Genomic DNA, 54,843 nt, shown 5'->3' with positions numbered 1-54,843 from the left:
GGTTCTCGGCGATCAGCGAGACTCCCATGGTCACGACCAGCGCGGAGAACAGCTGTCCCTGACCCAGCGGCCGGATCACGGTCTCGCGCACCAGCAGGCCCGCCGCGACGGTGACCGCGACCGCGGCGAGGAGGCCGAACACCGTCGCCACCCCGCGGTCGTGGAGCGAGACCGCGACATACAGGCCCAGCGTCGCGAGCGACGCCATCGCGAAGTTCACGACATCCGTGGCCCGGTAGATGATGACCAGCCCGAGGCCCATGAGGCCGTACACGGCTCCACTCGCCACACCGCTGACCAGGACAAGCAGGAACTGGCTCACAGTCCCTCCCTAGGGGAAGAGCGCGTTTCACGCCATGCGTGCGGGATTCACGGGCACGGCAGGCGGCGTTAAATCAAAGTGAACTCAATTCAGTACGCTAGGCACTGCGGTGCCGGACGGGCAAGACTCGTGCACGGGATTTGTGCCGAGCCCGCCCGCGCCGTCTCAGCGGCCGCCGGTCGTGGGTTTCCCGGCGAGCGCGGTACGAGCCGCCGCCAGCCCGAAGACCAGGGCGGGGGCGAGGCCGCCCGCGTAGGCGCGCCGGTACAGCCCGCCCGCGTCCGCGCCTGCCGCGAGCAGCCCCGGGACCGGACCGTCCCCGTCGGCGCCGCCGTTGCCCCGCGCCGACAGGACGCGGGCCCCGGCGTCGATCAGCAGCCCCGCGAAGGTGAACGTGACCGCCGGGGCGGCCTCGATGACGTAGAAGGGCGGTTCGTCCAACGGCTGGGAGTCCAGCAGCCGTTCGGGTGCCGGGGCGCCGCCCGCTGTCGCGATGGCGTTGAACTCCTCGATGCGGTCGCGGATCGCGGCGCCGGGATACCCCCACTCCTCGGGCATCGAGGCGAAGTCCTCCAGGTCGTCCGCCACCGCGCAGCGGGCACCGGCGCGATGGCACAGCTGGAACTTGTCGACGCCCGGGATCCCCTCGACGTACGAGGCGCTGATCCACTCCCGGTGCACGCGTGCGTCCGCGACCAGCAGACCGCGGGCCTGCGGCCGGTCCAGCAGGGCCATGGCGGTGAGGTGGTCGCCCACCGTCTCGTCGACGAAGCGCTCACCCGTGGTGTCGAACAGCAGGGCGTGCTCGCTGTAGTAGAGCGCGAGGTCGACGAAGCGCGCCGAGTCGGCGAGGGAGACGTCCGCCGGCATCAGATGGCCGTAGAAACCGGCGTCCTTCTGGCCGAACTCCGCGCCCACGGCCCGGCCGAGCGCGAGCCCGTCGCCACGGCTGTGGGGGTTGGCCCGCAGGCCGACGTCCGCGGCCTGCGGGTGGAGGTGCCGGGCGCGCAGGCCGGGATCGCCCTGGAAGCCGCCGGTCGCGAGCAGGGTCCAGGTGGCCTCGATGCGGCGCGCCGAGCCGTCCGGCATCAGGCACTCGGCCCCCGTCACCCTGCCGTTCTCCGTCAGGAGCGTGCGGGTCCAGGTGCCGGTCAGCACTTCCTGGCCCCGGTCCCGGACCAGTCGTTCGCAGGTGTCGAGGTAGTGGTTGGTGTCGACCTGATGCCCGCGGCCGAAGCCGAGAACGGGCACCGGCGGCCTGCACTCCACGCCGAGCGACTGAACCCAGGCCACACCGTCGGCGAACCCGTCGACCAGGGCCGCGGCCAGCTCCGGATCGCCGTCGGGATTGACCCGGCGCAACTCCTCGACGGTCGGGGCGGTCCAGATGAAGCCGGCGAAGCGGGCGGAGCCGCCGACGCGTTCCGCCTTCTCCACCAGCACCACCGAGCCGCCCTCGGTCGCCACCCGGGCGGCCGCCGAGAGCCCCGCCATGCCGCCGCCGATCACCAGCAGATCCACCGTGTCCGCACCCATGGGCAGCCCACCGCCTTCGTGTCGCTGAATGAGACACGACGCTAATTGAACTCACTTCTGTAGTCGAGGGGTCGGTGTGGATGCGCTGCGGCGGTACGGTTTCGGCCGGGCCGACGCCTCGGTCGGAAGCCCGGTCGGAAGCCCGGTGGGAACCCGGTCGGAAGCCCGGTGGGAACCCGGTCGGAAGCCCGGTGGGAACCCGGTCGGGAACGCGGTCGGGAAATCTCAGTCGGGAACGACGACGGCGCGCCCCCGTACCGCGCCCGCCCGCAGCCTCTCGAACGCTTCCAGGGCGCTCGACAGCGCGAACCGCTCCACCTCCACCCGCACGGCCCCCTCGCGGGCCAGCGCGACGACCCGTTCGAGTTCGGGCACGGTTCCCCAGAAAGGCAGTGAGATCCGCGTCCCGGGAGGGAGCGCCCCGGGCTTGCGGACCGTCAGTTCGCCGCCCCCGCTGCCGACCACTGCCAGCTCCCCGCCCGCCCGCAGCACGGCGACGGCGAGCTCCAGGCTGGAGCGGCTGCCGACGAAGTCGAGCACGGCCACGGCGCCCGCGCCGCTCGTCCGCGCCCGCAGGACCTGGGCGGTGTCGGGCCGCAGCAGCGTCCCGAAGTGCGCGCCGCAGGCGTCGGCCAGGGCCAGCGCCTCCTGCCGTACGTCCACGGCCAGCACCTGCGCGGCCGTCGTCGCCCGCAGGATCTGCACCGCGAGGTGCCCCAGCCCGCCGACGCCGAGAACGACCACGCTCACGCCGTCGGCGAGCGCGTGCCCCACGGCGGTGACGGCGTGGTACGCGGTGAGCCCGGCATCGGTCAGCGGCGCCGCCTGGACCGCGTCCAGGTCGCCCACCGGGACCAGCAGCCGCCCGGACGGGACGAGCAGTGCGTCGGCCATACCGCCGTCGCGGCCCAGTCCCGCCCCGGTGCCGGTCAGCTCCTGGTCGAGAGCCGTTCGCCGGTCGCAGTAGTTCTCCGCGCCCGACGTGCAGTGCGCGCACCGCCCGCAGCCCCAGGGCCCGTACACGGCCACGCGCTCGCCGACGGCCGGACCCACGGCCCGCGGGCCTCGCGCCGCCACCCGGCCGGCGACCTCGTGCCCGAGGGTGAACGGAACTCGGTAGGGGAGACCCCCTGGCGGGCTGCCGATGACGTGGAGGTCCGACCGGCACAGCCCGGCCGCCTCGACCCGGACCAGCACTTCCTCGCCCGTGGGCACGGGGCGCGGCAGCTCGGTGAGGACGGCCGGCCCGCCCCACCGCGTCAGCCGGACCGCTCTTGTCCCGCCTGTTGACATGACCGAAACGGTAACAAAAATGAAGTCAGTTCAATAGAGCGGGAGAGGGGTGACGCTGTGGGTGACGAACGCGGTGGCGGGAGGGCCGGACGCTTCGGCGGACGGGTCGCTCTGGTCACCGGTGCGGGCTCCGGCATCGGAGCGGCGGTCGTCCGGCGGCTCGCCGGGCAGGGCGCCGAGGTCTTCGCGGCCGACATCGACGGCACCGCGGTCGGGACCGTGACGAAGGAGCTGTCCGGCGCGCACGCGGTGACCATGGACGTCGCGGACCGTGCGCAGGTCGACCGGGCGTTCACGGAGGCGGCCGGGGAGCACGGGCGGCTGGACGTGGTGGTGCACGCGGCCGGCGTCGACGACCCTGTCGCGAAGGAGTGGATCGCCGAGGCGCTGCTCGACGACCGGCCGCCCGAGGTGACCGCGCGGCTGGGCGACGAGGCATGGCGGCGCGTGCTGCGGGTCAATCTCGACGGGACCTTCCACGTGCTGCGCGCCGCACTGCGCGTCATGGTGCCCCGCAGGTCCGGCGCGGTCGTCACCGTCGGTTCCTCCTCGGCCTTCGACGCGGTGGCCGGCTATCCGCACTACGCGGCGTCGAAGGCGGGCGCGCACGCCCTGAGCCAGGCGGTCGCCAAGGAGGCGATCGCGTTCGGCGTGCGCGTCAACACGGTCGCGCCGGGGCCGACGGAGACGGGCATGGCGGCGCGCACGCCCGCGCCGCTCCGACGGGGCTTCGCCGACCCGCGGGTCCGGCCGTACGCGACGCCGGAGGAGATCGCCGACATCGCGCTGTTCCTGGCGAGCGAGGACGCGGCGAATCTCGTGGGAGCCGTCCTGCTGGCCAACGGTGGCCGGTTCACGGTGTGAGGGAGGTAAGGATGGTACGGCTCGATGTCGATCCCGCGCTGCTGCTGGAGACCGTGGAGCAGCGCCAACTACGGGCGGTTCTCAGGGATGTGCTCAGGGATGCCTGCGGGTCCGAGCGGGTCCGCGAGCAGGCCGCGAGCCCGCGCGGATTCGACCGGGCGCTGTGGGACAGGCTCGCCGGCGAGATCGGAGTGCACGGCCTCGCCGTCCCCGAGGAGTACGGCGGCGCCGGTTACACCTTCGCCGAACTCGCCGTCGCCCTGGAGGAGACGGGGCGCGTCCTGTGCCCCGCGCCGCTGCTGCCGACCGTCGTACTGGCCGGGGAGGCCCTGCTGGCAAGCGGTGATCGGCGGGCCTGTGAACGCTGGCTGCCCGGCATCGCCTCCGGCGCCCGCACGGCCACCGTCGCCGGAGTGCTGCACCCCGCTCAGGTGACCGCCGAGCGCGGTCCCGACGGGTGGGTGCTGCGCGGCGAGGCGGACTTCGTGCCCGACGGCGAGGGCGCCGAGCTGCTGTTGGTCGCCGCCCGCGCCCCGGACGGCGCGCGACTGTTCGCCTGCGCCCCGGACGCCGCCACCTGCCGTCGCACGGCGCGCCGCGTGCTCGACCCCACCCGCCGCCAGGCGCACGTCCGCTTCGCGGGCGCCGCGGCCGAGCCCGTCGGCGAGCCCGGGCAGGCCCCGGCGGCGGCCGCCGCGATACGGGACGCCGGACGGGCGGCGCTGGCCGCCGAGCATGTCGGAGGCAGCGCGCACGCACTGGAGGCCACCCTGGACCATGTGTCCCATCGAACTCAGTTCGGTAGGGCCATCGGCTCGTTCCAGGCGATCAAACACCGGCTGGCCGACCTTCTCGTCGCGGTCGAGGGCGCCCGCTCGGCGTCGTCGTACGCGAGCGCCTGCCTGGCTGTGCGACGGCCGGAGCTGCCTGTCGCCGCGACCGCCGCGGCGGTCGCCTGCACCCATGCGTATCGCCTGGCCACCACCGAATACGTGCAGCTCCATGGTGGAATCGGCTTCACCTGGGAGCATCCGGCCCACCTCTACGTGCGTCGGGCCAGGGCCGACGAGGCGCTGTTCGGCACGGGGGGCGACCATGCCCTGCGGCTGGCCGGGCTGCTCGGACTCACCGGTCGCAGCGGCTGAGCACGCGCGATCACTCGCCGGCCGGTCACGTTCCAGACCATTGACAGGGGCATCTACCGCCCCCAAAATCGAACTCAATTCAGTTCAGTTTGGAGGGGCTCATGGCAGTCGAAGACGAGATCCAGTTCGAGCGGGACGGGCATGTGGCGCGGGTCTGGCTGAACCGCCCGCACAAGAAGAACTGCGTGACCGTGCCGATCCTCAACCGCCTCGACGAGATCATCACCGAGGTCGACGCGGACCCCGAACTGCGCGTGTTGGTGCTGCGCGGCCGCGGCGGCACCTTCTGCTCCGGGTTCGACCTGGACAGCCTCAAGGCCGACTTCGTCGGCAGGTCCAACGCGATCGACGTCGCCGTGCTGTCGGCCAAGGTCTGCGACCGGCTGTACTCGATGAAGACCCCGTCGATCGCCGTCCTCGAAGGGCATGTCACCGCCGGTGGCTTCGAGCTGATGATCTCCTGCGACTTCGCCGTCGCCGCGGACGACGCCCTGATCGGCGACTTCCACATCCGCCGCGCCCTGTTCGGCGGAGCGGGGCCGATCTACCGGGTGCCACGCATGATCGGCGTCCGCAAGACCAAGGAGCTCATGCTCACCGGCAAGCTGCTCACCGGGGTCGAGGCCGCCGAGTTCGGGCTCGTCAACTCCTCGGCGCCCGCGGACAAACTCGACGCCACCGTCGAGGAGTTCGCCGACCAGCTCGTCGACAAGAGCCCGTTCACCATGTGGATCACCAAGATGACCATCGACCGGAGTCTCGACGCGGACATCCAGTCCCTGATGGTCATGGAGCACCTCGCCGTCGGCGTGATGCTCAACTCCGAGGACGCGGCGGAGGGCGTGGCGGCCTTCCTGGAGAAGCGGGAGCCGCAGTGGAAGGGCCGCTGAGCGCCGCGGCGGAGACCGGGAGCCGGCTGCACGGCTCCCGGTGCGTCGGCTGCGCGGTGGCCGCCTACCCGGCCCGCCCCGGGTGCCCATGCTGCGGGGGACCGGCCGAACCGGTCCTGCTCTCCGCCACGGGCACGCTGTGGACCTGGACCGTGCAGCGGTACGTGCCCAAGTCGCCGCCGTACGTGCCACCCGCTGCCGGGTTCACACCGTTCGCCGTCGGCTACGTCGAACTGCCGGAAGGCGTCCGGGTGCTGGCGGCCCTCGACATCCGGCCCGAGGACGCGGAGATCGGCATGACGATGACGGTCGCGGCGGGGGACGGGGTGCCCAGGGCCACGGAAGCCGCCGTATGACCGCCGAGGAAGTCCTCGTCTGCGGTGCCGGGATCACCTCCTTCGCCCGGACGGAGGCGAGCGGCCGGCAACTGGCCGTGCAGGCCGTCCGCGCGGCTCTCCATGACGCCGGACTCCCGTGGTCGCGGGTGCGGGCCGCGTACGGCGGCAGCGATGCGGCCGGGAACGCCGACACCCTGGTCGCCGAACTCGGTCTGACCGGCCTGCCGTTCACCAATGTGCGCAACGGCTGCGCGACCGGCGGCAGTGCGCTCGTCTCGGCCGTCGACGCGATCCGGTCAGGGGCGGCGGACGTGGCCCTCGCCGTCGGCTTCGACAAGCACCCGCGCGGCGCCTTCGATCCACGGCCCGCCGACTGGGGGCTCGACGAGGCCTACGGCCGCGACGGGCTGATGGTCACCACGCAGTTCTTCGCGATGAAGATCCAGCGCTACATGCACGACTACGGCATCAGCCCGCGCACGCTCGCCCTCGTCGCCGAGAAGGCGTACGCGAACGGGGCGCTCAACCCCCGGGCCTGGCGCCGCAAGCCGCTAGGCGTCGACGAGATCCTCGCGTCCGGAATGGTCAACGACCCCCTCACCCGGTACATGTTCTGCTCGCCGGGGCAGGGTGCGGTCGCCCTGGTGCTGTGCGGTCGGGCGGTGGCCCGCGAACTCGGCGGTACGCCGGTGGCGTTGCGCGCGGCCGTCGTACGGACCCGGCGGTTCGGCTCCTTCGAGGTGTTCAGCCCCTGGGCGCCGGCCGGGACACCGACCAGTGTGACCGCCGACGCCGCCCGACTCGCCTTCGAGGAGGCCGGGTTGGGCCCCGGTGACATCGACGTGTGTCAGTTGCAGGACACCGAGAGCGGTGCCGAGGTGATGCACATGGCCGAGTGCGGGTTCTGCGCACACGGCGACCAGGAGTCGCTCATCCCGTTCCGGGCGACCGGCATCGGTGGCTCACTGCCGGTCAACACCGACGGCGGCTGCATCGCCAACGGTGAACCCATCGGCGCCTCCGGGCTGCGCCAGGTCCACGAGGTCGTCCAGCAGTTGCGCGGCCGGGCGGGCGAGCGGCAGGTGCCCGGCGATCCGGCGACCGGCTTCACCCATGTGTACGGGGCGCCCGGCGTCAGCGCCTGCACCGTGCTGACCCGTTGAAAGGAGGACCGCCATGGCCGGCACACCCGACCCCGAGGAGTTCCGTGCCGAGGCCCGGCGCTGGCTGAAGGGCGCGGCGACAGCGCGCGCCGTAGACCGGGAGTGGGGCAGCGGCGACGACTCGGTGGCCGTCTTCGAGAACTGGACCGAGGCCGAGGAACGCGCCCACACCGAGCGGACACAGAACTGGGAACGCACCCGGTACGACCAGGGCTGGGGTGCGATCGGCTGGGGCCCGGAGTGCGGGGGGCGCGAACTGCCCGCGTACTACGAGCAGTTGTACCGCGCCGAGGAGGCCGGCTTCGACGTGCCACGGCGCACGGAGATCTTCCCGGTCACCCAGCACCTCGTGGCATCCGCGATCCGCATCTGGGGCACCGAGGAGCAGCAGCGGCGCTGGCTGCGTCCCATGCTCCGCACCGACGAACTCGCCTGCCAGCTGTTCTCCGAGACGGAGGCGGGCTCCGACCTCGCCGCCGTCCGCACCCGGGCCGTACGCGACGGCGGCGGCTGGACGCTGACCGGCCACAAGATCTGGACGTCCGGCGCGAGGGTCGCCACCTGGGGTGTCGCCGTCTGCCGCACCGACCCCGACGCCCCCAGGCATGCGGGCATCACGGTCTTCCTCGTCCGGATGGACTCACCGGGCGTGACCGTACGGCCCATCCGCCAGATGACCGGCGGCGCCAGCTTCAACGAGGTCTATCTCGACGACGTCTTCGTGCCCGACACCGACCGGCTCGGCCCGGTCGGCGAGGGCTGGCGGGTCACCCTCACCGTGCTCGCCGCCGAACGCCTCGACTCCGGCGGCCTCGGCCTGGACAACGCCGAACGCGCCCTCGACCTCGCCCGGCAGCTGCCCCGTCCGCTCACCGGCGGAGAACAGCAGCAGGCGGCCGGCCTGTACGTCCGCAGCCTCGTCCAACGGCTCACCGGACTACGGGTGACGGCGGCCCTGGCGGCCGGCCGCGAACCGGGCGCCGAGGCCTCGGTCGGCAAGCTGCAGGCCACCGCGACCATGCGCGCCACCACCGATCTGGTCCAGCAACTCCTCGGACCGCGGCTGGCCGCCGACACGGGGGAGTGGGGCACGTTCGCCTGGACCGGGCACCTGCTCGGCGCCCCCGGCTACCGCATCGCCGGCGGCAGCGACGAGATCCAGCGCAACATCCTGGCCGAGCGCGTGCTCCGGCTGCCCAAGGAACCCAAGGGGGCGAGGAGTTGAGCACGACGACCGAAGTGGCCGAACTCGGGCGCCGGGTCCGTGCACGGCTCGCCGACCGGCACCCGCACGAGACGCCGGGCGACCTGCGGACCCTGCCCGGCGGGCACTCGGGCCTCACCTACTCGCTCACGGCGGGAGCGGTCTCGTACGTCGTGAAGGCGGTGCCCCCTGGACAGCGTGCCGTCGGCCGCGACGACGTGCTGCGGCAGGCCCGGATCCTGCGGACGCTCGCCGGGTCACCGGTGCCCGTCCCGGCCGTCGTGGCCGTGGACCGGACCGAACCCGCCTGGTTCGCCATGGAGTTCGTGGACGGCGAGGCCGTCGAGCCGGTGCTCGACGAGCACGGTCTGGAACCCGGGCTGTGCCGGACCCGCATGCTCGCCCTGGCCGGCGTGCTGCGGGACCTGCATCGGACAGCCGTTCCATCGGATCCCGAACCTCTGACGCCGGCCGCGGAGTTGGCGCGATGGAGCCGCACCATGCGGGCGGTTCCGCCCGAACTCCGCCCCGGCGCCGAGGAACTGCTGAGCACCCTGGCCGCACACATCCCCGACGGCACGGCACCCACCCTCACCCACGGCGACTTCCGCCTCGGCAACGTCCTGTGCCGGGGGGAACGGCCGACGGCCGTCGTCGACTGGGAGATCTGGGGGTACGGCGATCCGCGCATCGACCTCGCGTGGTTCCTCCTCTTCACCGACCACCGCAACTTCCCCCGCCTCGGCCGCCCGGTTCCGGGGCTGCCCACCGAGGAGGAACTGCTCACCGTCTACCTCGACGGCCGGCCCGAGCCGCCCGCCCTCGACTGGTTCCGCGCCCTGGCCCGCACCAAGATGGCCGCGATCATGGGCCACAACCTGCGCAGGCACCGCGAGGGCAAGCACCACGACCCCGACCAGGAACGGCTGCCTCCGACCATCGCGGCGATGATCCGCACGGCCGGCGACATCCTCGCCCAACGGTCCCGACGGTCCTGAAGGAGCCGCACCATGGATTTCGGACTCTCGCCGAGGGCCGAGGAACTCCGTTCGCGCATGGCCGCGTTCATGGCGGAGTACGTCCTGCCCGCCGAGCCCGTATACGACCGCCAGCTCGCCGAAGCGAAGGATCCGCACCAACTGCCCCCGATCATGCGGGAGCTGAGGGAGAAGGCGCGCGCCGAGGGGCTGTGGAACCTCTTCCTCGCCCACGGCGACTGGGGCGCCGGCCTCACCAACCTCGAGTACGCGCCACTGGCCGAGCTGGCGGGCCGCTCCGTCATCGGCCCCGAGGTCTTCAACTGCTCGGCCCCGGACACCGGCAACATGGAACTGCTCGCCCTCTTCGGCACCCCGGAACAGCAGGACCGCTGGCTGCGACCGCTCCTGGCCGCCGAGGTCCGCTCCTGCTTCGCCATGACCGAGCCCGAGGTGGCCAGCTCTGACGCACGCAACATCCGCACCCGCATCACCCGGGACGGCGACGAGTACGTCGTCGACGGGCACAAGTGGTACACCTCGGGGATCCTCGACCCGGACTGCCGGCTGATCATCCTGATGGGGGTCTCCGCCCCGGACGCTCCCACCTACCGGCAGCAGAGCATGCTGCTGATCCCGCGCGACACCCCCGGCATCACGGTCCTGCGCGACCTGCCGATGTTCGGCTACACCGACCGCTGCGGCCACGGCGACGTGCTCTTCGAGGACGTACGCGTGCCCGTGTCCGCGCTGCTCGGCGGCGAGGGCGAGGGATTCGCCCTGGCGCAGGGGCGGCTGGGGCCCGGCCGCATGCACTACGCCATGCGCGCGGTCGGATTCGCCGAGCGCGCCCTGGAGCTGATGTGCCGCCGGGCCCTGACCCGGAACGCCTTCGGCGGGCCGCTCGCCGAACAGGGCGTCGTGCGCGAGTGGATCGCCCGCAGCCGCATCGAGATCGAGCAACTGCGCCTGCTGGTCCTGAAATCGGCCTGGCTCATGGACACCTCGGGCAACGCGGCCGCCCGCACCGAGGTCGCCGCGATCAAGGTGGCCGCGCTGGAGGTGGCCCACCGGGTGGTCGACCGCGCGGTCCAGGCGCACGGGGCGGCCGGGGTCAGCGACGACACCGTACTGGCGCGCCTGTACGCCATCACCAGGGCGCTGCGGATCGCGGACGGGCCGGACGAGGTGCATCTGCGCACCGTCGCACGACGCGAACTGGCCAGGTATCCCGAGGAGTCGGCATGAACGCGCAGCCACATGGCGCTCAGGCACCGAACGCACCGGTACTGGACGGACGGGTGGCCGTCATCACCGGCGGCTCCCGGGGGATCGGTCTCGGCATCGCGAAGGCGTACCGGGAGGCGGGCGCCCATGTGGTGATCGCCGCCCGCAAACCGGACGGACTGGCCGCCGCCCGTCAGGAGTTGCTGCGGGCCAAGGGCGACGGCGAGGTGCACGAGGTGGTCGCCCACGCGGGCCGGCCGGAGGACGCCGAACGGTGTGCCGAGGAGACCATGGACCGGTTCGGCCGACTCGACGTGCTCGTCAACAACGCGGCCACCAACCCGTACATGGGCCCCCTCCTCGAACTCGACCCACCGCGCGCCCACAAGACCGTGGAGGTCAACCAGTACGGCCTGGTCGTCTGGACCCGGTACGCCTGGCGGGCATGGATGCGGGAGCACGGGGGAGCCGTCGTCAACATCGCCTCCGTCGGAGGCCTGGTCGTCGATCCGCACATCGGCTGGTACAACGCCACCAAGGCGGCGATGCTCCACCTGACCCGGCAACTCGCCTATGAACTCGGGCCGCACGCCCGCGTAAACGCCATCGCACCCGGCCTGATCAAGACCGAACTGGCGCGGGCCGTATGGGAACCGCGAGAGCCGATCCTGACCGCGAAGCTCCCCCTGCGCAGGCTGGGAACGGTCGAGGACGTGGCGAACGCGGCCGTGTTCCTCGCGTCCGGGGCCTCGTCCTGGATGACCGGCCAGACGCTGGTCCTGGACGGCGGGGCGACCGCGCTGCCGATCGGGGTGGAAGGATGACCGGCGCGGGCGTGGACCTGTTCTCGCTCGAAGGCCGGACGGCCGTGGTCACCGGAGCCTCGTCAGGGCTGGGCGCGCGGTTCGCCACGGTGCTCGCGGCGGCCGGGGCCACCGTGTTCGCGGCCGCCAGGCGACCGGACCGGCTGAAGGAACTGGCCGACGCCGATCCGCGCATCCACCCCGTCGTCTGCGACGTGGCGAGGGAGGCGGACCGCGTCCGGCTGACCGAGGCCGCCTTCGAATACACCGGCAGGCTCGACGTGCTGGTCAACAACGCGGGGGTGTCCGGTGCCGTACGGGCCGAGGACGAGAGCCCCGGCGACTTCGCGGGCGTCCTGGCCGTCAACCTCGTGGCACCCTTCCACCTGGCCCGGCTCCTCGCCGAGGCACGGCGCGATCACGACCGTACGAGATCGGTCGTCAATGTCTCGTCCGTCCTCGGGCTTGTCTCCGGCGCCCCGCTCGGCGGGGCCGCCTACGCCGCTTCCAAGGCTGGGCTCCTCGGGCTGACCCGCGAGCTCGCCGGGCAGTGGGGAGGGGCCGGGGTACGGGTGAACGCCCTCGCCCCCGGCTGGTTCCGCTCCGAGATGACCGACGGGCTGTTCGCCGACGAACGCTCCCGGCGCTGGGTGGAGCGCGGCACGATGCTCGGGCGCGGCGGCGCACCGGGCGAACTCGACGGCGCGCTCCTCTATCTGGCCTCGGACGCGTCCTCGTACTGCACCGGCCAGGTGCTCACCGTGGATGGCGGGTGGACGGCGCGATGAGGGTCACGGTCGGGATCGACGACGACGGGGTGGCCCACGTCGAGATGTGCCGGGGCTCGGGCAACGCGATCGACCTCGCGATGGCAAGGGGGCTGCTGGCGGCGGCGCGGGAGTGCGAGGCGGCCCGGGTGCGGGCGGTGCTGCTCACCGGGCGGGGGAGCTCCTTCTGCGTGGGCGGCGACCTGAAGGAGTTCGGCGCTCTGCCCAGGGAACTGCTGGCGGGGCATCTCACCGATGTCACCGACGCCCTGCACGGGGCGCTGCGGATCTTCGCCGGGCTGGACGCGCCGCTGGTCGCGGCGGTGCAGGGGGCCGTCGCCGGGGCCGGACTCGGGCTCGCCATGGCCGCCGACCTGGGGTTCGCCGCCGCCGACGCCGGTTTCACGGCCGCGTACACCGCGGTCGGGTACTCGCCGGACGCCGGGGTGAGCTGGCTGCTGCCCCGCCTCGTCGGCGCCAGGCGGGCGCTGGACCTGCTGCTGACCAACCGGCGGGTGTCCGCCGGGGAAGCGCTGGAGATCGGGCTCGTGAGCAGGGTCGTCGCACCCGAGCGGCTCCGGGAGGAGGCCGCGGGCGCCGCGAGGACCCTGGCGCGCGGGGCCACCGAGGCGTACGGCGTGACGCGACGCCTGGTCGCCGGCGCGTTCTCGGCCGGCCTGGACGAACAGCTCGATGCGGAGGCCCGCCGGCTGGCCGCCGCCGCGGTGTCCGGGGAGGGGACGGAGGGCCTGGCCGCGTTCCTCGGCCGGCGGCGGCCGGACTTCGCGCGTGCGGAAGCACGGTGACGGGCGGGGGTGCCCGCGGGCTCGCGCCCCGTCGATTCGAAGCCAACCTGAACTTGGGTCTACTCTCGGACGACCGGACGGTGATCGGAACCGGCCGTGGAGCAGAGGGAGCGGCGATGGCAAGGGCACGGATCGTGGATCCGGAGGAGGGGCCCAGGTCGAAGCGGGCGGCCATCCTGGTGGCCGCGGTGGAGCGGTTCGGGGAGGACGGCTACGAGAGCACCAAGTGGTCCGAGGTGGCCGACCGGGTGGGCATCGGGCAGACCGCGCTCTACCACTACTTCGAGTCGAAGGCCCACTGCCTGCTCACCATCATGCGCCTGGAGCTCCAGCGCTCCCACGACCAGTTCGTCGAGGCCACGAAGGACGTGACGGAGCCGGTCGAGGAAGTGCGCGCGGCGGTACGCTCCGCCTTCGCGGTCAGCGAGCAGGAGATCCGCCAGATGCGCATCCTCCAGGCCAACATGTCCCTGCTGGCCAACCCCCGCAAGTCCAAGCGGGAGGAGACCGAGCGGGTCGCGGCACGCCAGCTGGTGCAGATGGTCGAGCGGGACTGGACGAACCTGCTGATGCGGGGCATGTCCAAGGGCGCCTTCCCGCTGCGTGACGCGCACACCCTCGGCCTGTCCGTGCTCGGCATGATCGTCAGCGTCTGGCGCTGGTACCGCCCGACCGGAGCGATCCCCCTCGCCGAGATCAGCGAGATGATCGAGGGATGCGTGGTGCGCATGGTCGCCGAATAGTCTCCGGATCCGTCCCGCCTCTTGTCGGGGCCGGGGCGGCCGTCCTACAGTCAAACTGAACTGAACTCAGGTTGCTTCAAGGGGTGCGAGGGAGAGCGATCGGCAATGGTGCTGCGCGAGTACATGGCCCGTATGGACGGTCAGGATCCGGAGAAGGCCCTGGAGTTGGTGGAGCCCGGATTCCGTTTCCTCATCGCCCTGCCCGGCGGCGAGCGGAGCGGGACCTCGCGTGCGGAGTTCGCCGCGTACATAGCAGGGCGCCAGGCCGTGGACCGCACCCATGAGATCAAGAGGTTCGCGGTCGACGGCGATGTCGAGACGGCGTACGGCTTCGTCGTCGAGAAGGGCGTCACCACGGGGGCGTTCCTCTCCGCCGCGCAGATCTCGCCCGCCGGGCTGATGGCCCGCTACCAGTCCTTCTTCACCACCGACTTCGACCTGGTGGACCGGCCGTGACCGCCCCGGCCGCGCAGTCCACCGCGGTGTTCCTGACCCGGTGGTTCGCCCTCCTGGACAGCGAGGACGCCGACCGCGTCCTGGACCTGATCAGCGACGACTTCTCCTTCTCCATCCTCTTCTCGACCGGGGGCGGCGGCGCGACCGACTTCCACGGCGGCCGGGCCGAGCTGGAGGGCTACCTCGCCCAGCGCGAGGTGGGCGTCCGCACGCACCACCTGCTCAGCGCGGGCACCGTCGGCCGGGACGAACTGTTCCTCGGCGAGGTACGGCGCTCCGGGGTGCCGGAGGCCACCTTCGTGGCCGGCGCCCGCCTCGACGACAGCGGCCGGCTGCGCCGCCTGATGATCGGACGCTCGCCCGAGGTGCTGTTCACCTGAGAAGCCCGAGGAGGGCGCCATGTACAACCTGATCCTCCTGGCCGCCCGGCCGCCCGAGTGGACGCACGAGCGGTTCATCGGCTGGTGGCGCGGCGAACACGCCGAACTCACCCGCGTCCTGCCCGGACTGCGCTCCTGGCGGCACACCGAGATCGACACAGCGCTCGAACCGCGCTCCGAGGGCTGGGACGGGGTGTCCGTCCTGGGCTTCGACACCGCCGAGGACCTGCGCAAGGCACTGGCCAGTCCCGAGTGGGCGGCCGCGGTCGCCCAGGTCGGGGACATGCGGGGCCGGCGGATCGCCGTCATGGGCGGCGAGACGGAGCTGTACCCGGGCTGAGCACGCCCGTCCGGGACGGACAGTCACCCACCACCTTTCGCGCGCAGAGGCGAGGAAGCAGCGGATGCGACAGACAGTGCGGGAGTTCCAGGAACGCGCACAGAGCGCCGACTTCACAGCCGTCGTCGACGACTTCGGCCGCCACGGCGCGCGTGACCTGCTGGCGCGCGCGGCCGAACTGGCCGACGCCATGGCACCGGACGGAACGCCCGGCGGGACCGTACTGCTCCAGGCCGACAACTCCTGGCGCACCGTCGCCGCGACCCTCGCCGTGGGGTTGACCGGCGGGGTCCTGGCGCTGGTCAACCGGCACACGACCGAGGCCGAGTTCGCGGCGGCGCTGGAGGACCTCCGCCCCGACGTCGTCATCGCCGAACCGTCCGCGGCCGGGGCATGGCGGGCCCGGGAGGGCATCGCGGTCGGATGGGAAGGCGCTTCGGGTGCGCGGACGGCCGGCGCTCTCGACGGCTGGGAGGTACTCGCCGGCCGCGGCCCGCGCGATGTCTCCCGCTGGTCCGGCGGCACGCTCATCGGCCTCACGTCCGGCTCCACCGGGCGGCCCAAAGGAGTGGTCCAGTCCGAGAGCGCCCTGCGCTACGCCTGCGCCCGCACCGCGGAGATCAACGGGCTGCGCGACGGCGACGCGGTGGCCGCGATCGTGCCCCTCTCCTCGACCGCCGCGTACTGCTTCGGCGTGGGCATGGCACTGATGCTGGGCGGCCCGCTCGTCCTCGGCGGCCGGTGGGACCGCGAGGAGGCACTGACGCTGATGTCCGCGAACGACGTCCGGTGGACCATGTGCGTGCCGACCATGGCCCTTCAGATGGGCTCCGCCGCCGCGGGATCACGGGCTCTCGCAGGCGTCCGCTCGATCACCGTCGGCGGCGGTCCCATGGACCGAGGCGCCCTCGCCCGTGCCGAACGCTCGCTCGGGACCCGGATCCTGCGTGTCTTCGGCATGTCCGAATGCCTCGGGCACACCTCCCCGCGTCCCGACGACCCCGAGGAGATCCGGCTGGGCCGGGACGGACGTCCCTTCCCCGGCACCGAGTTGCGCGCGGTCGGCGCCGACGGCACCGTCCTGGGCCCCGGCCGGACCGGCCGGGCCGAGGTCCGCGGCCCCTCCCTGTTCGTGGGGTACGCCCGGGACGGCAAGGTCGAGCCGCCCGCTCTCACCCCGGACGGTTTCTTCCCCACCGGGGACCTGCTGGTGACCGGCGACGACGGGACGGTCACCGTCATGGGCCGGGAGAAGGACGTCATCATCCGGGGCGGCCGCAACCTCGACATCACGGAGATCGAACGCGCCGTCGCCGCCCACCCGGGTGTCGCCCGCGCCTGTGTGGTGCCCGTACCGGACCCCCTGCTCGGCGAACGGGCGGCCGTGCTCGTGGTCACGGAGGACGGCCACGACGGCATCGGCCTCGACGACATCACCGCACACCTCGACCGCACCGGCCTGTCCAAGGCCAAGTGGCCCGAATTCGCCTTCACCGTGGCCGAGTTGCCCCAGACCACGGTGGGCAAGCTCGACCGCCCCGGGGCCCGCAGACTCGCACACGAGCTGCACACCCGGCTCTCCCCGGAGCCGGCCCCGCGACCGTACCGGCAATCGCATCGGCAAGGAGACGCATGACCACCCCCACGACCGGCACCCCCCGCTTCGACCGCGGCCGGTGGGCGGAGGCGGGAGCCGAGACCGTACTGCCCGGCGTCCACCGCATCCCGCTCCCGCTGCCGGACGACGGACTGCGGGCGGTCAACGTGTACGCGCTGGAAGGCCTCGCGGACGGGCTGGTCCTGATCGACGGGGGCTGGTCCATCCCCGGGTCCCGCAAGGCACTGGAGGAGGCGCTCGCCGACCTCGGCCACGACCTCGGCGAGATCAGCCACATCCTGGTCACCCACATCCACCGCGACCACTACACCCAGGCCGTGACGCTGCGCAGGCTGCTCGGTTCCCGGGTCTACCTGGGCTCCGGCGAACGCCGAGGCCTGGAACTGCTCGCATCACTGCGCACGACGCGGCCGGCCGGCTCGCTGGAGACACTGACGCGGTCCGGCGCGGGCGCACTCGCCGAGCGCGTTGCCGCGATGGACCACGGCGACTTCGACCCGGGCGTGTGGGAGGCCCCGGATCGCTGGCTGGAGGCGGAGGAACTCCGGTTCGGTGACGCGAGGTTGGCGGTCATCCCGACCCCGGGCCACACCCGGGGACACGTCGTCTACCTGGACCGGGCCCGGGGCCTGCTGTTCTCCGGGGACCACGTCCTGCCGCACATCACGCCGTCGATCGGCTTCGAACTCGGCCCCGCCGAACTGCCGTTGGGGGACTACCTCGACTCGCTGCGGATGCTGACGACGCTCGCGGACGCCCGACTGCTGCCCGCGCACGGCCCGGTGGGCGACAGCGTGCACGGCAGGGTCGGAGAGCTGCTGGCCCATCACGACGACCGGCTCGCCCAGACCCGGGCGGTCCTCGGCGACCGTACCCTCAACGCCCACGACTTGGCCGGTGAGTTGGGGTGGACGCGGCGCAAGGTCCCCTTCACCGACCTGAACGCCTTCAACCAGATGCTCGCGGTCAACGAGACCGCGGCCCACCTGGACGTACTGGTGGCCCGCGGTCACGTCCGGCGCACCCGGTCGGACGACGGCGTCGACCACTACACCGCGCCCCCTGGGACGCCGGCCGCTCTCGCCTAGCGTGCCGTCCAGCCTCCGTCGACATACAGCTCCGAGCCGGTCATGAAGCTCGCGTCGTCGGAGGCGAGGAACGCCACGGCCGCCGCGACCTCTTCGGGCGTACCGAGCCGGCCGAGCGGTGTGCCGTCGAGCATCGCCGCCAACCGCGGTGTGCCCCGCCACAGTTCACGGGACCGGGGTGTCTCGATGAAACCGGGATGCAGGGAGTTGACCCGGACACCGCGCCGCGCCCAGTGCAGCGCGGCGTTCTTCGTCATGAGACGCACGGCGCCCTTGGCCGCGTGGTACGAGAACTGGGAGCCGAAACCGCCGACCGTACCGAAGATCGACGCGACGTTGACGACGGAGCCGCCCCCCGAACGCTCGATGGCCGCGCCGCCGTGCTTCATACCGAGCCAGACCCCGGTCTGGGTCACCCCGATCACCTGGTCCCAGGACTCCCGGGTCTCCGTCTCGACGGTGCGCATCGCGGCGATACCGGCGTTGTTCACCAGCACGGACAGCGAGCCGAGCCGACCGGTCACCCGGTCCACGACAGCCTCCCAGGCCGACTCGTCGCGCACGTCCAGCGCCAGCCCGACGGCCCCGCCGCCGACCTCGTCGGCGAGTTTCTCGCAGCCCGCCGCGTCGACGTCCGTCACCACCACCGTGGCGCCCTCGGCCGCGAGCCGTCGTACGACGGCGTCGCCGATGCCTCCGGTCGCGCCGGTCACCAGGGCCACCCGGCCGCCCAGCCTCGCCTCCATCACACCCATCCCTCCCTCAGTCCCTCAGCCCTTGACGCCGCGCCAGGCCAGCGCGCCGCCGTCGATCACATAGGCGGCGCCCGTGATGAACGCCGCGCTGTCCGATGCCAGGAAGCAGGCGAGCCGCGCCACCTCCTCCGGCCGTCCCAGCCGTTCCACCAGCTGCGGGGCGACCAGCTTCCGAGCCATCGCCTCGCGGTCCTCGGCCGCGGCGGAGTACTCCCGCGTCAGCTGTGTGTCGATGACGCCGGGACAGAAACAGTTGCAGCGCACCGGGGCCAGGTCGACCGCGGTGACCTTGGTCAGATGGATGACACCGGCCTTGGTGACGCCGTAGGCGGGGCAGTTGGGGAAGCCGACCAGGCCGGAGACGGACGCGGCGTTGACGATGGCCGGGCCGCGGGCGGAGCGGCGCAGGTACGGTGCCGCGAACTTGGTCGTCAGCCAGACGGCCTTGAGATTGACCTCGTAGACGGCGTCCCAGACCTCCTCGGGGAGCGAACCGACACCGTGGTCCTGGCCGGTCGTGAACGCGGTGTCGATCACTCCGGCGTTGTTGACCAGCACATCAAGGCCGCCGAAGCGTTCAGCACACCGTGCCACCATGGCCTCGATGTCGTCGCGCACCCGCAGATCGCACCGGATCGTCTCGGTCTTCGCCCCCTCGGCACGCACCATGTCGGCGCTCTCGCCGACGGCCGCTTCGTCGAGGTCGGCGACGGCCACGGCCGAGGCGCCCTGCCGGGCCAGCTCCACCGCGATGGCCCGGCCGATGCCCCGGCCCGCCCCGGTGACGAGAGCGACCTTGCCCTTGAGGGAACCGTCCATGACCCACTCCCTTCTGCCGAGGATCCCGAACTGAACTAACTTCAGTTCATGGTCGGGAGTCTAGATTCCTGCGGCGAGGGCGACAAGGAGTGCGCACCGGCGACTCCTCCTTGATGCGGGCCGTCGGCTCCTCACGCACAGGGAGAGAGGGTGAATCGATTCAGAACGAAGGGGCGTGGAAAACGTAGAGCCGGGCGAGGCGGGGGTCAATCGCCGTGCAAGGGTTTTTCTCGCGTGGTCAGTTCGCGGCGTCGAGGGATGCGGGAAGCCCGGGTGGGACGGCAGTTCGATTGAACGGTTTCAATCCGACGCGAAGGTGGGCTCCGTCGTCGCAGACACCCGACAGACCGGACGCCTCATCCGAACGCCCGCCAGGCAGCGGCGGGTCGGGGCCTGCGCGTGAGGCGTCCTGGGCCCGCCGGGCCCAGGAACGGCGTCCCGCTGCCGGTGGCGCCGCCTCAGCGGTTCCGCGATGTTGCCCGCGGCATTGCCGTTCGTCGAGTCGGCCGCCGGTGCATCGGAGTCGACGCGTCCGCCACCCCCTCCACCCGCAACGAATCGGGAGCTCGGCACGTCCACGCGGGAGAGCTGTACCTATCCTCGTCCGAGGCGTTGGCACGGCGCCCTGCCGACAGTTGGCACTCGACGGACCGAAGAAGCGTGATGCAATGACCAGCCGACTCATCGCACTCTCCTTCGACGCGCACCAGCCGGACCGCCTCGCGCATTTCTGGTCCGGTGTCCTGGGCCTGGAGAGAGCCGACGATTCCCACGACGGCGTCGCCCTGATGTCCGGGAACGACGCCGGATACCGCCTCGGCTTCCGTCCCACCCAGGCGCGGAAGGTCGCCCAGAACCGGCTGCACTTCGACCTGACCAGTTCCTCACCGGAGGACCAGCAGGAGACTGTGGCGCGGGCGCTCGCCCTCGGCGCGCGGCACGCCGACGTCGGTCAGGGACCGGACGCGTCGCACGTGGTGCTCGCCGACCCCGAGGGCAACGAGTTCTGTGTCATCGAGCCGGGCAACCGTTTCCTCGCCGGCTGTGGCTTCATCGGAGCGCTCGCCTGCGATGGTTCGCAGGCCGTGGGCTACTTCTGGAGCGAGGCGCTGGGCTGGCCGCTGGTCTGGGACCAGGACGAGGAGACCGCCGTCCAGTCGCCGAACGGCGGCACGAAGATCACGTGGGGCGGTCCGCCGTTGATGCCGGACCCCGGCAAGGACCTGCACTTCGACCTCGCACCGGACGGCGATCAGCAGGCGGAGGTGGAGCGACTGCTCTCCCTCGGCGCGAAGTGTCTCGACTCCGGCCATGGTGCGGACGGCGCGGTGCTGCTGGCCGACCCCGACGGCAACGTGTTCCGCGTGCTCACGCACCGGTGAAGCCGGAACCCGTGGGAGCCGCCGTCGGCGGTTCACGCCAAGACTTCGTCCGGCGCAGCGCTACCCGCGAACGTCTCCAGGCCCCCTGCCGAAGTGCCCGCTTCCGGGGGTGATGTCGCGCGGCGCTGTCGGGTCCGCGAATGTCGGGTTGCCTGGAAGCATCGCTGCTCTCCAGGCAACCCGACTTGAGGCTCCAGGCTCTAGAAGAACCCGAGCTTCTTCGGGCTGTACGAAGTGAGAATGTTCTTCGTCTGCTGGTAGTGCTCCAGCATCATCTTGTGCGTCTCGCGGCCGATACCCGACTGCTTGTAGCCGCCGAACGCCGCGTGCGCCGGGTACGCGTGGTAGCAGTTGGTCCACACCCGGCCCGCCTGAATCGAACGGCCCGCGCGGTACGCGGTGTTGATGTCCCGGGTCCAGACGCCCGCCCCGAGTCCGTACAGCGTGTCGTTGGCCATCTTGATCGCGTCGTCGAAGTCGTCGAAGGACGTGACCGAGACGACCGGGCCGAAGATCTCCTCCTGGAAGATCCGCATCCGGTTGTCGCCCTCGAAGATGGTCGGCTGGACGTAGTAGCCGCCCTTCAACTCCCCGTCGTAGTCGATGCGTTCGCCGCCGGTGAGGACCCTCGCCCCCTCCTGCCGGCCGATGTCCAGGTAGGAGAGGATCTTCTCCAGCTGGTCGTTGGAGGCCTGGGCGCCGATCATCGTGTCGGTGTCGAGCGGGTGCCCCGGCTTGATCAGGCGGGTGCGGGCGACCGCCGCCTCCATGAACTCGGCGTAGTGGCCGCGCTGGACGAGGGCCCGGGACGGGCAGGTGCAGACCTCGCCCTGGTTGAGCGCGAACATCGTGAAGCCCTCGAGGGCCTTGTCGCGGAAGTCGTCGTCGTGCGCCCACACGTCGTCGAAGAAGATGTTCGGGGACTTGCCGCCCAGTTCGAGGGTGACCGGTTTGATGTTCTCCGAGGCGTACTGCATGATCAGCCGCCCCGTGGTGGTCTCACCGGTGAACGCGACCTTCGCCACCCGCGGGCTGGACGCGAGCGGCTTGCCCGCCTCCACGCCGAAGCCGTTGACGATGTTCACCACGCCCGGCGGCAGCAGGTCCGCGATCAGGCTCATCCAGTAGTGGATGGAGGCGGGTGTCTGCTCGGCCGGCTTGATGACGACCGCGTTCCCGGCGGCGAGGGCCGGCGCGAGCTTCCACGTCGCCATCAGGATGGGGAAGTTCCACGGGATGATCTGCGCGACGACGCCCAGCGGCTCGTGGAAGTGGTACGCCACCGTGTCGTCGTCGACCTCGCCCAGCGAACCCTCCTGTGCGCGGATCGCCCCCGCGAAGTACCGGAAGTGGTCGATCGCCAGGGGTATGTCGGCGGCCAGCGTCTCCCGGACCGGCTTGCCGTTCTCCCAGCTCTCCGCGACCGCGAGCGGTTCGAGGTGGGCCTCCATCCGGTCGGCGATCCTGAGCAGGATGTCGGAGCGCTCCGTCACCGACGTACGGCCCCAGCCCGGCGCGGCCGCGTGCGCTGCGTCCAGCGCCCGCTCCACGTCCTCGGCGGTACCCCGCGCCACCTCGGTGAACGGCTGCCCGTTCACCGGCGACGGGTTCTCGAAGTACTGCCCCCGGACCGGCGGCACCCACTCGCCGCCGATGAAGTGGTCGTAGCGCGCCTGGTAGGAGACGATCGCGCCCTCGGTGCCGGGCGCCGCGAAACGGGTCATGGTGGCCTGCCTCCTTGCAGTGCGCTGCCCGCCGTTGGGCAGCTCCCGGCGCGGAGGCTAGGGCAGCGGACGTTGCGAACACGTTGCGCCGCAGGTCAGCCGACCAGTACCGAGAGCTCCGCCTCCAGGGCCGCCAGCCGGGACCGCACGACCGCCGTCGGCCGCACCGCCGCGAGCGCCCGCCACACCTCGATGTCGTCCTCGCCCCACGGCGCGTGCGCCCAGTCCGCCAGCAGGTCGGGGTCCTGGCACCCGATCAGCGCGGCCCGCAGCCCGCCCGCCAGCCGCTGCCTGAGCCGTACGACCGCGGGCGCCTGCGAACCCGGCAGCAAGGGCCCCGTGTATGCCCCCGCGGCCGCCGTCACCGCCCCCGCCTCCAGCCGCCGCTCCACCACGGTCACGTCCGACTCGACCGGCGCGGTCAGCCGGTACGGCCGGGAGGCCAGCAGCCCCGGACCCAGCAGCCGGCGCAGCCGGACCAGTTCCGCCCGCAGGGTCACCGGCGTCACCGACTCGTCCTCGTACAGCGCGCACAGCAGCTCGTCGCCGGTCAGCCCCTCCGGGTGCCGGGAGAGCAGCACCAGCAGCTCGCTGTGCCGGCGGCCGAGCCTGATCCGGCGGCCGTCCAGCCGCAGCTCGGCCTCGTCCCGGCCGAGCACCGTCAGCGCGGGCGCCTCGTCGGCGGGCACCGGCGGATCGAGCAGCGCCAGCTGTGACTCGGCGGCCCGGGCCACCGCCTGGACGAAGCCCAGGCTGTGCGGATGCGCCAGCCGGTCGCCGCCGGTGATGTCGACGGCACCCAGCACCCGCCCGGTGCGCGGATCGTGGACCGGAGCCGCCGCGCACGTCCATGGCTGCACCCGGCGGATGTAGTGCTCCGCCGCGAACACCTGCACCGGCCGGTCCACGGCCACCGCCGTCCCCGGCGCATTGGTCCCGACCGCGGTCTCCGACCAGCGGGCGCCCGGCACGAAGTTCATCCGGTCCGCCCGGCGCCGGGTCGCCGGATGCCCCTCGACCCACAGCAGCCTGCCGTCCGCGTCGCACACCGCCAGCAGATGCTCGCCGTCCGCCGCGAACGTGCCCATCAGCTCCCGGAACAGCGGCATCACCCGGGCCAGCGGATGCTCCGCCCGGTACGCCCCGAGGTCACCGTCCGTCAGTTCCACGCGCGCCGCGCCGTCCGGTCCCACCCCGGCCCGCGCGGAACGCCGCCACGACTCGGCCACCACGGAACGCACCGGGCGCGGCACGGTGCCCGCCGTGGTGAACGTCTCGTGCGCCCGGCGCAGCACCCGGACGCGTTCGGCAGGGTCTGCCCCCGGCTCCAGGGCCACCCAGGGATCGGTCAACTCGGCCTCCCGACGGCGATGCGACTGGGGACATCGTCACTCGCGGTGTTCGCGCCGACAACCGTTTCGACCGGCCTCACTGCGAGGGCAGCCACACCGGCCTCACTCCGGCTGGCCGACCAGTTTCATGTAGCGCACCCAGTCCCAGTGCTTGCCCGGATCCGTGTGGTCGGTCCCCGGCACCTCGACATGGCCGATGACGTGGTCCCGGTCCTTCGGGATGCCGTATCTGTCGCAGATGGACGCCGTCAGCCGCGCCGACTCCCTGTACAGGGCGTCGGTGAAGTACTCCGGCTTGTCCACCCAGCCTTCGTGCTCGATGCCGACGCTCCGCGTGTTGTAGTCCCAGTTCCCCGCGTGCCAGGCCACGTCCGACTCCCGCACGCACTGCGCGACATGCCCGTCGGCCGAGCGCACCAGGTAGTGCGCGGACACCCGTTTCTTCGGGTTCTGGAAGATGGACAGCGTGCCGGCGTACGACTGCTGTGTGACATGGATGATCACTCGGTCGATGGCGTAGTCGCCGGGGCGCTGGGCCGGTGTCCGGTTGTCGCCGCTCGCCGCCTGCCACTCGGCCGACGGATAGTCGACGACCCCGGTCTGCGCGCCCGCCCGGCCCGCGGGGAGCAGCGCGTACGGGACGGCGGCGAGCGCCGCGCCCTTCAGGAGCCGTCGCCTGCTGAGGAGCGGTCGTGCCCGGTCCATGGATGGGGTGCCTTTCGAAAGCGTGCTCGAAGCACGGGGAAGTCGAGGGGCGGTCAGCGGCGCAGGGCTGCCGCCGTCTCGCGCAGTCGGGCATGCAGTCCGCGGTAAGTCTCGCGCGCGGGCAGCCACTCCTTGCGGAGCTTGGCCACGCACGTGTAGTTGGTGTCGCACACGTTGGCCAACGGCGATTCCACCGTCTGGGTTGCGTACTGGTACGCGTCGAGTTCGCCGAACCCGTAGTCGCGCACCAGCCACTGCACCAGGTCGAGCTGCGATATCCGGAAGGCGTCCTCCAGGGGACGTGCCGACCCCGTCGAGACGATGTGGGTGTCCGACTCCAGCCGGGGCCACGGCGTCGCGATCCCCTTCAGCAGCTCGACGATCACCACGGTGTTCATCGCGCACTCCACGGCCACCCCGCAGGTCTCGCCCTCGCCCTGCCGGGCGTGCCCGTCGCCGAGGCTGAGCAGGGCGCCCTCGACGTTGACGCCGAGATAGCAGGTGACGCCGGCCCGCATCTCGGGCGTGTCCATGTTCCCGCCGTGCGCGTCCGGCACCAGGGCCGAGCGCACCTCCAGATTGGCGGGGGCCACCCCGACCGTGCCGTGCATCGGGTCCAACGGCAGCTCCAGCTGGATGTCGCCCTCGTGCGCCCGGAACAGGGCCGTGCGCCGGGTGCGGTCCAGCTGCCAGATCCAGACCTTCTCCGGCAGCGGCGGCTGGAGGGTGGCCGTGGTGTGCGTCGAGGTGAGTGCGCCGAACAGGGGGACCGTCGTCGACGCCGCCCAGTCCCGGGCGGGTTCGATCGACACGAAGTGCACGGCGACGGTGTCGCCCGGCTCCGCGCCCTCGATGTGGAAGGGCCCGGTCTGCGGGTTGAGGAAGGGGAACTCGCACACCTCGGACACCAGGTCCTTCTCGGACCGCACCCGTCCGGCGAAGCAGTCCTCCGTGTACAGGTCGAGGACCGTGCCGGGCGCGATCCGCGCCACCGGCGGCGCCCCGCCGAACGTCCAGGCGTACTCGTCCGGTCCGGGGCGGACGGTGAGGATCCGGGGGTCGGTCATCGCGATGCTGCTCCGTTCTGTGGGGCGACGGTGTCTGAGGTGTTGTCCTCTTCGAGGTGGACCCGCGCGGTCTCGGCTATGCGCTCGGGGTGACGCCGGATCAGCACCAGCAGGACGACTGCCCCGATGGCCATCCAGATACCGACCACCGGTCCGGCGTACGACACCGGGGCGGTCAGCTTCGTCACGAAGCCGAAGGCGGGCAGACCGGCCGCGGTGAGCAGGGCGGGGACGAAGGCCACGATGCCCAGCAGCGGGAGGAGCAGGTGCCGCACGGGCTTGAGGGTCGGACGGCCGCGCCGCAGGAAGTAGCCCGCGCAGGCGAGGTTGACGACGACGTAGACGCCGATGACGACCGTGACGATCACCGTGGCCAGCAGCAGGAACGCGGTCACCGGGTCGTAGCCGAAGCCCAGCCCCAGCACGGCGCCGACCGCCACGACCGTCTGCACCGCGATGCCGGCGACGGGGGAGCGGTACCGGGGGTGGAGGGTGGCGAGGACGCGCGGGAGCACCCGGATGCGGGCCAGCGCGAAGGCCGTCCGCGTGGACACGTTGGCGCAGGCGTTGGCGTTGGCGATCGTCGAGTTCACGACCGCGAGGAACACGAGTACCCAGAAGAGCCCGAAGGAGGCCCGGGCGACGCCCTCCCAGGACGCCTCGCCCGCCGCCCCGAAGGAGGCGAACCTGCCGGGCCCGAAGTACACGGTCATCGCATAGGTTGTCAGCACGTAGAACAGGCCGATCCCCAGGGCCGCGCCGAGCACCGCGCGGTGCATCGTGCGGCGCGGGTCGCGGGTCTCCTCGGCGAGCGGCGCGGCCGCCTCGAAGCCGGCGAACGCCAGCACGGTGTAGACGGAACCGGCGAAGACCCCGCTGATCCCTCGGTAACCGTCCGCCGTGTGCGAAGTGCCGAACACGGAGAGGGTGTTGTGGCCGCCGGCCCTGACGATCAGCCAACCGGCGAAGACGAGGAACACCGCGATCTCGAAGACCCCGAGGACCGTCCCGAAACCGGCCGAGGCGCGCACCCCCAGATACCCGGCGACGGCGATGACGACGGCGCCGGCCAGCGCCCACGGCCACCACAGGTCGGCCGGGTAGGAGGCCCACTCGTCATGCAGGGTCCCCGCCGTGGTGAACCCGAGCTGGAGCAGCAGCAGTGGCGGAACCAGCGCCTCCACGAACACATAGCCCCAGCCGACCAGGAAGCCCACGGCCGGATGCAGCCCCTGCGCCGCGTATGTGGCCACGGAACCCGCGGCCGGTAACTCCCGCGCCAGCTCGGCCACACACGACGCGGTGAACAGACAGGCCACCAGAGCGATCACCACGGCCAGCGGCAGACTGCCGCCGGCGAACGCCGCCCCCGCCGGAATGGACGCGGCGACAGCGGCGGCAGGCGCCATCGCCGTGACGCTCTGGAACAGCACCTCCCGCAACCCCACCGCATCCCGCCGCAGCCCCACGGCCGCCTCTCCCGACATACGTCCCCCCTGACGTGCGTGTTTCCCTCGGTCCGGCGGATGCCTCGCGTGAATCACGGTACGGCGCTCGCGGGTTGGGCAGAAGAGCGCCTGGTGGTTCCGTGGACAGGGCGGGGACTGTGGACAACTCCCTCACTCGGACGGGTGAATGGGGGGCTTGAGGCGGCCGCGCCTCGGTCAGACCCGCTCCGCCACCGTCGCCGGATCGTCCAGGACGGCCCGGACCACCGAGTGGGCCGCGCCCAGGAGGGGGCCCTCGGAGCCCAGACGGGAGACGGAGACCGGGCACGCGGGGCCCGTCGTCCGGTCGGCCAGCTCGGCTTCCAGGGACGGGAGGAGCCAGGGGGCGAGGCCGGCCAGGGCGCCGCCGAGGACCACGGACTCGGGGTCGAGGAGGTTGACGGCGCCGGTCAGGGCGATGCCCAGGGCCGTACCGGCGTCCTGCAGGGCGCGGCGGACGCCCTCGTGGTCCGCGCCCGCCCGCTGTGCGAGCAGCCCCACCGCGTCCTGCCGGGATTCGAGGCCGGCCGCGCGCAGCACCGCCTCCTCGCCCGCGTACTGCTCCAGGCACCCACGCCCGCCACAGGCACAGCGCGGCCCCTCGGGGTGGACCGGCACATGGCCGAGCTCGCCCGCGAAACCGCGTTTCCCACGCAGCAGTTGTCCGTCCACGACGACGGCGGCGCCGATGCCGATCTCCGCGGACACGTGCAGGAAGTCGCGCGGTGTGGCTTCCCCGAGCCACAGCTCGGCCAGGGCGCCGAAGTTGGCCTCGTTGTCCACCGTCAGCGGGAGGCCGGCGGGCAGCAGCGCGCCGAGGTCGGTGCCGTGCCAGTCGAGGTTCGGGGCGTGGACGACCGTGTGCCCGTCGCGGGCCACCAGACCGGGCACGGCGACCGCGAGACCGGCGGGCCACAGGCCGTCCCGTTCCGCGTCCGCCACGACCCGCCGGACCAGCCCGGTCAGCTCCTCCACCACCGGGCGCGGATCCCGGCCCCGGTTCGCGCCGTGCCGCACTGCGCGCGCCCGTACCTCGCCGCGCAGGTCCACCGCGCACACGGCGAGGTGGTCGACCCCGACCTCTGCCCCGATACCGGCCGGGCCGTGCCCGCTCACCGCGAGCGCCGAACCCGGCCGCCCGACCCGGCTGGGCCGCTCGGGGCCCAGCTCCTCCAGGAGCCCCCACCGGACCAGCTCGTCGACGAGGGTCGACACGGCCGCTCTGGTGAGGCCGATGCGTGAGGCGACCGCGGCCCGCGACAGCGAGCCCTCCGCGCTGACCGCGTGCATCACGCGCGCGAGGTTGCGCCGGCGCATGCCCTGCTGGGTGTCCGGCAGGGCACGGCCGGTCGCCGTCGGGCGGGCCTCGTGCAGCGGTGCGGTCATGCCTCCATCAATCCTCAGTCCCCCGGGACGGTTCCGCGGCCGGCCTGCCGCGCGGTCAGCGGTTCTCCGGCGCCCGCTCCAGCAGCGGGGCCGCGTCGGAGAGTACCCCGGAGATCCTGGCCAGCGTCGCCGCGTCCCGTTCCACCGCGTCCAGCACCGGCCCCGCGGCCGTGTTCCAGCGCCGTGCCACCGCCGCCGGGTCCTCGCCGGTGAGCAGCCCGGCCGCCTGCGCGGCGGCCCCGAGGGCGACCAGCTCCTTCGCCTCGGGCACCTGCACCGGCCGGCCCGAAAGCCGCCGTACCGTCTCCTGCCAGGCCCGGCCCCGGGCGCCGCCGCCGATCAGCAGCAACGGGGTGGTCCGGTCGGCGTCCTCGTCGAGCACCAGGTCCAGGGCGCCCAGCAGGGCGTGCACGGCGCCGTCGTAGGCGGCCTGCAGGAGCTGGCCCGCGGTGGTGTCGTGGCGCAGACCGTGCAGCAGCCCGGAGGCGTGGGGCAGGTTGGGGGTGCGCTCGCCGTCCAGGTACGGCAGCAGGGTCACCGAGGTGCCGGGCTCGACCGCCTCGCGGTCCAGGCCGAGCAGCGCTGCGACCCGGTCGACCGCGAGGGTGCAGTTCAGGGTGCAGGCGAGCGGCAGCCAGTCGCCGTGCGCGTCGGCGAAGCCCGCCACCGTGCCGGTCGGGTCGGCGGGCCGGTGCTTGGAGACGGCGTACACCGTGCCCGAGGTGCCCAGGCTCAGCACGGGGGTGCCCGGGCGCAGTCCGAGCCCCAGCGCGGCCGCCGCGTTGTCACCGGTGCCGGGCGCCACCAGGGTGCCCTTGGAGAAGGGCAGGTCGTGACTGTCCCGCACGGTGCCGGCGACCTCGCCGGGGCGGACCACCCGGGGCAGGAACGCCGGGTCCAGGCCCACGTGCGCGAGGGTCTCCTCGTCGTACGCCTCGGTCGCCGACGCCCACCAGCCGGTGCCGGAGGCGTCGCCGCGGTCGGTCGTGCCCTGCCCGGTCAGCCGCTCGGTGAGGTAGTCGTGGGGGAGCCGCACGGCCCTGGTCGCGCGGACCGCCTCCGGCTCGTGCTCCGCCAGCCAGGCCCACTTGGTGACGGTGAACGACGCGCCCGGCACACTTCCGGTGCGCTCCGCCCAGGCCTTCGGGCCGCCCAGCTCCTCGATCAGCCGCTGTGCCTGGGGCGCCGAACGCACGTCGTTCCACAGCAGCGCGGGCCGCACCGGTTCGCCGCGCTCGTCCAGCGTGACCAGACCGTGCTGCTGCCCGCCGATCGACACGGCCGCCGCCTCGTGCGCGGCGTCCCCGCACTGGCGCAGTGCCTCGCACTGCGCGTCCCACCACTGGCGCGGATCACTCTCCCGGCCCGCCCCGGTGGTCACGGTGTGCGGCGCCTGGCCGCTCGCCACCACCTCGCCGGTGGAGGCGTCGACGACCAGCGCCTTGGTGGACTGGGTGGACGTGTCCACGCCGACGACGAGCGGACCCTCGGCTGCTGACATCGGGCTCTCCCTTTTTCCGCGGCTCGCGGTTTATCTGACCTGCAGTTTTCCCGGTTCGTCGGGGTGTCGCGACCCGGTTTTCGTCCTTGGGGGACAGGGTGACCCTTCCCAGGGACGCGTCGGCATACTAATTTGTAAACCGCGATGACGAAATAGTCGGCACGACAGTCATCCACCCGTCATCCACCGCAGTCATCGAGCACAGCCCCCGAGCAAGGAGCCGCGGCATGAGCTTCCAGCCCACCCCCGAGGACAGGTTCACCTTCGGCCTGTGGACCGTCGGCTGGCAGGGAAGGGACCCGTTCGGCGACGCCACCCGCCGCGCCCTCGACCCCGTCGAGACGGTCCAGCGCCTGTCCGAACTGGGCGCCCACGGTGTGACGTTCCACGACGACGACCTGATTCCCTTCGGGTCCTCGGACACCGAGCGCGAATCGCACATCAAGCGCTTCCGCCAGGCCCTCGACGCGACCGGCATGAAGGTGCCGATGGCCACCACCAACCTCTTCACCCACCCGGTCTTCAAGGACGGCGCGTTCACCGCGAACGACCGTGAGGTGCGCCGCTACGCGCTGCGCAAGACCATCCGCAACATCGACCTGGCCGTCGAACTGGGCGCCGAGACGTACGTCGCCTGGGGCGGCCGCGAGGGCGCCGAGTCCGGCGCCGCCAAGGACGTGCGGGTCGCCCTCGACCGCATGAAGGAGGCCTTCGACCTCCTCGGCGAGTACGTCACCTCCCAGGGCTACGACCTGCGCTTCGCCATCGAGCCCAAGCCGAACGAGCCGCGCGGCGACATCCTGCTCCCCACCGTCGGCCACGCCCTCGCGTTCATCGAGCGCCTGGAGCGCCCCGAGCTGTACGGCGTCAACCCCGAGGTGGGCCACGAGCAGATGGCCGGCCTGAACTTCCCGCACGGCATCGCGCAGGCCCTGTGGGCGGGCAAGCTCTTCCATATCGACCTCAACGGCCAGTCCGGCATCAAGTACGACCAGGACCTGCGCTTCGGCGCCGGCGACCTGCGTGCCGCCTTCTGGCTGGTCGACCTCCTGGAGAGCGCCGGCTACGCGGGCCCGAAGCACTTCGACTTCAAGCCGCCGCGGACCGAGGACCTCGACGGCGTATGGGCGTCGGCCGCCGGCTGCATGCGCAACTACCTGATCCTCAAGGAGCGCGCGGCCGCCTTCCGTTCGGACCCGGAGGTCCAGGAGGCCCTGCGCGCCTCCCGTCTGGACCAGCTTGCCCTGCCGACCGCCGCGGACGGTCTCCAGTCGCTCCTCGCCGACCGCACGGCCTTCGAGGAGTTCGACGCGGACGCGACCGCCGCACACGGGATGGCCTTCGAGCGGCTCGACCAGCTGGCGATGGACCACCTGCTGGGTGCCCGGGGCTGAACGCGCACGCGTGCGTGCGGGCTGATTCGAAACGGACGCCCGCACGCGCGTGTCGTCTTCCGTGCACGCACGGCCGGTTCTCACCGGAAATGCTCCGGAATCATGCGGTCCGTGACATGAGTCCGTGTCAACTCCGGTGTGCGGCTCGCGCGATGGCCGGAACGCGGTGACTCTTGGCGGTATGGCCATGCCGCCCGTACCGCCTCGACCGCCCGGCCCGCCGGATGGCACTCCGCCTCCCGGCGGAGGCTACGACCCGCCTGCGCACGGGGGTTTCGGACCGCCCCCGGGCGACGGCTTCGGGACGCCCTCCGGCGGGGGTTTCGGCCCGCCGCCGGACGACGTGTCCGACCTGCCCCCGCATACCGGTTTCGGTGCCCCGCCCGGCGGCCAGGACCCGCCCACCGCCGTCGGCTGGATGCCACCACGGCCGCCGAAGCCGCCCCGGCGGCGCAGGGGCCCGCTGTTCGCCGTCCTGGTCCTGCTGGTGGCCGCGGTGGCCGTCGCCGCCGTCGTGCTGATGGCGTCCGGCGGCGACGGTTCGACCGACAAGAAGCCCGCCGAGAGCAGTCCCAGCACGTCCGGCTCGGCCCGGCCCTCGTTCGGCCTGCCGACCGAGCTGCCCAGCAGCCTGCCGTCGAGCCTGCCGAGCGAACTCCCCTCGCAATGGCCCTCGGAGCTGCCCGGCGAGCTGCCGAGCGACCTGGACTCCCTGCTGCCCTCACTGCTGGGGTAGCCACGACTCCTCGGGGACCGCCCATTGGGCCACAGTTCCTTGGGTCACAGCCCCTTGGGCAGCCGCACGTACACCAGGGTCGTCTCGATGCCGCTGTCGACGAGGCGGCCCTGCGCGTCGAACGCGCCCGCGCCGTCGGTCATCCCGAAGTCGTTGTCGTTGATCAGGGCGAGCGTGTCATGGTCCACGCGCGCGATGCCCTCGATCTTCAGCGGTACCCCGGTCACCGTGTTCAGGTCGACCACAAGCCGCTTGCCGAGCACCGGGACACCGGCGGCGGCCGGGTCGTCCAGCTGCTCCAGCGACGGGGACGTGGTGTCGTCGTCGTAGGCACCGCCGAGGATGTCCGACCTGCGGTCCAGCTTCACCTCCTCCAGCCGCGCCGCCCTGTCCGTGCGCTCCTCGACCAGCAGCCGGTCGCCGCCTGCGGCCACGATCGACGAGATCTTCAGCTCGGAGGTGTCGTCCTCGCTCGGGTCCACCACGTTCACCGGGTCGAACCGGTAGGCGTACTCGGCGGTGACCGCCTTCTTCCGCGGCGAGAAGCGCAGCAGACGGGTCGTGCGAGAGGCGTCCCCGGCGTCTCCGTCGGGCAGGGAGAGCGGGCTCTGCAGGGCCAGCACGAGGTCCCCGTCGGGCAACAGGGCCAGCCCCTCGAAGCCGCGGTTGGTCTTCCGGTGCAGGAAGACGGACGGCAGGGCCTCGACCACCGGGTAGTCGGTGCCGGTGAGGTTCAGCCCCTTGGGCACGTACCGGGTGAGCACCTTCCCGCGCGCGGAGACGTGGACCAGCGACGGGCCGTACTCGTCGACGAGCCAGAAGGTGCCGTCCGCGGCGCGCACGATGCCCTCGGTGTCGAGCCCGTTCGGGTTGTACGACAGCGCGGTCTTCGCGTCGTAGGAGTACGGCGCCTCGTCCCGGCTCGCCTGGTTGGACAGCCCGGTCACGGCCTTGCCGGAGGACGTGGTGATCGGGATCGCGTCGATCACCTCGACGGCGTCGCCGGAGACGCGGATCTTCACGATCGCCGGGTCGAACCCGGGCACCGGGAAGGTCCGGCGCTTCTTGCCGTCCACCTTGATCTGGCCGTTGGGGCCGCGGTCGGTGACCGTCCAGTACTCGCCCTTGCGGCCGGCCGGGTAGATGTCGCTGCCGATGCCGCCGAGGTCCACACCCCGGTCGTTGTCCACGCTGCCCGGGAGCAGCGCGTTGCTGAAGGCGCCGAGCGGGATGTCGCCGAGGGTGGCGGTGCGGGTGACGTGCGCGTCGCCGGACGGCGAGGCCTCGGCCGTGCCCGCCGCCACGAGGGCGGCGGCGAGAGCCAGGGGCAGACCCGCCGTGACGGAACGGTGGACGCGGCGTCTGCCGGTGGCGTGCGGGGACATCGGGCCTCCTGATGGCAAAATCGTTGGCAGCGGCCAGAGTTGGGCCTCCGGAGGAACATCGCTCAACCGGTCGGTGAACGGAGGGCGACCGCCACTCGGCGGATCACCGGATTTCGGCCCCTCGGCGACGGACCGTCGGATTCCGCAGCCCGCACCCGCCTCCCGGCGGCTCCCGGACCCTCCGCTCCGGTGCGCCTACCGCAGCGTCCGGAACCACCGCACCACGGCCGCGGTTGCCGCCTGCTGGGAACCGAGATGGCGGGAGCCGTCGTAGTCCGGGGTGCCGAGGTCGACCAGCGGGGCGTCGACGCCATGGGCGCGCAGAGCGGCGTGGCAGTACGCCGTGTTCGCGTTGACGGCCTGTTCGTCCCCGTCGGCGTAGTAGAGCCTGAGGGGAGCCCGCGGCGCCCAGTCGGTGCACACGCTGTCCGTGACGCGCAGAGCCGCCGCCAGCCGCCCGGTGGGGTGGGCCAGCATCGCCCGGCCCCGTGCGGTGAGCAGCGCGTCGAGGGAGTCCGGGGTGCCGGCCACGACCTCCTGACCGGTGTGCGTGCCGTCCAGCAGGCCCTCGATCGTGCGGTCGTACGGCGCCCGGAACACCTGGGCCGGCGTGTCGTACAGGTGGTGCAGGCGGTTGAAGGCGACCAGGAACAGCGCCGTGTAGATCACGCTCGCCTTCGGGTCCATCCGCCCGGCCAGCAGCGCCGGCAGCGCCGCGTCCCGGAACGCGTAGGCGCCGCTGACGGGTGCCACCGCGCGGAGCCGGAACCAGCCGTCGGCCCCCTGCTGCAGCGACCGGGCCAGACCCAGGGCCGCCGAGGCACCCTGCGAGAAGCCGGTGACCAGCACCCCACGGCGCAACTCCCGGCCCTTGCGCGCCGCGACGGTGCGGGACGCCCGCAGCATGTCCAGGGCCGCCGTCGTCTCCGAGGGCACGTCCATCCAGGGGTGGGGGCCGGGGCCCAGGCCCAGTCCGAGGTAGTCGGGGAGCACCGCGGCGAACCCTGCGGACGCATGGGTAAGGGCGGGTGCCTGGCCCCAGACGTCGGCCGAGACGGAGGCGACGTCACCCTTGGACAACTCGGTGCCGTGCGTGAACGACACCGCCCGCAACCGCCGTTCGCCACTGCGCGGCAGGGCCAGCAACCCGCTGGCGGTGATGGGCCGGCCGTGCGGATCCACCGTGCGGTACACGATCCGGAAGGTGTCCAGGCCGTAGCGCACGGCGCCGGCGCCCCAGGCGCCCGCCTCGTCCCCCGTCAGCTCGGCCGCGACCTGCCGGGCGGTCAGCGTCCGCAGGTGCTCCACGGACACCACCGTGCCCCGCGACGCGTGTGTCCCCACCGGGGCGACGACGGCAGCCGCCGTCGCGCCCTGTCCCTGCGCGACCACGGCCGTCGCGCTGCTCGCCGCCAGTGCGGCCGACACCGCCGAAATCACCAGTATCCTGCTCATTCGCTTCATACCGTGACCGTACGAATCCCCGCAGCCACCGGCCATCCGGCCAACCGGCCTGTGCGGGTAGGGATTTCCGCAGGGATTTCAGCGGGGTTTTCCGCAGGCCGAGTCGCCCCTGAACGTCCGGCGCGGCAACCGGTCGCGAGTGGTTACGCTGAGAGCAGGACTGCTTCACAATCTGTTCGACTCGGTACTCGTCGGTACTCAGGGGCCAGTAGGGGTCGCACGTCAGGGATGTCTCAGGGTCGCGGTCCGGAACCGCGGGCAGCGCGCGCCCGTTTTCAGATCAGAGAGCGGCAACGGCCGCGAAGGAGGCGACGCTGATGTCGAAGAACGCGAAGATCGCCGCAGGGGGTGTGGCGGTCGGGCTCATCCTGCTGATATGGCTGCCCTGGTGGGTGACGTTCCTGATTGTGGTGGGCGTCCCGGTGGCCGCGTACCTCGCGCTCGACCCCTCGCAGCGGCGCAGGCTGCGCCGGGTCACGCGCAAGGAGATCGGCCGCTGAGCCGCCCGCCCGGGGCCGCATGACCCGCCGTACCTGCGGCGGGATGCGGACCGGGAGGGCTCACAGGGGCCGTACGGCCATCTTGTCGAGGGCTTCCAGGAGGCCGGGGAGCTCCGGGCCCCGGCCGACCGGCAGGACCTCACCGGGTTCCTCGTCGAGGAGCACGAAGGCGATGTCGTCGGTGCGGGCCACCAGCGACCAGCCGGGCCCGTCGGCGCGCAGCGTACGGGCGTCGCCCGGGGCGAACGAGGAGCGGACCCGGCCCAGCGGCGGAGGCGTGTCCACGTAGGCCCACGCCTCGGCCAGGATCCGCCGGACTCCGGCGTGACCCTTCGGGGCCGCCTCGGCGTCCTCAGAGGCCTCCCCGGAGGGCTCTGAGGGATCGGCCGCCGGCGCCGGGAAGTGGTCGTCGCCGATCTGTTCCCGCCAGATCGCCCACTGGAGGGCGATCTCGTCCGCGCCCAGCCGCCGCTGCGCGGGACCCCAGGTGCTGGTGTCCGGCGGGGTCAGCGGGGCCTGGTCCGCCACCTCCGGGCCGGGGTCGTGCGGCGCGGGCACGTTGGGAGCCGCCACGGCGACCGCCAGCGGCCAGCCGGGCAGGGCGGCGACCACCGTGCGTTCGTCCGGCGACAGGTCGTACTCCATGCCGCAGTCCCAGGACGCGATGGCGACGGCGACCAGCGAGACGTCGTCGATGACGACCGTCCAGCGCGCCCCTTCGCCGTCCTGGCCGAGCACCAGGCCGTACCCGTCGGCGCGCGGTGCCAGCGCCAGCGCCGCGCATGCCTCCGGATAGTCGTCGCCCAGCACACTCGGAAACTTCGCCGGCGTCAGCAGCACCGCCGTGAGCACGTACAGTGCCTCGTCCGCGGCGACGGCCTCCTCGTCGGTCCCGGCCATCCCTGCCTCCCCAGTGGTTCGTCCAACGGCGCGCACCTTAGTGCGACGGGAAGGCCGTTGTCACGAGCGGCCTCCACACGCGAGCTGCAGTTTTCCACCGGGACCGGACGAAACGACCTCGGAGCCGCGGAAGAGCGACGATCCAAGCGGTACCGAGGGGTCAGGCCACGGGCAGTCCGAGCAGGTCGCGAGCCACCGTTGCCGGCGACTCGTCGCGCTCCCGGGCGAGAGCTACCACGGCCCGGCACGCCAGCTCGCTCACCCCGAACGACAGCGCCTCCGGCGACACCCAGGTCGTCGCCTCCTCGATCCGGTCCTGGTCGTCCTCCGCCCGGGCCGCGACATAGACGGCCGCGGCCTCGAACAAGTTGTGCGCACGCCGCTCACGGCTCGTGCGCCGCTCCGGCACCTCCGTGCCCTCGGCGTCTCGAAATCTGCCTGCGTACCTGCGGATGCGGTCGAACACGCGGGCCCCTTCCCCCTGTCGGCTGTCGCCTGCGAACTTCTGCCTTCCTCTGTCGAACCTAGAGTTGAAGCTCCGGCAACAGAAGAGGGCACCGCCCTGGCGACTCACCCGGCCCCGGCGGCTGGCCGACCCGCGGGCACTGCACCGGAGCGCCGTGGGCCTCCGGCACGGTTCTGATCCCGTCATGCGCATGCTCCTGGAAGGGCTGACGATCGAGCGCGTCTGCCTTCAGGGTGAACTCAGCGGCGAACTCGCAGGGCGGGAAGCCCTGGAGGCGTCGGGGGTGCGCGTGGTGACGGTGCCGGGCGCCGTGCACAACGTCATGTTCGACCGTGCCGACGCCTTCGCCGCGGCGGTCGCCGGCTAACGTCCGCGGACCGCCAGCGCCAGGAACCGGGCGTCCTCGTCCACGTACGACGTCAGACGCCAGCCCGAACCGGTCAGCAGCGGGCCGAGGTTGCCCTCGGCGCGCAGGTCGTCCGGCGTGATCTGCCGGCCCTGGCGCGCTGCCAGGGCGGACCGGCCGATGGGGTGGAACAGGGCCAGGGAGCCGCCGGGGCGGACCACGCGCGCCAACTCCCGCAGGTTCTCCGCCGGGCGGGGCAGATGGGCGATCAGACCCGCGGCGAACACGGCGTCGAGGGACTCCGACCGCATCGGCAGCGCGGCGACGTCGGCCAGCAGCAACCGCCCGTCACGGTCCCGGCCGGCCCGCCGGGCGGCCTGGAGCATCGCCGGGGTGAGATCCATCCCGAGGACCGCGCCGGTGGGCCCCACGGCCCGGCGCAGCGGCGGCAGGGCGCGCCCGGTGCCGCACCCCGCGTCGAGCACGCGGTCGCCCGCGCGCAGCCTCAGATCGGCGACCGCGGCCGCATACGCGGGACCGTCGTCGGGAAATTTGTCGTCCCAGCCGGCCGCCCGCGCGGAGAAGAACTCCCGGACATGTGTGTGGTCATCGCTCATGGTCCGTATGGTCCCTCACCGTCACGGAGGACGATCCTGCGCGCACGTTCGAGCGGGACGCGATCGTTCCGGCACATCTCTGAGTCATATTGCAGCACCTTTCGAAATGCGCCCCCTTTGTGCGCCCGTGCCCCCTAGCGTCCCTGAGCCATGGGACATCTGGACCACGCCACCTTCGGCTGGCTGACCCCCGCGCTGTCGTACGTCATGGCCTGCATAGGCGCCGCACTGGGGCTGCGCTGCACCGTCCGCGCGCTCGGCAGCACCGGCCGTTCGCGCCGCAACTGGCTGCTCACCGCGGCCTCCGCGCTCGGCACCGGCATCTGGACCATGCACTTCGTGGCCATGCTCGGCTTCAGCGTCAGCGGCACCGACATCCGCTACGACGTACCGCTGACGATCCTCAGCCTGTTTGTCGCCGTGGTCGTCGTCAGCGCCGGCGTCTTCGCCGTCGGCTACAGCCGCGACCGCAACCGGGCGCTCCTGCTGGGCGGACTCACCACCGGGCTGGGCGTCGCCAGCATGCACTACCTCGGCATGGCTGCCGTCCGGCTGCACGGCGCCGTGCGCTACGACCCGATGCTCGTCGGGCTCTCCGTCCTCATCGCCGTGGTCGCCGCGACCGCGGCCCTGTGGGCGGCGCTCAACATCAGGTCGCCCGTCGCGGTCACCGCCGCCTCCCTGGTCATGGGAGCAGCCGTCAGCAGCATGCACTACACCGGGATGTTCGCGGTCAGCGTGCACGTCACGCCCTCCGGCAGCTCCTTGCCCGGGGCCACGGCGATGCAGTTCATCTTCCCCCTCGCCGTCGGCCTCGGGTCCTATCTGTTCCTCACCTCGGCCTTCGTGGCGCTTTCGCCCACGGCCGGGGAGCGCGAGGCGTCCGCCTCGGCCCAGCAGCCCGTCACGGGCGCCGCACGCTGACCCGGCACCGACCCACCTTTCCCGAGCGAGGAGGCCATGCGTACACCCCGTAGGACCCCCACAGCAGGCCCGGAGACACCGTCAGCGCAGCCGCCGCGCGGCCGCCGCGCGCACGCCGGACCACCCGCCGACGAACCGGCCGACGACCTCGTCGGCACCACGGCGGACGACGGGCCCACGCGCCCCGGAGGCTGGCGGCTCCGCCCACGGACCGTGCGGGCCAAGGTCGTCTGCCTGCTCATGGTGCCGGTCATGTCCCTGCTCGCCCTGTGGGCGTACGCCACGGTCACCACGGCACAGGACGTCTCCCGGCTGCGCCAGTCCCAGCGCGTCGACGCCGCGCTGCGCACCCCGGTCGCCGCCGCCGTCACCGCGCTCCAGGCCGAGCGGGCCGCCGCGGTCCGGTACGCCACCGATCCCGCCGCCGAACAGACCGCCGACCTCAAGAGGCTCGGCGCCCGTACCGATCAGGCCGTGGCCGCACTACGGCTCGGCAAGGACAGCACCGTCGCCGACAGCGAGGAACTGCCCTCCGGTGTGGCCCAGCGGCTGAAGGCCTTCGTCACCGGCGCCGAGCAGCTGCGCACGCTGCGGCGAGCGGTGCAGAACCGCGGCGCGGGCTGGGACGCGGCCTACGGGCAGTACACACAGGCCATCGCCTCGGCCTTCGCCGTGGACGGCGCCCTCACCGGCATCCAGGCCGACGACATGGGCTCCGACGCGCGCGTGCTGCTCGAATTCTCCCGCGCTGGCGAGACGCTGGCCCAGGAGGACGCGGTCCTCGGCGGCGCCCGGCTGGCCGGTGGCCTCGACGGCGAGCGACTGCGGCTGTTCACCGGCGCTGTCGACACCCGCCGCGTCCTCACCGACGCGGCCGTCGCCGATCTGCCCGGGGCCCAGCGCACCGCCTGGCACCGGCTGGCCGACGGCGACGACTACACCGCGCTGAGCGCCGCCGAGGACAGGATCCTCGCGAGCTCACCCGGAGCCAAGGCGGTCGGCGCGGTCCCGGAAGCCACCTGGAACACTGCGCACACACGCGTGCAGGACGGCATGCGGAACATCCAGGCCGGCACGGCGCACGCGGTGGCAGGCCGGGCCGATCCGTTCGCACGCGGCCTGCTCACCCCGGCCGGCGCCGCCGTCCTGCTCGGTCTGCTCGCCGTGGTCGCCTCGCTCGTCATCTCCGTTCGGATCGGGCGCGGCCTCGTGGTCGAGCTGGTGAGCCTGCGCAACAGCGCCCTGGAGATCGCCCGCCGCAAACTCCCCGAGGCGATGCGCAGACTGCGGGCCGGCGAGGAGATCGACGTGCGCGCGGAGGCGCCCCCGGGACCACCCGCGGAGGACGAGACCGGACAGGTCGCCGAGGCCCTCGCCACCGTGCACCGTGCCGCCCTGCGAGCCGCCGTGGAGCGCGCCGAACTCGCCAGCGGCATCTCGGGAGTCTTCGTCAACCTCGCCCGCCGCAGCCAGATCCTGGTCCACCGCCAGCTGAGCCTGCTGGACAGCATGGAACGCCGCTCCGACGACCCCGGCGAACTGAGCGACCTCTTCCGGCTCGACCACCTCACCACCCGGATGCGCCGCCACGCGGAGAGCCTGATCATCCTCTCCGGAGCCGCCCCCGGCCGGGCCTGGCGGATGCCCGTGTCCCTCACCAACGTCGTACGGGCCGCCGTGTCCGAAGTCGAGGACTACGCGCGCGTGGAGGTACGACAGCTCCCCGAGGCGGCCGTCATCGGCGCGGCCGTCGCCGACCTCACGCACCTGCTCGCCGAGGTCGTGGAGAACGCCGCCCAGTTCTCGCCGCCGCACACACGCGTGCGCATCATCGGAGAGCCCGTCGGCAACGGCTACGCCCTGGAGGTCGAGGACCGCGGGCTCGGCATGGGCCAGGAGACCCTCGCCGAGGCCAACCGGCGCATCGAGCAGTCCGAGACCCTCGACCTGTTCGACAGCGACCGGCTCGGTCTCTTCGTGGTCAGCAGGCTCGCGGCCCGCCACGGCATCAAGGTGCATCTGCGCACGTCCCCGTACGGCGGCACCACCGCGGTGGTCCTGCTGCCGAAGGCCCTGCTGCACGGCGGCTCGGCGGAACGTTCCATCCGCCCGGCGGCCGACACCGAACAGGCACCGGCACGCACCTACGCACGCGTGCCCGGCGCCGCTCTCCCGGAGCCCGCCCCCACCGGCCGGCCCTCCCTCGCCGCCACCCACACCGCCGCACCGCGCACCGCGCCCGAACCCCCGCCCCCCGGAGTCACCACCTTGAGGCCGCACCGCCCACCGCCCGACTCCGAGCCCTCCGACGACGACCTGCCACGCCGGGTACGGCAGGCGAGCCTCGCCCCCCAACTGCGCGATCCCCGAACCGAGGGGCCCGCGCCCGCCCGCGGCGGGGACGAGCGCACCCCCGAACTCGTCCGTGACCGCATGACCGCCTACCGCGACGGCTGGGCGCGCGGCGGTGGCAGACAGCCCGGCCGCGGAGCCGGGCCGGAAGCCGAAGAGGGCACCGACAGCACCGAAGGAGACCGCCCATGATCCAGGACCCGAGCACGAGGGCAGACCGGCACTCCGGCGAACTCGACTGGCTCCTCGACGACCTGGTGCTGCGCGTCACGGAGGTCCGCCACGCCGTTGTGCTGTCCAACGACGGCCTCGCCGTCGGCGCCTCGACCGGCCTCAAACGCGAGGACGCCGAGCACCTCGCGGCCGTGGCCTCCGGTTTCAACAGCCTCGCCAAGGGCGCCGGGCGGCACTTCGGGGCGGGCGGCGTGCGCCAGACCATGGTCGAGATGGACGACGCCTTCCTCTTCGTGGCTGCCGCGGGCGACGGCTCCTGCCTCGCCCTGCTCACCGACGCGACCGCCGACATCGGCCTGGTCGCCTACGAGATGGCCCGCCTGGTCAAACGCGTGGGCGAGCACCTCTACACCGCGCCGCGCGTCGCCGCCCGGCCGCCCGCCGCCGGCTGAGCCGGAAGACCGCCACCGATGACCGAGTACACGACCGATGCCCCGCGCGAGCCGGGCAGCCAGTGGTACGACAGCGAGGCCGGGCCCCTGGTCCGCCCCTACGCCATGACCGGGGGCCGCACCAGACCCGGCCCCACCGGCGTGAAGTTCGACCTGATCGCCCTGGTCACGCTCGACCCGGGCGCGGCCGGTGCCGACGACGACACCGCGCTCGGCCCCGAACACCGCGCGCTGGTCGACCTGTGCCGGCTGGAGACGCAGTCCGTCGCCGAACTGGCCGCCGGCGCCGACCTCCCCGTGGGTGTGGTCCGGGTGCTCCTGGGCGACCTGCTGGAACTGGGCCGGGTCACGGTGAGCCGCCCGGTGCCACCGGCCCAGCTGCCCGACGAACGGATTCTGCGCGAGGTCATCGAGGGATTGCGGGCACTGTAGATGAGCATCCGGAACCAACCGGGCGCGAGCCGGTCAGAACAGACGCGTTCCGGTCCAACCGCCCGCGACGAGGCTGCAGTTGCCATGATGCTGGCTTCACACCATCCCGTGCCGCGCCGCGGGTGTCCCGACGTCCACCGCAGCAGGTCCTCCCGGACCTCCAGACCCTCCCGAGAGCCCTCCCGAGAGAAGTGATCATGGTCTCCGAGCACTCCGAGTCCACCGCCGACGACGCGTCGGCCATGGCGCTCAAGATATTGGTCGCCGGCGGCTTCGGCGTCGGAAAGACCACCCTGGTCGGCGCCGTCAGCGAGATCCGGCCGCTGCGCACCGAGGAAATGCTCAGCGAAGCGGGCCAGCTGGTGGACGACACGGACGGCGTGGACCAGAAGGTCACCACCACCGTCGCCATGGACTTCGGCCGCATCACCATCCGCTCCGGCCTCTCCCTGTACCTCTTCGGCACCCCGGGCCAGGACCGCTTCTGGTTCCTCTGGGACGAGCTCTCGCAGGGAGCGCTCGGCGCCGTCGTCCTCGCCGACACCCGCCGCCTGGAGGACTGCTTCCCGGCCGTCGACTACTTCGAGCACCGGCACATCCCGTTCGTCGTCGCCGTCAACTGCTTCACCGGTGCCCGGAGCTACGGCGCCCACGACGTCTCCCGCGCCCTCGACCTGGACCAGGGCACGCCCGTGGTTCTGTGCGACGCCCGGGACCGGGACTCCGGCAAGGAGGTGCTGATCCGGCTCGTCGAGTACGCCGGACGGATGCACACCGCCCGGCTCCTCGACTCGGTGGGCTGAGCCTCAGCCCGTGAGGTCCTTGAGCGCCACAACCTTCTCCACGGTGACCCGGACCAGCAGCTCGCCGGGAACGCCGTTGCGGGCACCGAACTCCTCCGCGCGCTCCGCCCCCATGTAGCGAGCCGAGATCCGGGTGGCCGAGTCACGGAGTTCGCCCAGGTCCTCCGACAGCCGGGCACGCCCGTTCAGCACCACGAAGTGGAAGGGCGGCCGGTCGTCGTCCACACAGAGGGCGACACGCCCGTCACGGGCGAGATTGCGCCCTTTCACGGTGTCCTTGCCGGTGTTGAAGACCAGCTCGTCCCCGTCCAGCAGGAACCAGATGGGGGCCACATGCGGGCTGCCATCGGCGTTGACGGTGGACAGTTTGCCGGTGCGGGTGCCGTGCGAGACGAACGCCCGCCATTCCTCGTCGGTCATCTTCTCTGCCATGTCCCCATCCTCCTTGCCCGGACGCCGGTGGTGGGGAAGGCTGGCGGGGAGATCCTCCCGCCAGGGGGAGACGCTACACGGGGAGACGCTAAGACATGGCGCAGAACCAGGGACTCGGCTGGCTGCTCGACGACCTGACCGAGCGCGTGGAGCACGTACGGCACGCGCTGGTCCTGTCGAACGACGGACTGGTCACGGGAGCGAGCACAGGCCTACGCAGGGAGGACGCGGAGCATCTGGCGGCCGTCGCCTCCGGGCTGCACAGCCTCGCCAAGGGCTCCGGACGCCACTTCGGCGCGGGCCAGGTCCGCCAGACGATGATCGAGTACGACGAGGCGGTCCTGTTCGTCACCGCGGCCGGAACCGGCAGCTGCCTGTGCGTGCTCAGCGGCGCGGAGGCCGACATCGGACAGATCGCCTACGAGATGACCCTGCTGGTCAACCGCGTCGGCGAACACCTCGCAGTGGACGCCCGGCAACCGGAGCGCTCCTCGGTGATAGACCTCTGACCTGCGGATTCATGCCCTGCCGTGGAGTTATCCACAGGCCCGCCACGAGTCTCGCCGAAACGGCTACGGTCTTTTCCACGGCGAGCGCACCGGGCGCGAGCCACCCACTCCACGGGGGAGTACGACCATGTCCGGCACCACCCTGACCCAGTCCCGCCCGCTCACCTGCGCGCCCAGCCGCGCCGCCCGAGAACTGGGCCTCAGGCGAGGTGAGTTCGATCTCGCGGTACACCTCGGACGGATCCGGACCGTACCCGACGAGGGAGGCGGCGGAGGCCGCCGCGTCCCACGGACCGAGATCGACCGGCTCCAGGGCCGGGCCGCGGCCCTCCGCGAGAGCGTGCAGGTCGTGGGGACGACCGAGGGCGCGGCCCTGATGGGGATCCCGGCGGGCAGGTTCACCCGCGTGGCGAAACTCGGCCTGGTGACTCCGGTGAGGTGGTACCCGAACCGCTACCGGGCCGTGGTCTGGCTCTACCTGGCCGAGGAGCTGGGGCAGTTCGCGGCCGACGAGAAGAACACGCGGCTGCTCACCGGCCGTACGCCCGCTGAGCTGAGCGACCGGCTGAGGGCGGGCGCGGACCAGCGGGCCCGCAACTGGCGCGGACGCCACTGTGGTTTCCTGCTGCGGCAGGCGGACGGGCCGTGGGAGCGGGCCGGTGTGGTGGCCGGCTTCCTGGACCCCGGTGAGATCGACGACATGCTCACGGACCCTCACGAGCGCGCCCATGTGGCGGCCTTGCGGCCGGCACCGCCAGCCCACGGCGCACCGGGCTCGCCGGCCGCGCAGCTCGCCGAAGAGCTCATGACGGCGGCCGACCCGGACGAGGTCGACTGGTTCAGGCACGACCTGGCACGGGAAGTCGCGCGAGCCCGCACACACCGGCCGGTGCCCCGCCCTGCCGCACCGTCCCGGCACCCCGCCTCCGACCGGTCGGCCCTCTCCCGGGGCCTGCGCGGCTGGCTGCTGCGCAGAAACCCACGGCCCGCCCACTGACCGGCGGCCCGGACTGACCGGCGGCCCCGGCCGCGTCCGCTACAGCGCGCGGAACAGCCCCTCCTGGACGACCGACACCAGCAGCCGCCCGTCGAGGTCGTAGACCCGCCCGCGGGCCAGGCCCAGACCGCCCGTGGCGATGGGGGACTCCTGCTCGTACAGGAACCACTCGTCCGCGCGGAACGGCCGGTGGAACCACATGGCGTGGTCCAGCGAGGCGATGTCGAAGTTCCGCGGCCCCCACAGCGGTTCGACGGGGACCCGGACCGCGTCCAGGAGGGTCATGTCGCTGGCGTAGGTCAGCGCGCAGGTGTGCACCAGCGGATCGTCGCCCAGCGGGCCGACCGCGCGCATCCACACCGCGCTGCGCGGCTCGGCGCCCGCTATCTCCTCGGGGTTCCAGCGCAGCCGGTCGACGTAGCGGATGTCGAAGGGCTGACGGCGCGCCATCCGCTCCAACTGCTCCGGCAGCTCGCCCAGATGCTTGCGGATCTCCTCGGCGAGCGTCGGCAGCGACTCCGGGTGCGGCACCTCGCGAAAGGGCGGCAGCTGGTGCTCGAAAGCTCCCACCTCAGGCTTGTGGAAGGAGGCGGTCAGATTGAAGATCGTGCGGCCCTGCTGCACGGCGGTGACCCGGCGCGTCGTGAACGACCGCCCGTCCCGGACCCGTTCGACCTGGTACACGATCGGCACGCCCGGCCGGCCCGGGCGCAGGAAGTACGCGTGCAGCGAGTGCACCGGCCGGTCGCCCTCCGTGGTGCGGCTGGCGGCGACCAGCGCCTGGCCGGCCACCTGGCCGCCGAAGACCCGCTGGAGGGACTCCTGGGGGCTGCGGCCGCGGAAGATGTTGACCTCGATCTGCTCCAGGTCGAGCAGGTCGACCAGTCTCTCGGCCGGGTTGGTCATGGGTTGGATTCTCCTGCGCTGGGGCCTGTACTCGAACCTGTTCCGGGGCCTGTGCTCAAAGCTGGCCGACATCGGTGACGCGGACGACCGCGCGGCCCTCGGCGTCGGAGGCCGTCAGGTCGATCTCCGCGCTGATGCCCCAGTCGTGGTCGTCGTTCGGGTCGTCGAAGATCTGGCGGACACGCCACAGCGCGTTCTGCGGCTCCTCCTGGATCACCAGCAGCTTGGGGCCACGGGCGTCCGGGCCGGTGCCCAGGTCCTCGTACTCGTCCCAGTACTTGTCCATCGCCTCGCCCCAGGCGTCGGCGTCCCAGCCGGAGTCCGCGTCCATCTCGCCCAGTTCGTCCACCCGGTCGAGGGCGGCGAGTTCCACGCGCCGGAACATCGCGTTGCGCACCAGGACCCGGAAGGCGCGCGCGTTGGCGGTGACCGGCTTGACCTCGTCGGCCTTCTCCTGGGCCTCCTCGGCCGTCATCTCCTCCGGGTTGGCGAGCTGCTCCCACTCGTCCAGCAGGCTGGAGTCGACCTGGCGGACCGTCTCGCCCAGCCACTCGATCAGGTCCTGCAGGTCCTCGGACTTCAGGTCGTCCGGGATGTTGTGGTCGAGGGCCTTGTACGCGCTCGCGAGGTAGCGCAGCACAATGCCCTCGGTGCGGGCCAGCTCGTAGAGCGACACCAACTCGGTGAAGGTCAGCGCCCGTTCGTACATGTCCCGGATGACCGACTTCGGCGACAGCGGATGGTCGCCGACCCAGGGGTGGCTCTTGCGGTAGGTGTTGTATGCGTGGAAGAGCAGCTCTTCCAGGGGCTTCGGGTAGGTGATGTCCTGGAGGCGCTCCATGCGCTCCTCGTACTCGACGCCGTCCGCCTTCATCGCGGCCACGGCCTCGCCCTTCGCCTTGTTCATCTGGGCGGCCAGGATCTGGCGCGGGTCGTCCAGGGTGGACTCCACGACGGACACCATGTCGAGGGCGTACGAAGGCGATTCGGGGTCGAGGAGTTCGAACGCGGCGAGGGCGAACGTGGACAGCGGCTGGTTGAGCGCGAAGTCCTGCTGGAGGTCGACCGTGAGCCGGACGATACGGCCGGTGGCGTCGGGCTCGTCGAGCTTCTCGACGATGCCGCCGTCGAGCAGCGAACGGTAGATCGCGATCGCCCGGCGGATGTGCCGCAGCTGCTGCTTGCGCGGCTCGTGGTTGTCCTCCAGAAGGTGGCGCATCGCCTCGAAGGCGTTGCCCGGGCGGGCGATCACCGACAGCAGCATCGTGTGGGTCACGCGGAACCGCGAGGTCAGCGGCTCCGGCTCGGACGCGATCAGCTTCTCGAACGTGGTCTCCGTCCAGCCGACGAAGCCCTCCGGCGCCTTCTTGCGCACCACCTTGCGCCGCTTCTTCGGGTCGTCGCCCGCCTTGGCCAGCGCCTTCTCGTTCTCGATGACGTGCTCGGGGGCCTGCGCGACGACCAGACCGGCCGTGTCGAACCCGGCCCGGCCCGCGCGGCCGGCGATCTGGTGGAACTCGCGGGCGCGCAGGGTGCGCACCCGGTTGCCGTCGTACTTGGTGAGGGCGGTGAACAGCACCGTGCGGATGGGCACGTTGACGCCCACGCCCAGGGTGTCGGTGCCGCAGATGACCTTCAGCAGACCGGCCTGCGCGAGCTTCTCCACCAGGCGCCGGTACTTGGGGAGCATGCCGGCGTGGTGCACGCCGATGCCGTGCCGGACGTACCGGGAGAGGTTCTGGCCGAACTTGGTGGTGAAGCGGAAGTTGCCGATCAGCTCGGCGATCTGCTCCTTCTCCTCCTTCGAGGACATGTTGATGCTCATCAGCGCCTGCGCCCGCTCCACCGCCTGCGCCTGCGTGAAGTGCACGATGTACACCGGCGCCTGCCTGCTCTCCAGGAGCTCGGTGAGCGTCTCGGTCATCGGGGTGAGCTGGTACTCGTAGGAGAGCGGTACCGGGCGGGTCGCCGAGCGGACCACGGCGGTGGGGCGGCCGGTGCGGCGGGTGAGGTCCTTCTCGAAGAAGGAGACGTCGCCGAGGGTGGCCGACATGAGGATGAACTGCGCCTGGGGCAGTTCGAGGAGCGGGATCTGCCAGGCCCAGCCGCGGTCGCCCTCCGCGTAGAAGTGGAACTCGTCCATGACGACCTGGCCGACGTCCGCCTGTTTCCCGTCGCGCAGCGCGATGGAGGCGAGCACCTCGGCGGTGCAGCAGATGACGGGCGCGTCGGAGTTCACGGAGGCGTCGCCGGTGAGCATGCCGACGTTCTCGGTGCCGAAGAGCTTGCACAGCTCGAAGAACTTCTCCGACACCAGCGCCTTGATCGGGGCCGTGTAGAAGGTGACCTCGTCCCGGGCCAGCGCGGCGAAGTGCGCACCCGCGGCGATCATGCTCTTGCCGGAGCCGGTCGGCGTCGACACGATCACGTTCGCCCCGGAGACCGCCTCGATCAGCGCCTCCTCCTGGTGGGGGTAGAGCGTGAGACCGCGCTCCTGGGCCCAGGCCTCGAAGGCTTCGTACAGGGCGTCGGGGTCGGCGGTCGGCGGCAGCTGATCGATGAGGGTCACGCCCCCATCTTGCCTGGCCCACCCGCCCAGGGGGGAATCGGCTTCGAGCACGAAGATCATGGCCGCTACGCTGTGTCGCCGACGGAGCGTCAACGCACCCGGTCAACTGGACAGCGGTATACGAGGAATGGGGCGGGGAACGGCCATGATGGGACCAGCACACTCACTGTCGGGAGCCGCCGCCTGGCTCGGCGTAGGAGCCGCGGCGGCAGCGACGGGGCATACGATGCCCTGGCCGGTGCTCCTGGTGGGGGCACTGATCTGCGCCGGCGCCGCGCTCGCCCCGGACCTCGACCACAAGGCGGCGACCATCTCACGGGCCTTCGGACCGCTGTCGCGCTGGGTCTGCGAGATCGTGGACAAGCTCTCCTACGCCGTCTACAAGGCGACCCGGATGGCGGGCGACCCGCGCCGCAACGGCGGGCACCGGACGCTGACGCACACCTGGGTGTGGGCGGCGCTGATCGGCGGGAGCTGCTCGGCCGCGGCGATACTCGGCGGCCGCTGGGCGGTGCTGGCGATCCTCTTCGCGCACATGGTGCTGGCGATCGAGGGCCTGCTGTGGCGGGCGGCGCGCGGCTCCAGCAGCGACATCCTGGTGTGGCTGCTGGCGGCGACCAGCGCCTGGATCCTGGCCGGCGTCCTGGACAAGCCGGGCAACGGCTCGGACTGGCTGTTCACCCAGCCCGGCCAGGAGTACCTGTGGCTGGGGCTGCCGGTGGTGCTCGGGGCACTGGTGCACGACATCGGGGACGCGCTGACCGTCTCCGGCTGCCCGGTCCTGTGGCCCATCCCGATCGGCCGCAGGCGCTGGTACCCGATCGGCCCGCCGAAGGTGATGCGGTTCCGCGCCGGCAGCTGGGTCGAGCTCAAGGTGCTCATGCCGGTGTTCATGGTGCTCGGCGGCATAGGCTGCGCGGCCGCCCTGAACGTGATCTGACCCAGCGGTCATTCGGCCTCCGAGGGTCAGCCCGCCTGTCCCGAGCCACTCCCGTAGCGGCGCTCGAACGCGGCGACGCGGCCCTCGGAGTCCACCGTGCGGGCCTTCCCGGTGTAGAAGGGGTGGCTCTCGGAGGAGATCTCCACGTCGACCACCGGGTAGGTCTGGCCGTCGTCCCACTCGATCGTCTGGTCGCTGGTGGCGGTGGACCGGGTCAGGAAGGCGTATCCGGCGGCGCGGTCGCGGAAGACCACGGCGTGGTAGTCGGGGTGCTTGTCCTGCTGCATGGCGGCTCCTCGAAGGACGGGGCGGGCGGGCAGGGGCGGGCGGGCTCAGCCGTAGGCGGTGTCCTCGTCGACGATGTGCATCGCGGCCTCCTCGGCGGAGGCCCCGGCGCCGTCGATGCCGATGTCGGTCGCGACGAGGCCGTTCTCGTCGTCCTCGTGCGCCCCCTCGTTCGGGGCCACGAGCCGGCCGGAGCGCAGATCGCCGACCTCGTTGTCCAGGAGTTCTCCGTCGCTGCCCTGGCAGTCGCCGATGTCGTCCCCGTCGGGGACAGCCGGTTCGGGCAGTTCCTCGGCGAGCCGCTGGTCCAGGGTCTCGCCCCGGCGGCGCTCCGCCGCGGTCACCCCGGTGTGTTCCACCGCCCACGGCCGCTCGGGCGGGGACCAGCCACGGTCCAGGGGATCGCTGACGCCGTCGGACTCCAGCGTGTCCTCCGCGTCGAGCAGCCCCGTGTCCTCACGGATCTCGGATCCGTCGGGCTGGTAGACGTCGTCCCCCCATCCGTCGGCGGTGGTCACGGCTACCTCCAGGGGGTGAGGACGCGGTCCGCGGGGCGGGCCGCCGGCACGCTCGGCACCGGTGCGCGGCGGGAACCGTACGGTTCCCGCCCGGCCCCCGAACCGGTGCCGCTCTCCAGCCTTCCACCCCTGCTCGCACCCGCGCAACGGCACGGGGCGCGACCTGCGGCGCACACCCCGTGCCCTACCCCTTGCCGCGGCCTGTCACCCGTGCCACGACCGCCACAGCGCCGCGTAGGCGCCGTCGGCCGCCACCAGCGCGTCGTGGCTGCCGAGCTCGCTGATCCGACCGTTCTCGACCACGGCGATGACGTCCGCGTCATGGGCGGTGTGCAGCCGGTGGGCGATGGCGACCACGGTGCGGCCGTCCAGGACCCGGGCCAGGGACCGTTCCAGATGGCGGGCGGCGCGCTGGTCCAGGAGCGAGGTCGCCTCGTCCAGGACCAGCGTGTGCGGGTCGGCCAGCACCAGCCGGGCCAGCGCGATCTGCTGCGCCTGCGCCGGGGTCAGGGCGAGCCCGCCGGAGCCGACCTCGGTGTCCAGACCCTCCTCCAGGGCCCGCGCCCAGCCGTCCGCGTCGACCGCGCCGAGAGCCGCCCACAGCTCGGCATCCGCCGCGTCGGTCCGGGCGAGCAGCAGGTTGTCGCGCAGGGAGCCCACGAAGACGTGGTGCTCCTGGTTGACGAGGGCGACATGGGAGCGGACCCGCTCGGCGGTCATCCGGGACAGCTCCGCGCCGCCCAGGGTGATGCGGCCGTCCCGGGGCGCGTAGATCCCGGCGAGCAGCCTGCCCAGGGTGGACTTGCCCGCGCCCGAGGGGCCGACCAGGGCCAGCCGGGTGCCGGGCGCGACCTCCAGGGAGACCTCACGCAGCACGTCGACACCCTGCAGGTAGCCGAAGCGGACCTCGTCCGCGTGCACCTCCCGGCCGGCGGGGGCCAGCGCGGCGTCCCCGGCGTCCGGCTCGATGTCCCGGACGCCGACCAGCCGGGCCAGCGACACCTGGGCGACCTGGACCTCGTCGTACCAGCGCAGGATCAGGTTCACCGGCTCGACGAGCATCTGGGCGATGAGCGCGCCAGTCGTCAGCTGGCCGACGTCGATCCAGCCCTTCAGGACGAAGACGCCGCCGATCATCAGCACCGAGCCGAGGACCGTGGTGTGGGTGGCGTTGACCGCCGGGAACAGCACCGACCGCAGCCACAGGGTGTAGCGCTCCCACGCCGTCCACTCCTTGACCCGGCGCTCGGACAGGGCGATACGGCGGGCGCCGAGCCGGTGCGCCTCGATGGTGTGCCCGGCGTCCACGGACTCCGCGAGGGCGGCGGCCACGGACGCGTATCCGGCGGCCTCGGAGCGGTAGCCGGCGGGCGCCCGCCGGAAGTACCAGCGGCAGACGACCACCAGGATCGGCAGGGCGAGCAGCACGGTGGCGGCCAGTGGCGGTGCCGTGACGACGAGTCCGCCGATCAGCAGCACGACCCACACCACGCCGATCGACAGCTGCGGCACGGCCTCCCGCATGGCGTTGGCGAGCCGGTCGATGTCGGTGGTGATCCGGGACAGCAGGTCGCCCGTGCCCGCCCGCTCCAGGACGCCCGGCGGCAGCCCGACCGAGCGGACGAGGAAGTCCTCGCGCAGGTCGGCCAGCATCCGCTCGCCGAGCACGGCACCCCGCAGCCGTACCTCGCGCACGAAGACGGACTGGACGGCGAGTGCGACCAGGAACAGGCCGATGGTCAGGCCCAGATGGAGGTCGCGGGCTCCGTCGGAGACCCGCTCGACGAGTCCGCCCAGCAGGTACGGGCCGACCATGGAGGCGACTACGGCCACCGTGTTGACGGCGATCAGGAGGGAGAGGGCCCGGCGGTGCCGGCGGAACAGTTCGGCCACGTAGGCACGTACGGTTGCGGTGGCGCCGACGGGCAGGGTGGTGGCCGTCGTCGGGGCAGCCGGGTCGTACGCCGGTGGCGCGACGCCGATCATGCGCTCTCCTCGATCTCTTCCAGCGCCCTGCCTCGCAGCGCGACTTCGTTCTTTTCCGGCGCCCTGCCTCGCAGCACGGCTTCGTTCTCTTCGTGCGCCGCGCCTTGCAGCGCCGCTTCGTCGTCCGTCTCACGTGTCACGACCGACCGGTACCGCCGCTCGGCGCGCACCAGTTCGCGGTGCACGCCGACCGCCGCGACCTCGCCGTCGAGGACCAGGACCACCCGGTCGGCCCGGTCGAGCAGCAGCGGCGAGGAGGTGAAAACGACGGTCGTACGGCCGGACCGCAGCTCGCGGATTCCCTCCGCGATCCGGGCCTCGGTGTGCGAGTCGACGGCGGAGGTGGGTTCGTCCAGGACGAGCACCCCGGGGTCGGTGATCAGCGACCGGGCCAGCGCGAGCCGCTGGCGCTGGCCGCCCGACAGGGACCGGCCCCGCTCGGTGATCCGGGCGTCCAGCGGGTCGGTGACGTCCAGTGAGCCCTGGACCAGGGCGTCCAGGACGTCCGCGCACTGGGCGGCGGCCAGCGCGTCCTCGGCCCGCACGGCCCCGGAGGCCGGCACGTCGAGCAGTTCCCGCAGTGAACCGGAGAGCAGCACCGGGTCCTTGTCCTGGACGAGCACCGCGGTGCGGGCGGCCTCCAGGGGCAGTTCGTCGAGCGGTACACCGTCGAGCAGCACGGAGGTGCCGGCCTCGGCGGGGTGGCCGCCCAGCCGTTCGGCGAGGAGTCCGGCCGCGTCGGGGTCGCCGCAGACCACGGCGGTCAGCCGGCCCGCGGGAGCGAGCAGACCGGTGGCGGGGTCGTACAGGTCACCGGCCGGCACGCTGTCGGCGCGCGAGCCACCGGTGTCCGTGGCCCGGTCCAGGGAGAGCACCCGCGCGGCCCGTTTCGCCGACGGGCGTGAGAAGGAGTAGGCCATGGCGATCTCGGTGAAGTGCTGCAACGGGTAGTTGAGGATCATGACCGCGCTGTAGACGGTGACCAGTTCGCCGACGGTGACGCGGCCCTGCCGGGCCAGCTGGACCCCGTGCCAGACGACTGCGATCAGCAGCAGCCCGGGCAGCAGTACCTGGATCGCGGAGATCAGCGACCACATCCGGGCGCTGCGCACGGCGGCGTGCCGTACCTCCTGGGAGGCGCGGCGGTAGCGGTCGAGGAAGAGGTCCTCGCCGCCGATGCCGCGTAGCACGCGCAGTCCCGCGACGGTGTCCGAGGCCAGCTCCGTGGCCCGGCCTGCCTTGGCGCGCTGGAAGTCGGCGCGTCGGGTGGCCCGGGGCAGCAGCGGCAGCACGGACAGGGCGACCAGGGGCAGACCGGCGGCGACGACCCAGCCGAGGGCCGGCTGGTAGAAGAGCAGCGCGACGCCGACTGCGACGACCGTCAGTGCGGCGGCGGTGAAGCGGGAGACCGCCTCCACGAACCAGCCGATCTTCTCGACGTCGCCGGTGGAGACGGCCACCACCTCGCCGGCCGCCACCCGCCGGGTCAGCGCGGATCCCAGCAGGGTGGCCTTGCGGGCGAGCAGTTGCTGGACGCGGGCGGCCGCGGTGATCCAGTTGGTGACGGCGGCCCGGTGCAGGAAGGTGTCGCCGACGGCGATCGCTGTGCCGCACAGCACCAGCAGACCGCCCGTCAGGGCCAGCCGGGTGCCGGAGCGGTCGACGACGGCCTGGACGGCGAGGCCCACACAGAACGGGAGCGCGGAGACGGACACGAAGTGCAGCAGTCCCCAGGCCAGTGCCTTGAGCTGTCCGCCCAGCTGATTCCGCCCCAGCCACCACAGGAACCGGGGACCCGAACGTGCGTCCGGCACGCCGGGATCGGAATACGGAAGATCTTGAATCTGCATGGTGTCCCAGCGGCTCGGGTCGGGGGAGGTGGCGACAAGCCGTGAAAGGTTCGCGTCGGAGCGTCGTCGAAATCAAACGGTTTTTCCTGTCGGCCGTCGAAATCCACCCGCTTCCGGCCAGAGCCTGCCGCCCAACACGCGCTGAATGTCAGAAGATTTAGTTAATTGACCGGTATGTGATGTCAGGATGGGCGGGTGCAGATCAAAAGCGTCCGGCGGGCGACCGCCACGGCGGCGGTCCTCGGAGCTGTCCTGGTGACCCTGAGCGCCTGCGAGGCGTCACCGAGCGGTGGTGCGAAGAACGGCCTGCCGGGGCCGCACACCAGGCCCCCGAGAGCTGCCCGAGCCGCCGGAGCGGGCCCGGCCGGGCAGCCCCCGGCCCGGCAGCCGGACCGGCCCGCGCCGGTCGGAGATCCGGGCCGGCTGCCCGGTGTCGGCGAGCAGTGGCAGGCGCTGATCCCCGACCACTCCGGCCAGGTCGTCGCCGTGTACGGCGAGGACAAGGACTCGGCCGACTCCACGGTCGTGCTGTACAGCCGGCAGGTCGGCGGCTGGCAGCCGGCGGGCAGTTGGCCCGCCCACAACGGGCGGGCCGGCTGGACCGCCGATCACTCCGCGGGTGACGGACGCAGCCCGATCGGCGTGTTCACCGTCACCGACGCCGGCGGTGTGCTCCCCGATCCGGGCACCCGGCTCTCCTACGCCCAGGGCCGGGACCTCTACACACCCCCGCACTACTGGAGCCCGGCGTACCGGCACGACTTCGAC

At 72.4% G+C, this 54,843-nt stretch carries 54 protein-coding genes and 1 pseudogene (2 of these 55 running past the window's edge); 31 read left to right on the top strand and 24 right to left on the bottom strand.

The window, feature by feature from the left end; genetic code table 11:
• The 3 genes from ACFWPS_RS21430 to ACFWPS_RS21420 all read right to left on the bottom strand — a co-directional run.
• Nucleotides 1-322: the start of a branched-chain amino acid ABC transporter permease gene (locus ACFWPS_RS21430; protein ID WP_383707378.1), read on the bottom strand. 548 nt of this gene lie to the left of the window's left edge; only the first 322 of its 870 coding nucleotides appear in the window; the start codon lies at nt 320-322; its stop codon lies beyond the left edge, outside the window.
• A 165-nt stretch (nt 323-487) separates the two neighbouring features.
• Entirely contained in the window at nt 488-1,858 is a 1,371-nt protein-coding gene (locus ACFWPS_RS21425) for an FAD-dependent oxidoreductase (protein ID WP_383707376.1), read from the bottom strand.
• A 225-nt stretch (nt 1,859-2,083) separates the two neighbouring features.
• On the bottom strand, nt 2,084-3,151 hold the full coding sequence (locus ACFWPS_RS21420; RefSeq protein WP_383707374.1) for an alcohol dehydrogenase catalytic domain-containing protein: 1,068 nt from the start codon (nt 3,149-3,151) through the stop codon (nt 2,084-2,086).
• Between the two features lie 57 nt (nt 3,152-3,208).
• Here ACFWPS_RS21420 and ACFWPS_RS21415 point away from each other — a divergent pair, with 57 nt between their 5' ends.
• The 17 genes from ACFWPS_RS21415 (at nt 3,209) to ACFWPS_RS21335 (ending at nt 17,960) form a co-directional block, all read left to right on the top strand.
• Nucleotides 3,209-4,015 carry an SDR family NAD(P)-dependent oxidoreductase gene (locus ACFWPS_RS21415; RefSeq protein WP_383707372.1) on the top strand — a complete coding sequence of 269 codons (807 nt, stop codon included), beginning with the start codon at nt 3,209-3,211 and terminating at the stop codon, nt 4,013-4,015.
• A gap of 11 nt (nt 4,016-4,026) precedes the next feature.
• Nucleotides 4,027-5,160 carry an acyl-CoA dehydrogenase family protein gene (locus ACFWPS_RS21410; protein WP_383707370.1) on the top strand — a complete coding sequence of 378 codons (1,134 nt, stop codon included), beginning with the start codon at nt 4,027-4,029 and terminating at the stop codon, nt 5,158-5,160.
• A gap of 101 nt (nt 5,161-5,261) precedes the next feature.
• The gene (locus tag ACFWPS_RS21405; RefSeq protein WP_383707368.1) at nt 5,262-6,050 is read left to right on the top strand and encodes an enoyl-CoA hydratase/isomerase family protein; all 789 of its coding nucleotides are present in this window, start codon (nt 5,262-5,264) and stop codon (nt 6,048-6,050) included.
• The gene (locus ACFWPS_RS21400; RefSeq protein ID WP_383707366.1) at nt 6,035-6,406 is read left to right on the top strand and encodes a Zn-ribbon domain-containing OB-fold protein; all 372 of its coding nucleotides are present in this window, start codon (nt 6,035-6,037) and stop codon (nt 6,404-6,406) included. Before ACFWPS_RS21405 ends, ACFWPS_RS21400 begins: the two co-directional genes overlap by 16 nt.
• Entirely contained in the window at nt 6,403-7,551 is a 1,149-nt protein-coding gene (locus ACFWPS_RS21395) for a thiolase family protein (RefSeq protein WP_383707364.1), read from the top strand. The genes ACFWPS_RS21400 and ACFWPS_RS21395 overlap by 4 nt, the downstream gene beginning before the upstream one ends.
• Nucleotides 7,552-7,564: 13 nt before the next feature.
• Nucleotides 7,565-8,776 (top strand): acyl-CoA dehydrogenase family protein, encoded by a 1,212-nt coding sequence (locus tag ACFWPS_RS21390; protein WP_383707362.1) that lies wholly within the window; start codon nt 7,565-7,567, stop codon nt 8,774-8,776.
• A complete protein-coding gene (locus tag ACFWPS_RS21385; RefSeq protein ID WP_383707360.1) occupies nt 8,773-9,753 on the top strand; it encodes a phosphotransferase family protein in 981 nt (326 codons plus the stop codon). The genes ACFWPS_RS21390 and ACFWPS_RS21385 overlap by 4 nt, the downstream gene beginning before the upstream one ends.
• 12 nt (nt 9,754-9,765) lie before the next feature.
• Nucleotides 9,766-10,980 (top strand): acyl-CoA dehydrogenase family protein, encoded by a 1,215-nt coding sequence (locus ACFWPS_RS21380; RefSeq protein ID WP_383707358.1) that lies wholly within the window; start codon nt 9,766-9,768, stop codon nt 10,978-10,980.
• Nucleotides 10,977-11,783: an SDR family oxidoreductase gene (locus ACFWPS_RS21375; RefSeq protein WP_383707356.1), complete on the top strand. Its 807-nt coding sequence runs from the start codon at nt 10,977-10,979 to the stop codon at nt 11,781-11,783. The genes ACFWPS_RS21380 and ACFWPS_RS21375 overlap by 4 nt, the downstream gene beginning before the upstream one ends.
• Nucleotides 11,780-12,550, top strand: coding sequence for an SDR family NAD(P)-dependent oxidoreductase (locus ACFWPS_RS21370; protein ID WP_383707354.1), 771 nt, complete (start codon nt 11,780-11,782; stop codon nt 12,548-12,550). Before ACFWPS_RS21375 ends, ACFWPS_RS21370 begins: the two co-directional genes overlap by 4 nt.
• Entirely contained in the window at nt 12,547-13,335 is a 789-nt protein-coding gene (locus tag ACFWPS_RS21365) for an enoyl-CoA hydratase-related protein (protein ID WP_383707352.1), read from the top strand. The genes ACFWPS_RS21370 and ACFWPS_RS21365 overlap by 4 nt, the downstream gene beginning before the upstream one ends.
• 116 nt (nt 13,336-13,451) lie before the next feature.
• Nucleotides 13,452-14,078, top strand: coding sequence for a TetR/AcrR family transcriptional regulator (locus ACFWPS_RS21360; RefSeq protein ID WP_316784154.1), 627 nt, complete (start codon nt 13,452-13,454; stop codon nt 14,076-14,078).
• A gap of 105 nt (nt 14,079-14,183) precedes the next feature.
• Nucleotides 14,184-14,534: a nuclear transport factor 2 family protein gene (locus tag ACFWPS_RS21355; RefSeq protein ID WP_383707350.1), complete on the top strand. Its 351-nt coding sequence runs from the start codon at nt 14,184-14,186 to the stop codon at nt 14,532-14,534.
• The gene (locus tag ACFWPS_RS21350; RefSeq protein ID WP_383707348.1) at nt 14,531-14,914 is read left to right on the top strand and encodes a nuclear transport factor 2 family protein; all 384 of its coding nucleotides are present in this window, start codon (nt 14,531-14,533) and stop codon (nt 14,912-14,914) included. The genes ACFWPS_RS21355 and ACFWPS_RS21350 overlap by 4 nt, the downstream gene beginning before the upstream one ends.
• A 19-nt stretch (nt 14,915-14,933) precedes the next feature.
• Complete coding sequence (locus ACFWPS_RS21345) at nt 14,934-15,254, top strand: EthD family reductase (protein ID WP_383707346.1); 321 nt, start codon at nt 14,934-14,936, stop codon at nt 15,252-15,254.
• Nucleotides 15,255-15,318: 64 nt separating this feature from the next.
• Nucleotides 15,319-16,890 (top strand): class I adenylate-forming enzyme family protein, encoded by a 1,572-nt coding sequence (locus ACFWPS_RS21340; protein WP_383707344.1) that lies wholly within the window; start codon nt 15,319-15,321, stop codon nt 16,888-16,890.
• The gene (locus ACFWPS_RS21335; protein WP_383707342.1) at nt 16,887-17,960 is read left to right on the top strand and encodes an MBL fold metallo-hydrolase; all 1,074 of its coding nucleotides are present in this window, start codon (nt 16,887-16,889) and stop codon (nt 17,958-17,960) included. The genes ACFWPS_RS21340 and ACFWPS_RS21335 overlap by 4 nt, the downstream gene beginning before the upstream one ends.
• Here ACFWPS_RS21335 and ACFWPS_RS21330 read toward each other — a convergent pair.
• The gene (locus ACFWPS_RS21330; protein WP_383707340.1) at nt 17,957-18,706 is read right to left on the bottom strand and encodes an SDR family NAD(P)-dependent oxidoreductase; all 750 of its coding nucleotides are present in this window, start codon (nt 18,704-18,706) and stop codon (nt 17,957-17,959) included. The two genes, ACFWPS_RS21335 and ACFWPS_RS21330, sit on opposite strands and share 4 nt — an antisense overlap.
• Before the next feature lie 24 nt (nt 18,707-18,730).
• The gene (locus ACFWPS_RS21325; protein WP_383707338.1) at nt 18,731-19,534 is read right to left on the bottom strand and encodes an SDR family NAD(P)-dependent oxidoreductase; all 804 of its coding nucleotides are present in this window, start codon (nt 19,532-19,534) and stop codon (nt 18,731-18,733) included.
• A gap of 668 nt (nt 19,535-20,202) precedes the next feature.
• On the opposite strand from ACFWPS_RS21325, the gene ACFWPS_RS21320 reads away from it, so the two are divergent.
• Nucleotides 20,203-20,916 carry a VOC family protein gene (locus ACFWPS_RS21320; protein ID WP_383707336.1) on the top strand — a complete coding sequence of 238 codons (714 nt, stop codon included), beginning with the start codon at nt 20,203-20,205 and terminating at the stop codon, nt 20,914-20,916.
• Nucleotides 20,917-21,116: 200 nt separating this feature from the next.
• On the opposite strand, the gene adh is transcribed toward ACFWPS_RS21320, so the two are convergent.
• From adh to xylB, 7 genes are all read right to left on the bottom strand, one after another.
• The gene (gene adh, locus ACFWPS_RS21315) at nt 21,117-22,640 is read right to left on the bottom strand and encodes an aldehyde dehydrogenase (protein WP_383707334.1); all 1,524 of its coding nucleotides are present in this window, start codon (nt 22,638-22,640) and stop codon (nt 21,117-21,119) included.
• Nucleotides 22,641-22,735: 95 nt separating this feature from the next.
• A complete protein-coding gene (locus ACFWPS_RS21310; RefSeq protein ID WP_383707332.1) occupies nt 22,736-23,992 on the bottom strand; it encodes a GAF domain-containing protein in 1,257 nt (418 codons plus the stop codon).
• A 102-nt stretch (nt 23,993-24,094) separates the two neighbouring features.
• The gene (locus ACFWPS_RS21305; RefSeq protein ID WP_383707330.1) at nt 24,095-24,697 is read right to left on the bottom strand and encodes an N-acetylmuramoyl-L-alanine amidase; all 603 of its coding nucleotides are present in this window, start codon (nt 24,695-24,697) and stop codon (nt 24,095-24,097) included.
• Nucleotides 24,698-24,750: 53 nt separating this feature from the next.
• A complete protein-coding gene (locus ACFWPS_RS21300; RefSeq protein WP_383707328.1) occupies nt 24,751-25,764 on the bottom strand; it encodes an acetamidase/formamidase family protein in 1,014 nt (337 codons plus the stop codon).
• Nucleotides 25,761-27,251 carry an APC family permease gene (locus ACFWPS_RS21295; protein ID WP_383707326.1) on the bottom strand — a complete coding sequence of 497 codons (1,491 nt, stop codon included), beginning with the start codon at nt 27,249-27,251 and terminating at the stop codon, nt 25,761-25,763. Before ACFWPS_RS21295 ends, ACFWPS_RS21300 begins: the two co-directional genes overlap by 4 nt.
• A 177-nt stretch (nt 27,252-27,428) precedes the next feature.
• Entirely contained in the window at nt 27,429-28,637 is a 1,209-nt protein-coding gene (locus ACFWPS_RS21290) for an ROK family protein (protein ID WP_383707324.1), read from the bottom strand.
• A 55-nt stretch (nt 28,638-28,692) separates the two neighbouring features.
• Nucleotides 28,693-30,138, bottom strand: a complete 1,446-nt coding sequence (gene xylB / locus ACFWPS_RS21285) for a xylulokinase (RefSeq protein ID WP_383707322.1) — start codon at nt 30,136-30,138, stop codon at nt 28,693-28,695.
• Nucleotides 30,139-30,365: 227 nt separating this feature from the next.
• Between xylB and xylA the strand changes: the two genes are divergently transcribed.
• Together xylA and ACFWPS_RS21275 are read left to right on the top strand one after the other, a co-directional pair.
• Nucleotides 30,366-31,532, top strand: coding sequence for a xylose isomerase (gene xylA, locus ACFWPS_RS21280; protein WP_383707320.1), 1,167 nt, complete (start codon nt 30,366-30,368; stop codon nt 31,530-31,532).
• A 343-nt stretch (nt 31,533-31,875) separates the two neighbouring features.
• Nucleotides 31,876-32,268, top strand: a complete 393-nt coding sequence (locus ACFWPS_RS21275) for a hypothetical protein (RefSeq protein ID WP_383707319.1) — start codon at nt 31,876-31,878, stop codon at nt 32,266-32,268.
• Between the two features lie 44 nt (nt 32,269-32,312).
• Here the strand turns inward: ACFWPS_RS21275 and ACFWPS_RS21270 are convergent, their stop codons facing one another.
• Nucleotides 32,313-33,653, bottom strand: a complete 1,341-nt coding sequence (locus tag ACFWPS_RS21270) for an esterase-like activity of phytase family protein (protein ID WP_383707317.1) — start codon at nt 33,651-33,653, stop codon at nt 32,313-32,315.
• Between the two features lie 195 nt (nt 33,654-33,848).
• A complete protein-coding gene (locus ACFWPS_RS21265) occupies nt 33,849-35,108 on the bottom strand; it encodes a lipase (RefSeq protein WP_383707315.1) in 1,260 nt (419 codons plus the stop codon).
• A gap of 326 nt (nt 35,109-35,434) precedes the next feature.
• Between ACFWPS_RS21265 and ACFWPS_RS21260 the strand changes: the two genes are divergently transcribed.
• On the top strand, nt 35,435-35,617 hold the full coding sequence (locus ACFWPS_RS21260) for a hypothetical protein (protein ID WP_089106542.1): 183 nt from the start codon (nt 35,435-35,437) through the stop codon (nt 35,615-35,617).
• Between the two features lie 60 nt (nt 35,618-35,677).
• Here ACFWPS_RS21260 and ACFWPS_RS21255 read toward each other — a convergent pair whose 3' ends face one another.
• On the bottom strand, nt 35,678-36,517 hold the full coding sequence (locus ACFWPS_RS21255) for a hypothetical protein (RefSeq protein WP_383707313.1): 840 nt from the start codon (nt 36,515-36,517) through the stop codon (nt 35,678-35,680).
• 160 nt (nt 36,518-36,677) lie between these two features.
• A complete protein-coding gene (locus ACFWPS_RS21250; RefSeq protein ID WP_383707311.1) occupies nt 36,678-36,983 on the bottom strand; it encodes a hypothetical protein in 306 nt (101 codons plus the stop codon).
• Nucleotides 36,984-37,098: 115 nt separating this feature from the next.
• Between ACFWPS_RS21250 and ACFWPS_RS21245 the strand changes: the two are divergent.
• Nucleotides 37,099-37,350, top strand: a pseudogene (locus ACFWPS_RS21245) (alpha/beta hydrolase); the annotation flags it as partial.
• Here the strand turns inward: ACFWPS_RS21245 and ACFWPS_RS21240 are convergent.
• Entirely contained in the window at nt 37,347-37,946 is a 600-nt protein-coding gene (locus ACFWPS_RS21240) for a class I SAM-dependent methyltransferase (protein WP_383707309.1), read from the bottom strand. The pseudogene ACFWPS_RS21245 and the gene ACFWPS_RS21240 overlap by 4 nt on opposite strands.
• Nucleotides 37,947-38,096: 150 nt before the next feature.
• On the opposite strand from ACFWPS_RS21240, the gene ACFWPS_RS21235 reads away from it, so the two are divergent.
• The 5 genes from ACFWPS_RS21235 (at nt 38,097) to ACFWPS_RS21215 (ending at nt 43,083) form a co-directional block, all read left to right on the top strand.
• Nucleotides 38,097-38,870, top strand: a complete 774-nt coding sequence (locus ACFWPS_RS21235) for an MHYT domain-containing protein (protein WP_383707307.1) — start codon at nt 38,097-38,099, stop codon at nt 38,868-38,870.
• Nucleotides 38,871-38,906: 36 nt separating this feature from the next.
• A complete protein-coding gene (locus tag ACFWPS_RS21230) occupies nt 38,907-41,414 on the top strand; it encodes a nitrate- and nitrite sensing domain-containing protein (RefSeq protein ID WP_383707305.1) in 2,508 nt (835 codons plus the stop codon).
• A complete protein-coding gene (locus ACFWPS_RS21225; protein WP_383707303.1) occupies nt 41,411-41,848 on the top strand; it encodes a roadblock/LC7 domain-containing protein in 438 nt (145 codons plus the stop codon). Before ACFWPS_RS21230 ends, ACFWPS_RS21225 begins: the two co-directional genes overlap by 4 nt.
• 18 nt (nt 41,849-41,866) lie before the next feature.
• Nucleotides 41,867-42,280: a DUF742 domain-containing protein gene (locus tag ACFWPS_RS21220; RefSeq protein WP_383707301.1), complete on the top strand. Its 414-nt coding sequence runs from the start codon at nt 41,867-41,869 to the stop codon at nt 42,278-42,280.
• Nucleotides 42,281-42,477: 197 nt separating this feature from the next.
• Complete coding sequence (locus ACFWPS_RS21215) at nt 42,478-43,083, top strand: ATP/GTP-binding protein (RefSeq protein ID WP_361281122.1); 606 nt, start codon at nt 42,478-42,480, stop codon at nt 43,081-43,083.
• A gap of 3 nt (nt 43,084-43,086) precedes the next feature.
• Here the strand turns inward: ACFWPS_RS21215 and ACFWPS_RS21210 are convergent, their stop codons facing one another.
• Nucleotides 43,087-43,515, bottom strand: coding sequence for a PPOX class F420-dependent oxidoreductase (locus ACFWPS_RS21210; protein WP_089106442.1), 429 nt, complete (start codon nt 43,513-43,515; stop codon nt 43,087-43,089).
• 95 nt (nt 43,516-43,610) lie between these two features.
• On the opposite strand from ACFWPS_RS21210, the gene ACFWPS_RS21205 reads away from it, so the two are divergent.
• Together ACFWPS_RS21205 and ACFWPS_RS21200 are read left to right on the top strand one after the other, a co-directional pair.
• Nucleotides 43,611-44,024, top strand: a complete 414-nt coding sequence (locus tag ACFWPS_RS21205; RefSeq protein ID WP_383707299.1) for a roadblock/LC7 domain-containing protein — start codon at nt 43,611-43,613, stop codon at nt 44,022-44,024.
• 127 nt (nt 44,025-44,151) lie between these two features.
• Nucleotides 44,152-45,021, top strand: a complete 870-nt coding sequence (locus ACFWPS_RS21200) for a DUF6397 family protein (RefSeq protein WP_383707297.1) — start codon at nt 44,152-44,154, stop codon at nt 45,019-45,021.
• A 39-nt stretch (nt 45,022-45,060) separates the two neighbouring features.
• On the opposite strand, the gene ACFWPS_RS21195 is transcribed toward ACFWPS_RS21200, so the two are convergent.
• On the bottom strand, nt 45,061-45,927 hold the full coding sequence (locus ACFWPS_RS21195; RefSeq protein ID WP_383707295.1) for an acyl-CoA thioesterase: 867 nt from the start codon (nt 45,925-45,927) through the stop codon (nt 45,061-45,063).
• 55 nt (nt 45,928-45,982) lie between these two features.
• Complete coding sequence (locus ACFWPS_RS21190; protein WP_383707293.1) at nt 45,983-48,496, bottom strand: DEAD/DEAH box helicase; 2,514 nt, start codon at nt 48,494-48,496, stop codon at nt 45,983-45,985.
• 145 nt (nt 48,497-48,641) lie between these two features.
• Between ACFWPS_RS21190 and ACFWPS_RS21185 the strand changes: the two genes are divergently transcribed.
• The gene (locus tag ACFWPS_RS21185; RefSeq protein WP_383707291.1) at nt 48,642-49,436 is read left to right on the top strand and encodes a metal-dependent hydrolase; all 795 of its coding nucleotides are present in this window, start codon (nt 48,642-48,644) and stop codon (nt 49,434-49,436) included.
• 26 nt (nt 49,437-49,462) lie between these two features.
• Here ACFWPS_RS21185 and ACFWPS_RS21180 read toward each other — a convergent pair whose 3' ends face one another.
• The 4 genes from ACFWPS_RS21180 to ACFWPS_RS21165 all read right to left on the bottom strand — a co-directional run bounded on the left by ACFWPS_RS21180 (nt 49,463) and on the right by ACFWPS_RS21165 (nt 54,075).
• Nucleotides 49,463-49,723 (bottom strand): type B 50S ribosomal protein L31, encoded by a 261-nt coding sequence (locus ACFWPS_RS21180; RefSeq protein WP_089106448.1) that lies wholly within the window; start codon nt 49,721-49,723, stop codon nt 49,463-49,465.
• A 45-nt stretch (nt 49,724-49,768) separates the two neighbouring features.
• Nucleotides 49,769-50,239 (bottom strand): DUF5709 domain-containing protein, encoded by a 471-nt coding sequence (locus ACFWPS_RS21175; RefSeq protein WP_383707289.1) that lies wholly within the window; start codon nt 50,237-50,239, stop codon nt 49,769-49,771.
• Nucleotides 50,240-50,443: 204 nt separating this feature from the next.
• Complete coding sequence (locus ACFWPS_RS21170; RefSeq protein WP_383707287.1) at nt 50,444-52,225, bottom strand: ABC transporter ATP-binding protein; 1,782 nt, start codon at nt 52,223-52,225, stop codon at nt 50,444-50,446.
• A complete protein-coding gene (locus ACFWPS_RS21165) occupies nt 52,222-54,075 on the bottom strand; it encodes an ABC transporter ATP-binding protein (RefSeq protein ID WP_383707285.1) in 1,854 nt (617 codons plus the stop codon). The genes ACFWPS_RS21170 and ACFWPS_RS21165 overlap by 4 nt, the downstream gene beginning before the upstream one ends.
• Nucleotides 54,076-54,270: 195 nt before the next feature.
• Here ACFWPS_RS21165 and ACFWPS_RS21160 point away from each other — a divergent pair, with 195 nt between their 5' ends.
• Nucleotides 54,271-54,843, top strand: partial view of a L,D-transpeptidase family protein gene (locus ACFWPS_RS21160; protein ID WP_383707283.1) — the 5' portion only. 231 nt of this gene lie beyond the right edge of the window; 573 of the gene's 804 nt are visible here — the first part of the coding sequence; it begins with the start codon at nt 54,271-54,273; the stop codon falls past the right edge of the window.

Origin of the sequence: Streptomyces sp. NPDC058457 (assembly GCF_042720695.1) — a bacterium.
Classification (GTDB): Bacteria; Actinomycetota; Actinomycetes; order Streptomycetales; family Streptomycetaceae; genus Streptomyces.
Note: the sequence above shows the minus strand (reverse complement) of the source record. Positions and strands in the feature narration are given on the sequence as shown.

Excerpts from the sequence above, each read along its gene's own strand:
- ACFWPS_RS21425 (WP_383707376.1), bottom strand. The coding sequence starts at position 1,858 with ATGGGTGCGGACACGGTGGATCTGCTGGTGATCGGCGGCGGCATGGCG.
- ACFWPS_RS21420 (WP_383707374.1), bottom strand. The coding sequence starts at position 3,151 with ATGTCAACAGGCGGGACAAGAGCGGTCCGGCTGACGCGGTGGGGCGGG.
- ACFWPS_RS21410 (WP_383707370.1), top strand. The coding sequence starts at position 4,027 with ATGGTACGGCTCGATGTCGATCCCGCGCTGCTGCTGGAGACCGTGGAG.
- ACFWPS_RS21405 (WP_383707368.1), top strand. The coding sequence starts at position 5,262 with ATGGCAGTCGAAGACGAGATCCAGTTCGAGCGGGACGGGCATGTGGCG.
- ACFWPS_RS21395 (WP_383707364.1), top strand. The coding sequence starts at position 6,403 with ATGACCGCCGAGGAAGTCCTCGTCTGCGGTGCCGGGATCACCTCCTTC.
- ACFWPS_RS21390 (WP_383707362.1), top strand. The coding sequence starts at position 7,565 with ATGGCCGGCACACCCGACCCCGAGGAGTTCCGTGCCGAGGCCCGGCGC.
- ACFWPS_RS21380 (WP_383707358.1), top strand. The coding sequence starts at position 9,766 with ATGGATTTCGGACTCTCGCCGAGGGCCGAGGAACTCCGTTCGCGCATG.
- ACFWPS_RS21375 (WP_383707356.1), top strand. The coding sequence starts at position 10,977 with ATGAACGCGCAGCCACATGGCGCTCAGGCACCGAACGCACCGGTACTG.
- ACFWPS_RS21370 (WP_383707354.1), top strand. The coding sequence starts at position 11,780 with ATGACCGGCGCGGGCGTGGACCTGTTCTCGCTCGAAGGCCGGACGGCC.
- ACFWPS_RS21365 (WP_383707352.1), top strand. The coding sequence starts at position 12,547 with ATGAGGGTCACGGTCGGGATCGACGACGACGGGGTGGCCCACGTCGAG.
- ACFWPS_RS21360 (WP_316784154.1), top strand. The coding sequence starts at position 13,452 with ATGGCAAGGGCACGGATCGTGGATCCGGAGGAGGGGCCCAGGTCGAAG.
- ACFWPS_RS21355 (WP_383707350.1), top strand. The coding sequence starts at position 14,184 with ATGGTGCTGCGCGAGTACATGGCCCGTATGGACGGTCAGGATCCGGAG.
- ACFWPS_RS21345 (WP_383707346.1), top strand. The coding sequence starts at position 14,934 with ATGTACAACCTGATCCTCCTGGCCGCCCGGCCGCCCGAGTGGACGCAC.
- ACFWPS_RS21340 (WP_383707344.1), top strand. The coding sequence starts at position 15,319 with ATGCGACAGACAGTGCGGGAGTTCCAGGAACGCGCACAGAGCGCCGAC.
- ACFWPS_RS21335 (WP_383707342.1), top strand. The coding sequence starts at position 16,887 with ATGACCACCCCCACGACCGGCACCCCCCGCTTCGACCGCGGCCGGTGG.
- ACFWPS_RS21330 (WP_383707340.1), bottom strand. The coding sequence starts at position 18,706 with ATGGAGGCGAGGCTGGGCGGCCGGGTGGCCCTGGTGACCGGCGCGACC.
- ACFWPS_RS21325 (WP_383707338.1), bottom strand. The coding sequence starts at position 19,534 with ATGGACGGTTCCCTCAAGGGCAAGGTCGCTCTCGTCACCGGGGCGGGC.
- ACFWPS_RS21320 (WP_383707336.1), top strand. The coding sequence starts at position 20,203 with ATGACCAGCCGACTCATCGCACTCTCCTTCGACGCGCACCAGCCGGAC.
- adh (WP_383707334.1), bottom strand. The coding sequence starts at position 22,640 with ATGACCCGTTTCGCGGCGCCCGGCACCGAGGGCGCGATCGTCTCCTAC.
- ACFWPS_RS21305 (WP_383707330.1), bottom strand. The coding sequence starts at position 24,697 with ATGGACCGGGCACGACCGCTCCTCAGCAGGCGACGGCTCCTGAAGGGC.
- ACFWPS_RS21300 (WP_383707328.1), bottom strand. The coding sequence starts at position 25,764 with ATGACCGACCCCCGGATCCTCACCGTCCGCCCCGGACCGGACGAGTAC.
- ACFWPS_RS21295 (WP_383707326.1), bottom strand. The coding sequence starts at position 27,251 with ATGTCGGGAGAGGCGGCCGTGGGGCTGCGGCGGGATGCGGTGGGGTTG.
- ACFWPS_RS21290 (WP_383707324.1), bottom strand. The coding sequence starts at position 28,637 with ATGACCGCACCGCTGCACGAGGCCCGCCCGACGGCGACCGGCCGTGCC.
- xylB (WP_383707322.1), bottom strand. The coding sequence starts at position 30,138 with ATGTCAGCAGCCGAGGGTCCGCTCGTCGTCGGCGTGGACACGTCCACC.
- xylA (WP_383707320.1), top strand. The coding sequence starts at position 30,366 with ATGAGCTTCCAGCCCACCCCCGAGGACAGGTTCACCTTCGGCCTGTGG.
- ACFWPS_RS21270 (WP_383707317.1), bottom strand. The coding sequence starts at position 33,653 with ATGTCCCCGCACGCCACCGGCAGACGCCGCGTCCACCGTTCCGTCACG.
- ACFWPS_RS21265 (WP_383707315.1), bottom strand. The coding sequence starts at position 35,108 with ATGAGCAGGATACTGGTGATTTCGGCGGTGTCGGCCGCACTGGCGGCG.
- ACFWPS_RS21260 (WP_089106542.1), top strand. The coding sequence starts at position 35,435 with ATGTCGAAGAACGCGAAGATCGCCGCAGGGGGTGTGGCGGTCGGGCTC.
- ACFWPS_RS21255 (WP_383707313.1), bottom strand. The coding sequence starts at position 36,517 with ATGGCCGGGACCGACGAGGAGGCCGTCGCCGCGGACGAGGCACTGTAC.
- ACFWPS_RS21240 (WP_383707309.1), bottom strand. The coding sequence starts at position 37,946 with ATGAGCGATGACCACACACATGTCCGGGAGTTCTTCTCCGCGCGGGCG.
- ACFWPS_RS21235 (WP_383707307.1), top strand. The coding sequence starts at position 38,097 with ATGGGACATCTGGACCACGCCACCTTCGGCTGGCTGACCCCCGCGCTG.
- ACFWPS_RS21230 (WP_383707305.1), top strand. The coding sequence starts at position 38,907 with ATGCGTACACCCCGTAGGACCCCCACAGCAGGCCCGGAGACACCGTCA.
- ACFWPS_RS21225 (WP_383707303.1), top strand. The coding sequence starts at position 41,411 with ATGATCCAGGACCCGAGCACGAGGGCAGACCGGCACTCCGGCGAACTC.
- ACFWPS_RS21220 (WP_383707301.1), top strand. The coding sequence starts at position 41,867 with ATGACCGAGTACACGACCGATGCCCCGCGCGAGCCGGGCAGCCAGTGG.
- ACFWPS_RS21215 (WP_361281122.1), top strand. The coding sequence starts at position 42,478 with ATGGTCTCCGAGCACTCCGAGTCCACCGCCGACGACGCGTCGGCCATG.
- ACFWPS_RS21210 (WP_089106442.1), bottom strand. The coding sequence starts at position 43,515 with ATGGCAGAGAAGATGACCGACGAGGAATGGCGGGCGTTCGTCTCGCAC.
- ACFWPS_RS21205 (WP_383707299.1), top strand. The coding sequence starts at position 43,611 with ATGGCGCAGAACCAGGGACTCGGCTGGCTGCTCGACGACCTGACCGAG.
- ACFWPS_RS21200 (WP_383707297.1), top strand. The coding sequence starts at position 44,152 with ATGTCCGGCACCACCCTGACCCAGTCCCGCCCGCTCACCTGCGCGCCC.
- ACFWPS_RS21195 (WP_383707295.1), bottom strand. The coding sequence starts at position 45,927 with ATGACCAACCCGGCCGAGAGACTGGTCGACCTGCTCGACCTGGAGCAG.
- ACFWPS_RS21185 (WP_383707291.1), top strand. The coding sequence starts at position 48,642 with ATGATGGGACCAGCACACTCACTGTCGGGAGCCGCCGCCTGGCTCGGC.
- ACFWPS_RS21180 (WP_089106448.1), bottom strand. The coding sequence starts at position 49,723 with ATGCAGCAGGACAAGCACCCCGACTACCACGCCGTGGTCTTCCGCGAC.
- ACFWPS_RS21170 (WP_383707287.1), bottom strand. The coding sequence starts at position 52,225 with ATGATCGGCGTCGCGCCACCGGCGTACGACCCGGCTGCCCCGACGACG.
- ACFWPS_RS21165 (WP_383707285.1), bottom strand. The coding sequence starts at position 54,075 with ATGCAGATTCAAGATCTTCCGTATTCCGATCCCGGCGTGCCGGACGCA.